We start from the raw sequence: 57,671 nt of genomic DNA, 5'->3' as shown, positions 1-57,671 counted from the left end.
ATCAGGTGATATTTTTCGACGTGAACACTTGCTGAACATGCAAAGCGAATGATGTTGTAATCGACCAAGACTTGCCAAACAGGTTCAATATCCTGCATCTGTTTAAGTTCAACTTGTGCTTTTTGGATGGCTTGGACGAGGGCTGCAAGCGTATTGGGATTGGAGATAGCCCATTCTTGAGTCACAGCCAGTACTTTGTCTGCGACGCGAGGAATAATGTTTGAGCCAGTCGCAATGATTTGGCTATAGCCTTGAATTTCCGCTTGTGTGTTCCAAGGTTCCCCAACACAAAAACCATCGATCAATTGATTTGAAATGGCTTCCACCATATAGGGCGGCGGTAAAGTACGGAGATGTACGCGTTTGGCAAATTCAGGATTGGCCAACGCCAACCACTCGCGTAAACAATAATGATGAATAGACTGCTTAAACACATGGGCAATCGGAAGATACTGTTCATGCTGCATGGCGCTAAAAAATTTCTGTGCAGTGGTGGTGGCATCGTCAGTTTTTTTGATATCGAGCGCATAGCATAGTTTTTGGCTTAAGCTGATAAAAGCACTGTTGTAGCTTAAGACGAGAGGGGTTTGTAGCGGAATACCGAGTTGATCTTGAGCGAGTGCAGCAGCAGGCAACATGGCAGATAAACAATGCGCGGCGTCTAGAAAACCAAAAGCCAAACGATCTCTTAAGCTTGCCCAAGACGCTTCTTTGGCTAAGCTTACGTCTAAGCCTACTTCCTCAAAAAAACCACGTTCTTTAGCCCAGAGTAAAGCAACACAGTCTAAAAGTGGAATATAGCCCAGATGAAGTTGTGACTTTTCGAGTTGAGCCATGACTTAGTCCTTGAGTTGAGATTGTAAAAGCTGTTGAGCATCCAACAGACGTCTTGCCATTTCGCCGATGGTCATACGGTGGCTCATGGCATTTTTACGCAGCAATTGAAAGGCATCGTCTTCAGATAGTCCATGTAATTGCATCAGTAAGACTTTCGCACGCTCTACATCTTTACGATCGGCGAGTTTATTTTTAGTGTCTTGTAAGTCTGTGAGCAACTTTTTGTGTTTACGAAACTGCTCGATCGAGATTTCTAAAATATTTTCTAACTTTGAAGGATCGATCCCATCCACAATATAAGCTGTTACCCCAGCATCTATGGCACTTTTAATGGTGTCTTTATGGCTATTTTTAGTAAATAAAACAGTGGGTAGATTAAATTGACTTACACAGCTTTCAATAATGTCACGTTGCGGATGGTCCATATCTAACAAAATGACATCCGCACTTAATTGTTCAAGACGACTAATATTGATGTGATCGATAATCAGGCAAGCAACCACATCGAAATCATGTTCGATGAGGGAATTTCGAATATATTGTGCGCGTTCTTGATTGTCATCAATCAATGCAATTTTCAGTTTAGGCATACTGTACAGTGCTCAGGAAAACCTGAAAATGAGATCTAAAAGTATACAAGCAATTTAAATGCCAAACTTAACAAATGCCAGCTTTATCTCGAATCAGGCAGTCAATCTTTATGGTCGCGATTACAGACAAAGTATGCATGTTGCATATGTTGTGATCGGAGTTTTCATGAAAGAGTTTACGGATATGGATTCAGTAAATTGAAGTGTTGATGTTCACAGTCGATTTGTACATCTAAGGGAGAATTTCTAGATGTCGTGCTTAGAACAAAGCAATGTCGTTTATTTGAGAAAGCAGATGCTCATCGATAATGCAAAATGCACCAAGAGGTAGCAGTGTTTTAAAAAGTCGGAAAAATTAGCTGTTGTGCTTTAAAAATAAAAAGAGCTGACTATATCGAATTATAAGATTATTTTTAAATAAATCTTTAAAAAACAATATTTTGCTATTTAATTATAAATATTGGCACACTCGTTGCATTATCCCTAATGAGTCAAAGACGACTCTAAATCAAATTTGTAAGACGGCCAACGACGTCCGTTCTGATCGCTTCTACATCGCAAGTATTTGTGCTGTAGAAAAACTATACGCTCAGTTCAGTCTGGAGAAGGTTATGTCTTCAAATTTACATGCTAAAAAAGCAACAAAAATAAGTCTTTTCAGTTTTAACGGCGCAGCAATGAGAGCCTTCCATATGAGTTGGCTCGCCTTTTTTGTCTGCTTCTTTGCTTGGTTCGCTTGTGCACCGTTGATGCCTGTGATTGCGGGTGAATTTCACTTAACCAAAGATCAAATTGCCAATATTAATATTGCTGCTGTAGCCATCACCATTTTAGTTCGTCTTATTGTGGGGCCGCTGTGTGATAAATACGGCCCGCGTAAAACCTATACCGCACTTCTTGTACTCGGCAGCATTCCAGTCTTTGGAGTCGCGTCTGCAAATAGCTATGAATCCTTCTTGTTCTTCCGTCTATTGATTGGTGCGATTGGGGCAAGTTTTGTCATCACTCAGTATCACACCAGCATTATGTTTGCGCCAAACGTAGTTGGGACCGCAAACGCAGCGACAGCTGGCTGGGGCAATGCAGGCGGTGGTGCAACACAAGTACTCATGCCATTGATGCTCGGTGCCTTGGTGATGTTTGGTGTAGAGCAAGCGATGGGCTGGAGAATTGCACTGATTGTTCCGGGTGTCCTGATGCTGATCGTGGGTATGATGTACTGGAAATTCACTCAAGATTGTCCACAAGGCAACTTCAAAGAACTTCGTGCAGAGGGTGTCAGTGTTGGTTCAGATAAAAAAGGTGGTGTGGCGATTCTGATGCATGCTGCGAAAAACTACCGTGTTTGGATTCTATTTGGTGCCTATGCCGCGTGTTTCGGGATTGAAATCTTTATTCATAACATTGTCGCGATGTACTACGTCGACCATTTTAGCTTTGGTTTAAAAGAAGCAGGAATGGCGGCAGGTATTTTCGGTCTACTGGCACTGTTTGCTCGTGCTCTGGGTGGCATTGTGTCAGACAAAGTTGCAACAAAAAAAGGGCTTGATGGTCGTACCAAAGTGTTGTTTGGCATGATTCTGCTGGAAGGTCTCTTCCTCGTCCTATTCTCTCAAATGAATACCCCTATCTTCGCGATTCTTGCAATGACAGTCTTTGCATTGTTCACGCACATGGCATGTGGTGCAACTTATGCCTTGGTGCCTTTCATTGACCGCGATGCCTTGGGCGGTGTGGCAGGCATCATTGGCGCAGGGGGTAACGTTGGTGCAGTGGCAGCAGGTTTCCTACTCAAAAGTATGTTGGATATTCAAACCACACTGATGATTTTAGGTGGCTTGGTGGTCATCGCAGCAAGTTTTGTCCTTATGATTCGCTTCTCTGTTGAGCATAAAGAAAAGGAACAGCGCTTATTCGAACAAGCAGTACATGATCGTAGCATTGCTGAAGCGCAAAACTAAATAAAGAGATTAAACCCAAGCCTCAAGGCTCAGGCAGAACAAATGAAATATTGCGGAGAAAGAATATGAAAATCATCATGATTGGTCATGGCATGGTTGGCCACAAATTTATCGAATCAGTACTCGAACATGTGGGTGATGATGTTGAAATTACCATCTTGGCCGAAGAACCGCGCTTGGCTTATGACCGTGTACATTTGACTGAATATTTCAGTGGTAAATCAGCAAAGGATTTAACCCTTTGTCGTGCAGATTTTGCTGATGCTTATGGCATAGATTTACGTTTGAATACCAAAGCGGTTGCAATTGATCAAAGCCATAAAACGGTGACGACGAATCATGGTGATGTTCTTAGTTTTGACAAATTAATCTTGGCAACAGGTTCATATGCTTTTGTTCCGCCTATTTCGGGTAATGACCGTGAAAACTGCTTTGTTTACCGAACCATTGAAGACTTAGATGCGATTCGTGCTGCAAGTCTTAATGCGAAATCAGGTGTGGTGATTGGTGGCGGTTTATTGGGTCTAGAAGCCGCTAAGGCGCTACGTGATTTGAACTTGGAAACCCATGTGGTTGAGTTTGCACCGCGTCTTATGGCGGTTCAAATTGATGACTTGGGCGGAAAGGTTCTACGTGCAAAAATTGAAAACTTAGGCGTAAAAGTTCATACCCAAAAAGCGACTTCATCAATTGAGGAAGGTACTGCAACTAAGCATGTGATGAAATTTGGAGATGGTTCTGAGCTTGAAACAGACATCATTTTGTTCTCAGCAGGTATTCGCCCACGTGATGAGTTGGCACGTCAAAGTGGTTTAGCCCTCGGGGAGCGTGGCGGGATCATGATTAATGATTATTGCCAAACGTCAAATCCAGATATTTATGCCATTGGTGAATGTGCGCTGTGGCAAAACAAAATTTATGGTCTGGTGGCACCGGGCTATGACATGGCACGTATTGCAGCAAAACATGTCACTGAACAAACTTGTGCTGAGTTTGCGGGTGCAGACATGAGCACCAAATTGAAACTGATGGGCGTTGATGTGGCTTCTGTCGGTGATGCACATGCGATGACACCGAATGCACTCAGTTATTTCTATGCCGATGAAGATACACAAGTTTATAAAAAAATCGTGGTGAACGGCGAAAAAACCAAGTTACTTGGCGCGGTTTTAGTGGGCTGTGCAAAAGAGTACAACGACTTACTACAAATGATGCTGAATGGTTTAGCTCTTCCAGAAAATCCTGAAAGCTTAATCATGCCGGGTTATGCACAATCTTCAAGTAAATCTGGCGGCAGTGGAGTTGATTTGCTGCCAGACAGTGCAACCATTTGCTCATGTAATAACGTCTCTAAAGCCGATATTTGTAGTGCAATTGCCGAGGGTTCAACGTCTTTAGGTGCACTAAAAAAATGTACCAAAGCAGCCACTGCCTGTGGGGGGTGTGCGCCACTAGTCACTCAAGTACTGAAGTCTGAATTACAACGCCAAGGCGTTACGGTCAATAACCATATTTGTGAGCACTTTGCCTACTCACGTCAAGAGCTGTATCACTTGGTACGGGTCAATGAAATCAAAACTTTTGATGACCTGATTCAACAACATGGTCATGGTTTGGGCTGCGATATTTGTAAGCCAACTGCAGCCAATATTTTAGCGTCGTGTTGGAATGACTTTGTTTTAAAACCAAGCCATGCAGGTCTACAAGACAGTAATGATTACTATCTAGGCAATATTCAAAAAGATGGTTCTTATTCTGTCGTCCCACGGATGGCAGGTGGTGAAGTGACGCCTGATGGATTAATTGCTGTGGGGCAAATTGCTAAAGAATATGGCCTATATACCAAACTCACAGGTGGACAACGTGTCGATATGTTTGGCGCGCAAATTCACCAACTTCCTGAAATTTGGGAGAAGCTCATCGCGGCGGGCTTTGAGTCAGGCCATGCTTATGGGAAATCGTTGCGTACAGTGAAGTCTTGCGTTGGCAGCACATGGTGTCGTTACGGTGTGGATGACTCGGTTGGTTTAGCTATTTTCCTAGAGAACCGCTACAAAGGACTGCGCTCACCGCACAAATTAAAAATGGCGGTTTCAGGCTGTACCCGTGAATGTGCCGAAGCACAAAGTAAAGATGTCGGTGTGATTGCCACTGAAAAAGGCTGGAACCTGTATGTCTGCGGTAATGGCGGGATGAAGCCTCGCCATGCCGAGTTATTGGCTTCAGACCTAGATACCCAAACTCTAATTAAATACATCGACCGATTCTTTATGTTCTATGTGCAAACCGCAGACCGTTTACAACGAACTTCGGTATGGCGCGACAACATGGAAGGTGGTTTAGATTATCTCAAAGATGTGGTTGTGCATGATTCTTTAGGTTTAGCTGCTGAACTCGAACGTCGTATGAGCCATGTGGTGGGGACTTATCAAGATGAATGGCGTACGGCTGTTGAAGACCCAGAAGTACGTAAACGCTTTGTGACTTTCATCAATGCCAAAGCTGAGCAACAACAAGATCCGCATATTCAGTTTGCAGAAGTTCGTGGCCAGATTCGTCCTAAAACTGCGGCTGAACGAGATCGTAGCCGTATTCCAGTGGTTGAAGCTTAAAAAATTAGGGTATTCAAACTTCTTTCTTCAGCACTCTCTCAAAAGCAAAAATAGAGGGACTAAATGAATGAATAAGTTTAAAAGGATCAAGATGATGACAATTTTAAAAGAAATGAATGAGTTAGATTGGGTTGATGTCTGTGCGCTAGATGATCTAACGCCAAATACAGGCGTAGGTGCACTTATTGAACATCAGCAAATTGCTATTTTTCGTGTCGGTGCTGAAAAGCGGGTATATGCCTTGAGCAATCAAGACCCATTTAGCCAAGCTTTTGTAATGTCGCGCGGCATTATTGGTGATTTACAAGGTGAGCGTGTGGTGGCATCGCCCATTTATAAACAGCATTTTAGCTTGGCGACAGGACGCTGTTTGGAAGATAAAGATCAAAAACTATTGGTTTTTCCAAGCAAAATTGAAAATGGTCGAGTGTGGATTAGTCCGACACCACAAAAAACCTATATCACCAACACAGGTGCATCTCAGGAAAAAATGAAGTTGGTGCTGGTTGGCAATGGCCTAGCGGGGATGCGTTGTTTGGAAGATTTACTCGACATGGCACCAGACCGTTATGAAGTGACGGTGATTGGTGAAGAGCCTTGGGGAAACTACAACCGTATTATGTTATCGCCAGTGTTGTCAGGAGATAAAACCATTGACGACATCATGTTGCATCCACATGCATGGTATAGCGACAAAGGCATTCGTTTTATTGCGGGTGATCCTGCGGTACGTATAGACCGTCCTCGTAAGCAGGTCTATACCGATAAAGGCGAAGTGGTCGATTATGATCGTTTAATTTTAGCGACAGGTTCGAAACCGTTTATTCCTCCAATTGCTGGAGCGGATTTGAAAGGTGTCATTAGTTTCCGAGATATCTATGACATCAACACCATGCTGGATTACTGCAAGACCAAGAAAAATGCCGTGGTAATCGGTGGTGGACTGTTGGGACTTGAAGCTGCATATGGTCTCAAACAACGTGGGATGAATGTCACGGTTTTACATCTGATGGATCGTATTATGGAGCGCCAATTAGACAGTAAAGCCAGCCAAATGCTACGCCATAGTATTGAACAAAAGGGTATCTCCATTATTACTGAGGCCAATACTGAAGCATTGGTGGGTGTAGATGGTCATGTCACTCAAATTCGCTTGAAAGACGGTACAGTCCTAGAGGCGGATCTTGTGGTATTTGCAGTTGGTATTCGTCCGAACATGGCACTTGCACAAAGTGCAGGACTACGCTGTAACCGTGGTGTGTTGGTGAATGACACCATGCAGACTTTTGACCCAAGTATTTACGCCGTGGGGGAGTGTATTGAACATCGTAGCCAGACTTTTGGCTTGGTTGAGCCACTTTGGGGGCAGGCATTCATTTGTGCCTCACATTTGGCGGAGCATGGCAGCTTAACGTTCAAAGCACCAACTGTTCCAACACAGTTAAAGGTAAGTGGCTGTGATGTGTTCTCAGCGGGTAATTTTGAACCGAAGGATGACTTTGAAGACATCATTTTAAATGATGAAAAACGTCAGATTTATAAACGTATTATTATTCAAAAGGATAAAGTCGTTGGTGCGGTGTTGTTTGGTGATACTGAAGATGGTGTCTGGTATGCAGAGCTTATTTCGGATCAAACCCCAATTTCATCAATTCGAAATAAATTGCTATTTGGTAAAGATTTTGCATTAAAAAAAGCAGGGTAAAACCTCCTCTTGAAAGGAGGGGATAGATTTTCTAATAGTTAATTTGATACGTGGAAACGTCATTCGCAACTTGTTTGAGGTAGGGTTACTTATGAAAATTAATGTTTCTGCGAATAAGTTGGGATGAAGCTGGTATGGGACGAGTTTTGTGAATGACAATGGTTTTGCCTACTTTTCCCAAAAGAAAAGTAGGCAAAACCGAAGGTTAATCCTAAATCTAAACACAAAAGAAAAGACGCCGTTGTGAGTGATTCAAAATAAATGAAAGGCAAATAGGAGCGAAGCAGAAATGAATAGTATCCCTGTAATGGAACTGCATAGCTCCACAGAAAAAATGATTACAACTACACAAACCACCTGCCCATATTGTGGGGTGGGGTGTGGGGTAACAGCAACTGTTGAAGAAACGGCTTTAGGGCAAAAAGTCTCTGTGGTGGGCGATGCTCAGCATCCATCTAATTTCGGAAAGTTGTGCATTAAAGGCAGTAATTTAGCCGACACGGTAGGTTTAGAAACGCGCGTCTTACATCCCATGTTGGGGCGTAAACCGCAACGTGAGGTAAGTTCATGGGACACCGCAACAGACTTAATCGCCAACAAATTTCAACATAATATCGATCAATATGGGCCTGAAAGTATAGCTTTTTATGTCTCAGGTCAACTGCTGACTGAAGACTATTATGTGGTCAATAAATTTGTTAAAGGCTACTTGGGTACAGCCAATATCGACACCAATTCACGGTTGTGTATGTCTTCAGCCGTTGCTGCGCATAAACGCGCTTTTGGGGAAGATTTAGTTCCAGCCAGTTATAGCGATTTTGAACATACCGATATGGTGGTTTTGGTCGGTTCAAATACAGCATGGTGTCATCCTGTGCTGTATCAACGCATCATGAAAGCCAAAGAGGAGCGAGATCTTTTTGTCGTCGTGATTGATCCACGTTTTACAGCCACCTGTGAGGCGGCTGACTTACACTTACCGATTTTACCGGGTCAAGATGTCGCGCTGTTCAATGGTCTATTACAGTATTTAGCAACCAATCATTATACCGATACCGATTTTATTGCAAAGCATACTCAAGGCTTAGAACAAGCTCTGGCAAGCAGTGCTTCTGAAGCATCCATAGCTAGTGTGAGCGAACGGACGGGGATTTCTGTTGAAAAATTAACACTCTTTTTTGAAAAATTTGCTCAAACAGAAAAAGTGATGAGCTTGTTTTCAATGGGGGTCAACCAATCCTCTCGCGGCGTAGACAAGGCCAATAGCATTACCAACTGTCATTTGCTGACTGGCAAAATTGGAAAATTGGGCGCAGCACCTTTTTCGATGACGGGCCAGCCAAATGCAATGGGCGGGCGTGAAGTGGGCGGCCTTGCCAATATGTTGGCTGCCCATATGGATTTGGATAATCCAAAGCATCAACAATTGGTACAGCAGTTTTGGCACAGTCCAACCATTGCAAAGCAAGTGGGTTTAAAAGCCGTCGACCTTTTTGAAGCGGTCGAAGCTGGAAAAATTAAAGCGATTTGGATTATGGCGACTAATCCTGTGGTGAGTTTACCCAATGCTGATCAGGTGAAACGTGCACTAGAGAAATGTGAGTTTGTGGTGGTGTCAGACATTTGTCTGGATACCGATACCACCCAATATGCCGATGTGTTACTGCCTGCATTGGGTTGGGGTGAAAAAGATGGCACAGTCACTAACTCGGAACGCCGTATTTCAAGACAGCGTGCTTTTTTAGACAGCCCTGAACAAGCCAAAGCAGATTGGTGGTCAGTGTCACAAGTGGCGAAAAAGTTAGGATTTCAGGGTTTTGACTTTGAAAGTAGCCATGACATTTTCAAAGAACATGCCCAGCTTTCAGCTTATCAAAATGCAGAAATCGATTTACGTTCATCGACTGAAACATTCCGCTATTTTAATTTGGCAGGCCTTACGGAACTTTCATTTGATGACTACCAAGAACTTGAACCGACGCAGTGGCCTGTACTTGTACCTTTGAAAAACGGCCAAACCAAGCCAAACATTTTTGCACAATTATTTAAAGATGGTCAGTTTAGTCATCCAGATGGTAAAGCCAAGTTTATTGCAACAACGGCAGTTGGTGCGGTGAATCCAATTAGCAGTGAGTATCCATTGGTGCTGAATACGGGGCGCATCCGTGATCAATGGCATACCATGACGCGTACAGGTTTATCAGCCAATTTAAGCACACATAAAGCAGAACCTTATTGTGAAATTCACCCAAATGATGCCCTGAAATATGGTCTGAAAGATGGGGAATTGGTGGAGATCACATCGGCTTGGGGAAATTGTGTGTTACGAGCCGCAGTCAGTGACAATATCCGTCGTGGACAGATTTTTGCACCGATTCACTGGAGTGATCAATTCGCATCAGATGCACGGATTGGCAAAGTGGTGAATCCTGTGGTGGATGCTATTTCGGGAGAACCTGAGTTCAAACATACCCCTGTGATGATTCATCCGTTTTATACGCAATGGCAGGGTGTGTTTTATGTCAGAACGGGCTTTGAACATTTGGTACAACAAAGTATTGAACAAAGCATTTGGTGGACCAAAATCAAAACGTCCAAAGCTATTCGTTATGAGCTGGCAGACCGTCGACGTTTTACGGAAACGACAGAACAACTCAAAGCTTTATTGCCTTTTGATGATGAAAGTTTTGAATGGCTCAATGTAGAAGATCAAACCGCTCATATCAGTCATAGTGTGGTGTTACAAGATGGACACCTCATTGCAAGTCTGTATATTGCGCCCAAAGCGTTATTGCCAGATCGAGACTGGGTGGCAAGTCTGTTTAAGCGCGAACGCTTAAGTGCTATGCATAGGAAAGCTTTATTGGCAGGGCAAGCGATGTCAATGACTAATAGCGATGGCCCACTGGTCTGTAGCTGTTTTAAAGTTGGGAAAAATCGTATTATCGATGTCATTAAAGAAAAAAATATCACCCATGAAAAACAAGTCACTGCATGCTTAAAGGCAGGAGGCAATTGCGGTTCTTGCTTACCTGAAATTCGAGGTCTGATCAAAGCGTGTCAAACGGAGGATGTAGAATGAAAAGAAAAATATTCAAACCCGTGAGTTACCCAGAAACTGAAGTTGTTATTTTGGCGGGTGGTCAGGCGCGCCGTATGAATGGTATCAATAAACTCTTGCAAAAATTTGATGATGAAATTCAACTTATCAAAATTCATCAGCAGTTAAAGTCACGTGCAACCAAGGTATGGGTCAACAGCCATCGTGATCATTCCATTTATGAGCGGTTGATTCCGTCGATTGGTTTTTTTGAAGATGAGGCAACAGGCTTTCAAGGGCCCTTGATGGGGATGAAAAGTGCATGGACACATGTGCAATCAGACTATGTGCTGTTCGTACCCTGTGATGTAACTTTTATTCCGAAAAAAGTGTTTTCACGGTTACATCAAGCGATGCAACAAGATCCGAACTGTGGTGTCGTTATTGTAGAAATTAATGACCGTGCACTGTATCCGTTTTGTTTGTTAAAACGGAGCAGTTTGCCGACATTGATTCAGCACCTTGAGCAAAATCAGCGCAGTTTAAGGCAGTGTTTTGCAGATTTGCACCCACAAGTGGCACGATTTAAAAATCATGCACTGTTTTTTCACAGCATTAACTCTTTGGATGAGTTACAGCAGCATCGGCAACTTAATTTTTTATAAATACCTTAGATATTGAAGAGAGGAGGTTTGTGTCGAGAGCAGAAGAAGTTGCCATAAACCGATTTGACTGTTAAATATAAATCTATAAAAGAACCAAATAAGTATTCATATTGATATTAAATTTATTATAAAAACAATCATTTGAAATAGATTTAGGGGAAGGCATTATCTTATTTAGATATTGAACGTATGTAGCAGTGATCACTCATTACGGCGGTGAACTGAAAATACTCAAAATTTAGAAAGTGCGCAAAGTTGGAACAGTTATTGCAAATTATACTTCAGAAAATAGGGCGCGAGATGTGAATTGCACCCGCATAGCACAAAGGATGCATAGGCAAGACAGATGAAAAGCATGACCCATGTATCCGTAGTTAAAGTATTCCAAGATCAGTTTGGACGTGAAAAGCGCAAACTACGAATCTCGGTGACGGATCGTTGTAATTTTAAATGCGTCTATTGCATGCCCGAACATCCCGAATGGATGAAAAAACACGACTTGCTCAGTTTTGAAGAACTTTATCATTTTTGCAAATTGATGGTGCAGCATGGCATTGAGCAAATTCGTATCACGGGGGGTGAACCGTTGATGCGCCAAGGTGTGGTGCATTTTATCGAACAACTACAAAGCCTAAAAAAGCAGGGGCTGAAGCGTATTTCCATGACCACCAATGGTCATTATTTAAAACAATATGCCGTTGCTTTAAAGCAAGTAGGGTTAGATGATTTAAATATTAGTCTAGACAGTCTAGATGCCGAGCAATTTCAACACCTCACAAAAAAACAACTACATACAGTGCTGGAAGGCATTCAGGCTGCACAACAGCTTGGTTTTAACATCAAAATCAATACCGTTCTGATGAAAGGTATCAATGACGATCAAATTGTTCCTTTGGTGCAGTGGGCAAAGCAGCAAAAGGTAGAACTGCGTTTTATTGAGTTTATGCCTTTGGATGGCGATCAAAATTGGTCGCAAGCCGATGTCGTCACTGAACAAGAGATTTTGTCCCAACTCAGCTCGCAATTTACGGTGCAAGTGCTTGAAGGACAAGGCGCCAATCCAGCACGTAGTTATCGGGTAGATGGTGAGAAGGTTGGGATTATCTCCACCATTAGCAACTCGTTTTGTGGGGAGTGTGATCGACTGCGGTTGAATGCACAGGGTGAGTTTTATAATTGTCTTTTTGCCAAGCAAGGTTTAAATTTAAAGTCAGACATTCAACAACTTGCCCAACTCAATCAGCACGAATCCTTTGTTTTAGAAAGTAAACTTTCAACTTATGTTTGGCATAAAGAGCAAGGTTTTCATGCCATTCAAAAACAGCAGTTGCATCAGCCTGTGCGAAAAATCAGTATGCATATGATTGGAGGTTAGGATGACTCAGGAGTTAAATAACTTGATTAGAGTGAAGATTGAAGCTTTTGGTGCGATTGAACGTCAGTTACCACCCAATTTAACGCTGCAATGTGAGCCTGATTCATCGGTTACGGTGGTTTTAAAGGATCTCGTTGCTCAATACCCAGCTGTCCACACGTTATTGGAGCGCTGTGCCTGTGCAATCGGTGAAGACATTATTCCAAGGCAGACCATTTTAAGTCGAGATTGTACTTTGGTGTTGTTGTCCCCTGTGGCAGGAGGTTGAGATGGAATTAAAACAATTTCCGCGGATTCAAACCGTGGTTTTTAGTCAAAATGACTTTGATGGCATCCAACATTTTCCTGAGTGCGGCGGCATAGGCATATTCATTGGTACGGTGCGGAATCACCATCAAGGTAAAGCTGTAAAAGCATTGAAATATACCGCTTATGCACCTGTCGCTGAAAAAATGATTCGTCAAATTGAACAAGAGATCCAATTAAAATATGGCGTGTCTTATGTTCGGGTGGTGCATCGCATTGGCGCTTTAGATATTGGTGATACTGCCATTATTGCGATGGCTTATGCCGCGCACCGCCGTGAAGCCTTCCAAGCCTGCGAGGAAGCGGTGGAACGGGTGAAACATGAAGTTCCTGTGTGGAAAGAGGAGTTTTATGTGGATGGTACCAGTCAGTATGTCGAGGGCTGTTGTATTCGAACAGATCATGAAGCGCCAAAACCTCATAGCCATGAGCATTGCGAGCATGTACATGTTCATCCCTAGTAAATGCATCATGCAATGCCAATATTTACCGGTAACCCGTTTAAGATTTGGATAATGGAAATTTGGAAATAGTTGCGTATAAATGAAAAGCGGCGAGATAATTGAAAGAAAAATCTTCTGAAAACTTTATGAAAAATAATGCTTAGGTTAAGATGATCCATTCTTATATTTGAAGTCTTTTGAATCGCTATGCAACCATTTGTTCTATATAACTCAGAGCAACGCAAAAAAGTAGAATTCGTACCTCGTGTTGAGGGGCATATTGATATGTATGTTTGCGGTATGACGGTATATGACTACTGTCATATTGGACATGCGCGCGTGATGGTTGCATTTGACTATATTATTCGCTTCCTGCGTAGCCAAGGTTGGAGCGTTAAATATGTACGTAACATTACCGACATTGACGACAAAATCATTAAACGTGCCAATGAAAATGGCGAGTCGATTACGCAGCTGACAGACCGCTTTATTCAAGCGATGAATGAAGATGCTGAAAATCTAGGTTGTTTACATCCAGATGAAGCACCGCGTGCGACGGATTATATTGATCAAATGCAAAGCATGATTGGTAATCTGGTTGAAAAGGGTACAGCTTATCCATCTGCCAATGGTGATGTGTATTTCCAAGTGGAAAAATTTGCTAAATATGGTCGTCTTTCAGGACGTAAACTGGAAGATATGCAAGCGGGTGCATCTGAACGTGTCGATGTTGAAGTTGAGAAAAAACATCCCTTTGACTTTGTACTTTGGAAACATGCCAAAGAAAATGAACCTGCATGGGCTTCGCCATGGGGCAAAGGTCGTCCGGGCTGGCATATTGAATGTTCTGCGATGTCGACTTGCTGCCTAGGGAACCATTTTGACATTCATGGTGGTGGTTCAGACCTCATGTTCCCGCACCATGAAAATGAAATTGCACAGTCTGAGGCTTCAACTGGCGAGCAGTATGTCAATTACTGGATGCATGTTGGTTTCATCAACGTTGATGGCGAGAAAATGTCGAAGTCATTGGGCAATTTCTTTACCATTCGTGATGTGATGGATAAGTTCCATCCTGAAGTGATTCGCTACTTCATTGTGTCATCACACTATCGTAGCCCTGTGAACTTCTCTGATGTTGCTTTAAAAGAAGCAAAAACAGCGCTGTCACGCTTCTATCATTCATTTAAAGCTTATCAACAAGCCTATGGTGATACACAAGTCGATACCTTAGACGAAACATTGCATGAGCGTTTCAATAGTGCCATGCGTGATGACTTCAATACCGCTGAAGCCATTGCGGTATTGTTTGAAGTCAACAAAGAATTGAACCGTGCCGTGAAAGAGCAACAAGCGGAACAAGCGGCGATTTACTATGCAACCTTACGTCATTTAACCAATATTCTAGGTTTGGTTCAGCACAATGTTGAAGAGTTCCTGAAGTCTGATATTGGGCAAGAGGCGTTGGCTTTGTCTGAAGAGCAAATTGAAGATTTGATTCAACAACGTCAAGATGCGAAAAAAGCCAAAGAATTTGCCGAAGCGGATGAAATTCGTCAGTCCTTGTTAGATCAGGGTGTAGTTTTGGAAGACACTCGTCAAGGGACAATCTGGCGCCGCGCTGATTAATTCAGCAATTGCATTATAGAGTGTTGACAGTTTGATGAAACTCTCTATAATGCACATCCATATTGCGGGAATAGCTCAGTTGGTAGAGCACAACCTTGCCAAGGTTGGGGTCGCGAGTTCGAGTCTCGTTTCCCGCTCCAAAATTTAAAAAGCCTCAAGTTTAACTTGGGGTTTTTTTATGCCTGTAATTTGAGTATGTTGAAAATAATTCATTTAAATGTGAAATTATCTCGGTGTGTCAGACCATAATTTTGACAAAAATATGCTTAAATCATTCATCTTCATTTGTGAATAAAATTTTGTTTCTTCAACCCAATAGCACTGTAGTACCGACCGAAGCTCGAGACTATCCTGAATGGCATTTGGGACGAGAACGCTATGCACTTTGGTATATTGAAGTGGATGATCCCGTTTTGATTGGCTATTTAACTCAGCTTCGTGAGCAGTTCCCAGATTTACTTTATCAACCGAACCAACGGCAGTTCCATATCACCTTATTTGTTGCGGGTTTTTGGGTTGAACAGGTGATACAGTCGGATGACTTTAGTCGAGCGCAACTGACTCAGCAGTTTGAACATCTGAAAAATTTAAAACTAGAATCTTTTCAGTTACAGGTGGGGGGATTAAATAGTTTTGAAAGTGCTTTATTTTTAAAAGTGGATGATGCCGCAGGCGTGTTGGATAAAATTAGAAAAACATTGCTGCATACATCGCAGGAAATCGCAGCATTAAGTTATTGTCCGCATATTACAGTAGGCCTGTACCGTGAAGCAGTGAGTAGTGATCATGTATTGGCACGTATGGCTGAAATAGAAGATATCCACTATAGCTTAAACGTCTCAAAGCTCAAGTTTGGCTTTTATCAGGCGCATGTTCTACAAGGGTCATTGTTTTCACATACGCAAATTGAATTGGGGAATGCGCAATGCAACTGATTTTAGGTGGTGCACGTTCGGGGAAAAGCCGTTTGGCGGAGCAGATTGCCCAACAGCTGGCGCAGCCTGTAGTTTATGTGGCAACTGCACAAGCCTTGGATGGGGAGATGCAAGCGCGTATTCAACACCATCAGCAACAACGACCCGAAGATTGGAGGCTGTGTGAGGAACCCACTTATCTTGCCGAGCAGTTGGTCAAATTAGACCGTCCAAACCAAACTATTTTGGTTGATTGCCTGACCTTATGGATGAGTAATTTACTGATGCATGCTGACCCAGATTTGCAAGTTCAAGAATGCCAGAAGTTGTTAGATCTTGTAGGAAATTTACAGTCTGAGCTGATTTTAGTGAGTAATGAAACAGGCCTAGGTGTGGTTCCAATGGGACAAATTAGCCGACGTTTTGTTGATGAAACAGGGCGATTGCATCAGCAGTTAGGTCAAATTGCTCAAAAAGTGGTGTTCTGCGTAGCAGGATTTCCAATGATTTTAAAAGGAGAACAAGTGTGAATTGGTGGTTAGAAGCATGTCAAAGTCCGAGTGAGTCTGTATTGGCTCAAGCCCTAGCACGCCAGTCACAGTTGACCAAGCCAACGGGATCATTGTCGGAGCTTGAATCGGTTGTAGTGACTTTAGCAAGTTTGCAAAATACTGTACAACCCAAGATTGACCGCCCATGGATTACGATTTTTGCAGGTGATCATGGGGTGATGGAGGAAAATATTTCTGCCTATCCACAAGCGGTGACACGTCAAATGTTGCAGAACTTCGCAACTGGCGGGGCGTGTATTAGTGTGATTGCCAAAGAGTATCAAGCCAAGTTACAAGTCATCGACTGTGGTTCAGTCGGTGAAGCTTATGAATATGTCGGGGTTGAACGCCACTGCATCCGCGCGGGGACGGCTAACTTTGCTCAAACCCAAGCCATGACTGAAGCTGAATGTGAAGCAGCTTTTGCTTTGGGGCAAAAAAGTGTGGAAGATGCCATCGCTTATGGGGCAGATATCTATGTCGCGGGGGAGATGGGCATTGGAAATACCTGTTCAGCCTCAGCTGTCGCTTGCTTTTTATTGGCTGAACCCGCTGAAAAGCTCACGGGTGTTGGAACGGGTATCCGTACTGAACAATTAATACATAAAAAACAGGTGATCGACCAAGCACTTGCATTGCATGCACAATATGTCGGGAACGATCCGTTTAAAGCCTTATGTGCCGTGGGTGGACTTGAAATTGCAGCCATGACAGCTGCGTATATTCGCTGTGCACAATTGGGTCTACCGATAGTGGTGGATGGGTTTATCAGTACTGTTTCGGCATTGCTCGCAGTACGCTTAAATCTACAGGTTCGTGCTTGGATGCTCTTTGGGCATCAGTCGGCTGAATATGGTCATGTACGTTTGTTAGAAGAACTTAAAGCGATGCCTTTATTGAAGCTGAATCTGCGTTTAGGTGAAGGCAGTGGAGCAGGGGCCGCACTGGGGTTGATCAAGCTAGCCTGTCGCTTACATAATGAAATGGCGACATTTGCTGAAGCAGCCGTGATTGGTGAGAAAGTTTAGAGATGTTGTATTTAGATTTTCTGCGCCACGGCGAAACCAGCTTAAGTCATACTCTACGGGGTAAAACGGACGATGCTTTGACGGCGAAAGGATGGATGCAAATGCAGTCTACTATTGCTCATGCTGAGCAGGTTAGTCAGGCGTGGGATGTCATTTATAGCTCACCATTACAGCGCTGTCGTCTGTTTGCAGAGGAGTGGGCGGAGCAAAAACAGCTCCCTTTGTATATAGAACCGAATTTGCAAGAAATGGATTTTGGAGAATGGGAAGCTCAGCCGACCGAGCGACTCTACCAACTCTTTCCAGATGAATTGGCTCAATTTTGGCAAACGCCGTTAAGTTTTACACCGCCTCAGGCAGAAAGCTTATTGGCATTTAAAAGCCGTGTTCTCGAGTCTGTAGAGACCTTGACCCAGCAAATGCATAAGCAGGGCTGGCAACGGGCGTTGATTATTTCTCATGGCGGCGTAATCAAATTATTAAAATGCCAAGCGCTGAAGCAAAATGATAACGATCTTTTAAAAATGTCAGCAGAGTTGGGACAATTGAACCGCTTTGTATTCGATCAAGGACAACTTCAGTTTATTCAAAGTGAGGATGTGTAATGACACCTTTTTGGATTGCACTGCAGTTTTTAACGACGTTTCCAGTTCGTTTAAGCACAATGCCAACGCCTCAGCAAAATGCGCAAGCACTGTTATTTTATCCTGTGGTGGGTTTGCTCATAGGAGCCATTCTGTATGGGATAACCCTGTTATTGTATGCTTTGCCACTTGTGCTGTTAAGCAGTGTGATTCTGGTGCTATGGATTTGGCTGACGGGTGGTTTGCATCTGGATGGTTTGGCCGATACCGCAGATGCTTGGGTCGGTGGTTTTGGCGATAAAGCACGCACACTTGAGATCATGAAAGATCCGAGTTGTGGGCCGATAGGTGTACTCAGCCTTGTCATTGTATGCATATTAAAGTGGTCTGCACTGTATGTGTTATTGCAGCAGCAGTGTTATAGCACACTCATTTTATTTCCTGTCTTAGGGCGTCTTGTGCCGCTATTTTTCTTTTTAAGCACAGACTATGTGCGTGCTAAAGGACTCGGCAGCCAGTTGGGCCAACATTTAGCACGACCAATTGCAATGGCACTTTTACTGCTGATACCTTTGGTGGCTTTGTATTGGGCATGGATTGGTGTTGTGGTGATTGCCACGTTTTATCTGGTACTGTGGTATTTACGATATAAATTTATACGGCGTATTGGTGGTGTGACGGGAGATACCATTGGTGCCAGTATTGAAATAATTGAATTAGCGACATTGTTTAGCTTTGTGGCGGCTACTTTTTATTTCACTTAAGTTAAGGAATTAATAAGAGCCTCTCAGCGTGAAAGATGTGCAGTCATACGTGGCCGAAAGAAAAAATAATAAAAAGATAGCGAGCTATATGCACTTGAAACAAAGGTCTTCCATCATCAGCAAAACACATTTGTAGATATGTTGTGAAAATCCAAAGATTTCCGCGCTAGTTGTCTACAGAGATATGATAAAATTGCGAAAATTATTTTTTATGTGCTGACGTTTCATTTCGTCACACGGTTCAGGTAAAACAACGTTGAATTCTGAAAATATGTCAAATCCCATTGATTTCCAAAAAGTTGCTTTAGAAACACTAGAGATAGAACGTCAGGCACTCTCGGTACTTGCTAAGCAAATCGATGATCGTTTTAGCCGTGCTTGTGAAATTATCTTAAAGTGCAAAGGTCGCTTAGTCATTACTGGCATGGGTAAATCAGGGCATATTGGCCGAAAAATGGCAGCCACATTTGCCTCTACAGGTACGCCATCATTCTTTATGCACCCAGGTGAAGCGGGGCATGGTGATTTAGGGATGTTGGTTGCAGGTGATGTGCTGATTGCGATTTCAAACTCGGGCAAGAGTGATGAAATCATGATGCTGATGCCTTTGATTAAGTATTTAGGTGTGCCTTTAATTACTATCAGTGGTGATGAGCGTGGGCCGATGCCACAGAATGCTGATGTGGCGCTGACATTGGGCAATATTCAAGAAGCTTGTCCATTAGGTCTAGCACCAACATCGAGTACAACGGCGACTTTAGCTTTGGGTGATGCATTGGCTGTTGCACTGTTAGATGCACGTGGATTTACTTCAGATGACTTTGCACGCTCGCATCCTGCGGGTGCTTTGGGTAAACGCTTGTTATTACATGTGAAGCATTTAATGCACACTGGAGACGAACTACCGAAAGTGTCTCCAGATACAGCAATGAACAAAGTTCTGTACGAAATCTCTAACAAACGCCTAGGTTTAACCACAATTGTGGATGACAATGATCATCTATTGGGGATTTTTACTGATGGTGATTTACGCCGTTTGATTGATAAACAGCAAGGTTTTGATGTGAACTTGGCGGTGTCTGATGTGATGATTAAGAGCCCGCTGACGATTTCACCGGAAGCACGTGCTGTTGAAGCATTAGAGCGAATGAATGAAAAGAAAATTAACCAATTTGTCGTTGTTGATGAGAGCAATAAAGTCATTGGTGTTTTGAGTATGCATGACCTGATTCAAGCTGGGGTAAATTAAAAAATGGCTTCTTATATTTTGTTAGAACAAGCGCGTTATGTAGAAGCTCTAGTTTTGGATGTTGATGGTATTTTAAGTGATGGTTTTGTGACTTTGACCAACTCGGGGGACGAAATCAAATCTTTCGATATCCGTGATGGTTTAGGCATGAAACTGGTTCAGCAAGCTGGTGTGAAAGTGATTATTATCACAGGACGTAAAAGTCAAATCGTAGAAAAACGGATGTCTGATTTGGGCGTAGACCTTGTTTATCAAGGCCGTGAAGACAAAGGTGTTGCACTGCGCGAGGCTTGTGCAAAATTTGGTATTTCACCCGAAGATTGTTTATACATGGGCGATGACTGGCCTGACCTATCTGCATTTGCTATTGCCGGCATGAAAGTGACCGTGCCAAATGGTCATTTAGAAGTACGTCGTCGTGCCGATTTGGTAACTCAAGCGATGGGTGGACGTGGCGCGGTACGTGAAATCTGCGATATGATTTTACAAGCCAAAGGTGTATACGAAACTTTACTTGAAAAGTACACCGCAGTCCCGCATTAATCTGTATGCATGCATGAGAGTTTAGTTAACATTTATGGATACTAAAGTTTTATATATCACTGCTGTAGCCATTGCGGCTATCAGTAGTGGTTATTACTATTACAGCGGAAAAGGGCAAAAGCTCGAGGTCGATGGTGCGCAAAGCATGACCTATTCTGCTGAGCAGATCCAACTGACTCAAACAGATGAGCAGGGTAATTTATACGTCCGCGCAAAAGTAGACCGTCTTGAGCAGGACATGCAAAAGAAGACCTCTAAGTTAGAGAACTTAAATGCTGAGATGTATAAAGATGGAAAAGTAGATGCGACTTTCTATGCCGAGCAAGCCAATGGTATCAACGACAACGAAAAAGTCGTTCTGACAAATCAAGTGGTTGCAAAGAAAATGTTGGATCAAGGTCAGATGCAGTTTGAGACTGCAGAACTGACCGCGTTTCCACAGACGCGTGAATTGGAATCTCAGCATCAAGTGGTTGTCACGACACCACAAGCAGAATTTGTCAGTCAGGGCTTAAAAGCGAATTTAAATACGGGTCAATATGACTTTTTCCATATTCGAGGGAAGTATGAACCATAATCCAAAATTTTCTATTTCGAAAACTTTCCTCAAGCAAACACTTGCACTGAGTTTAGGTGTGGCTGTTTCAACTTTTGCTTTGGCGCTGCCAAGTGACCGTAGTAAAGCGATTTCGCTGGTGGCAGATCGTGCAACTTTTAATGAAAAAACGGGTGTAACGACGTACACCGGCAATGTCATCATTGAACAAGGCACGATGAAACTACAAGCGGATTCGATTGTTGCCAATTTAAATCAAACTCGCCAAATTAGCACCATTACGGCCAATGGTAAGCCTGCACGTTTCCAGCAGCAGGTCAGTACCAATAAGGGTATTGCCAAAGGTCAGGCGCAAAAAATTATTTATAATGCAGAAACAGGCATTATTACCTTATCAGGCAGCGCACTTCTAGAACAAGATGGTGCCAGTATTCGTGGTAATACATTACGTTATAGTATGAACAAAGGTGATATCGAAGCGATTGGTACACCAAACAGCAGTGGTTCGTCGAGTGGTCGTGTTCAAATTGTGATCCCACCTTCAGGTTCTCAGTCCTTTCCGGGAGCGCGTGACTAATGGAGCAAACTCTCAATCAGCCACAAATCCTATGTATTAAGCATCTCGCGAAAAACTACAGTAAGCGTTGGGTAGTGAAAGATGTATCTTTTAGCATGCAAAGCGGACAAATCGTAGGTTTGCTCGGTCCTAATGGTGCTGGGAAAACCACCAGCTTCTACATGGTGGTTGGACTGGTGCGTATGGACAAAGGTGAAATTCATCTTGATGACCTAGACATGTCTGATTTGGCCATGCATGAACGTGCGCGTAAAGGCATTGGTTACTTACCTCAAGAAGCCTCAATTTTTAGAAAACTCACCATTTCTGAAAATATTATGTCGATTTTGGAAACGCGTAAAGACCTGAACAAAGAACAACGTAAACAGCGTTTGCATGAATTGCTGGCCGATTTTAAAATTAGCCATATTAAAGATTCATTGGGTATGAGTGTGTCTGGTGGTGAACGTCGTCGTGCTGAAATTGCACGTGCACTGGCAGCCGATCCAAAATTTATGTTACTCGATGAGCCTTTTGCTGGGGTTGACCCAATTTCAGTGGGTGACATTAAAGATATTATTCGTACTCTAAAAGACCGTGGTATTGGCGTTCTTATTACGGATCATAACGTTCGTGAGACTTTGGCGATTTGTGAACGTGCTTATATCGTGAGTGAGGGTGCGGTAATTGCTGAAGGTTCTCCAGATGAAATCTTAGCCAATGAAACCGTGCGTCAAGTTTACCTTGGTGATGACTTCACTGTATAAGCTTTTTCTGCGTCAATGAAAATAATTGGCGCAGATTTCCCTCTAATATTTTTAATCCATCGCTTTGTATTGAATTAAGAATAGGGCATCCCTTTATATTCAAACTGCGAGCTCTGCCATCCTTTTGAAATCGCTTTTTCAGCATGTTACACAGTATGCATATCTCTTTATTTCGTGTCGGCTTAAAGCGAAAAGCCATTTTCATACGATAGCTGATTGAAAATACGTTATAATTTTTTGTGAAATTTTTAAAAATTACGCTATGCCATTTACCATCTCTAGTTTAGTGAGCTATGAAGAAGACATTAAAAAAAGTCGTTTTCAAGCTTTTGCTGTGCCTGTAGAAAATGAACAAGCCATTAAAGATTTTCTAGAGCAATATAAAGATATCAGTACCACGCATCAGTGCTGGGCATGGAAAATTGGCCACAATGTTCGTTTTAATGATGACGGTGAACCCTCAGGTACTGCAGGTCGTCCTATTTTAGCGACCATTGAAGGCAATGAACTAACCAATATTTTGGTTTTAGTCAATCGTTGGTATGGTGGTGTCAAGTTAGGTACAGGCGGGCTGGTACGTGCTTATGGTGGAACAGCAGGACAGTGTTTACTGTTGGCTGAAAAAATAGAGCTTATTGAGAAGAAAAAAGTGTATTTTGCCTGCCAATTTAATGAATGGGCGATTTTCCAGTACGAGCTGAATAGCCAGCAGATTGAATTTAATGAGCAATATACTGCGGATGGCGTGCTTGTAGAGGCATTATTACAAGTGCATCAGATTGAAGCGCTCGCACTTAAAATACAAGATGTAACCCGTGGACGTGAAGCGTTAAAAATTGTGGATGACCATCATGACTGATCCCTTATTAAAATATCGTGAGCAGCATAAGCACCGCTTAAACTATATGCCCTGGTTGTATTGGTCGCTCAAGCCTAAAAACCGCGTGTGGGCGGAAGAGTGGCAGCAAGAATACCAAGCTTATCTAATGGAAATGGAAACCGTTGAAATTGGTCAAAACTGTTTTATTTCTCCATTGGCACACATATTTGCAGAGCCTGGTCGAAAAATTGTCATTGGGGACAACACGTTTATTGCTGCCGATTGTACTTTGCATGGGCCTTTAGATATTGGCAGCGAAGTCGCGATCAACCACCATTGTATTTTAGATGGTGGTCGTGTGGGGATTAAGTTACATGATCAAGTGCGTATTGCGGCTTATTGTCACTTATATGCCTTTGATCATGGCATGGCACTCAGTAATCCGATTTATCAACAACCTGTGCGTTCACAAGGGATAGAAATTGGACGGGATGTTTGGTTGGGTGCGCATGTGGGCGTGAAAGATGGAGTGAAAATTGGTGCACATGCAGTGGTGGGAATGAATAGTATGGTAACCAAAGATATCGCGGAGCAATCGATTGTTGCTGGCAATCCTGCTCAGTTTATTCGTTTACGTGATTAAGATATCAAAGAATATTGAACATTTATCAATACTTAATTACATAAAAACCTGCCATCAAAAAAAAAGATATGCTAAGTTTAGAACAACAATGAGACCTTATACCAAATGCGGTGTAATGAGAGGCGATAATGAAACGAGTCATTGCATGTATCGATTCTTCCCCTTGTATCAATGCCCTAGCAGAAGCTGCGGCGTGGATTGCAAAACAGACGGGGCGGGAATTGGTCCTTTTACAAGTTTTGGATTATTATCCTGCAAGTTATCACTTAGGTGAAATTAGCGGGGTAATTGGATTTGAAAGCAATGCAATGTTGCTCAAAGAGCTGGCTGAATTAGAGCAAAAACAAAGTGAACTTGCGCTCAGTTATAGCAATAATTTACTCGATCATATTTCTAAACTCATTCTCGAAACGCATGGCCTACATACAACGCATATTCAAGAAAAGGGTGACTTTCTAGAGCAAAGTTTTAACTTATTGCATGAAGATGACATTGTGGTGATTGGCCGTGTGGGTGAGAAATCGGCTGAACGCAATAAACCATTGGGCAGTAATGTTGAGAACTTTATCCGTGGCGCAAACTGTACCGTCATGACGGTAGGCGATAGCTTTAAGCCACCTACGCGCTTTATCTTTGCCTATGAGTATTCACCGACCTGTGTGAAGATGATGAAACGGATTGCGCAAAGTGATCTACTGCGTCTCTTACAATGCCATTTAGTCTATGTCGGTGACCACCCTGAAATTTTAAGAGAGCCTGAACAATATCTGAAAGATGCAAATTTAGATGTGATTACAGAATATCGTTATGGTGACGTGGCTGAGAATATTCTGGAATACCAAAATGAGCATGGCATACAATTGATTGTACTCGGTGCATTCAGCCACAGTAAAATTCATCAGTTCTTCTTGGGCAGCATTGCAACCACCATCTTTAGGAATGCCAAAGTTCCTTTACTGGTCGCCCGTTAATTTAGAGTGATTTATCTAAATTGAAACTGTTTTATCCATAGTTATCCGCATTAATTGTGGATAACTATATGGACAGTAAATGTAAGTTTATAATTTATATAAGCTTAAATTAATCGATTGTTTTTTAATCTAAGTTTTAGCTTATTTTACAATAGCTAAGGCAAATCCATCATGTCCTTTGCTACCGACCGTTTGAAGTGCGGTGCACGACAAAATTTTCGGATGGTTTTGCATCGCTTTGAACATATCTCGAATCCCTTCAATACTTGGTTTGTGATTTTCAGGATTGATAATATCGCCTGCACGAATCACGTTATCGAGGAAAATCAAAGTACCTGAATGCGATAGGTTCAGGCTTAATTCCAAATACTCTGGGTAGCTTTGTTTATCTGCATCAATAAAAATAAAGTCGAAAGGTTCAATGTCTGCCGGCAGTGATTTAAGGATATCTGCTGCACGTCCACATTTGAGTTCAACCGTTTGTTTGAGCTGAGCTTTGTCGATATTTTCTTGACCCATCGCGGCATGCGTATCCCTCCCTTCAATCGTTAAAATATAACCGTCTTCAGGTAAAGCGCGCGCTAACCACATGGTGCTATAGGCAGCAAAAGTGCCAAGCTCTAGCACGCGCTTACATTGATTCATTTGAATCAGCATTTGTAAAAGCATGCCTTGGTTCGGTGCAACAGCTAAGTGATCTGGAAAACCATGCTTCTCTGTATTTTCTAAAGTTTGCAGTAGAATGGGGTCTTCAGGAATTAAATGTGCATCGATATAGTTATCAATCTCTGTCCACATTTGTTGCATAGCATGTTCACCTTGGTTGCGATGTGGAGCATTTTAAACTTTTATTTTCAGAGTGCAATTTTTCCGACCATATTTGTTGAAATCAATGCTCAAAAAAAAAGAGGTCATATTGCCCCCTTTTAATTTTTAAAAACTAGTAACTACACATCGAAGAATTGCGACTGAGGTCTGGGCCCCATGTGCGATATCCTTGGGTATCAATGTGAATCTGACCAGAAGCATATAAACCTAAGCCCATGTTCAAGCTCTGTCCATGTTGGGTCCAAAATTGGCATAGACGATATTTTGTATTTTCAATATAAGCATAATCTTCAGGTTGCGGGTTTTCAGACCCAATTCGAAAATCGATGGCAGAATTGAATAAGTGGCGTGACGAGTTTGCACCGCCAGCACATTGGTTTAAAGGCAGATCACGATAAACCGAAGTGACTTCAAAATCGGTCAGTACTTTGGCTGCAACTAAATATTTAAATACTTTTAAGGTCGCAATTTGGTTTTTCCAAAGTTCACGGTTCGGAATCATGTATTGTGAACGACCACATTTTTGCCAGTCACGTGCTGTTCTGAGCAGTTCAAAGCTTGGGATGATATTTCCCACACCATTGCGTTCAAGAAAAACTTCATACTCACGTACGCGTGCTAGCGTGTCACCGACAGACATCCAAGCATTGTAGGTATAAGGAATAATTTTAGGTGGAGCAGGGCGGTCAAAACTAATTTTCTCTTGCGGGATAAAAATACGTTTTCCATCAGGAGTTGTGATGGTCTGGCCTTTGTGGGATGAAGTCGTACAGCCAATCATCACCAAGGGGATTATGCTAACCGCAAATAATCCCTTTAAAAATTTCTTCATTATAGAAATCAAATATTTAAAAAATACGGCTATTATTTTAATCCAAATTTGTGAGGAAAAATTGGAAATATTGCAATCAAATGTGTGTTTTAGGTATAAAAAAAGATCAGCTTATGCTGATCTTTTTCTGGCTTACTTTTCTAAGTATTGTAACTTATCTGCTTTACCGTTCCATTCTTCACGGTCAGCAGGTTGGTCGCCAATTTGGGTAATGTTTGGCCAAGTTTGTGATAATTCAGCATTTAGTTCAATAAATACTTCTTGACCTTCTGGCAGTTCATCTTCAGAGAAAATTGCATTTGCTGGACATTCAGGTTCACAAAGTGCGCAATCGATACATTCATCCGGATTGATCACTAGAAAGTTTGGACCTTCATAGAAACAGTCTACTGGACAAACTTCTACGCAGTCTTGATATTTACATTTAATACAATTTTCAGTGACAACAAAGGTCATGGCGAAGGCTACCTAAAAATATGGTTCTAATAACTAATGTGTATTTTAGGCAAAAACAGCACCAACTAACAATTGCTTTTATTGATATTTGTTATATGCACGGCTGTTAAATTTGATAAAAACTGAACATTCTGCTGAAAACTGCTTTTGACAATAAAAAAGACCGTCATTTTGACGGTCTAGATGGGTTACAAAAATAGAGAACCACTATGAATGTAACTGATCTTTTAATGCATAAAGCTGCTGTAAAGCTTCACGTGGGCTTAAGTTATCGACATCAATGCTCTTGAGTAGTTCAAGTGCGGCAGAAGGTTTCTCAATTTCGACCACACGTTCAATGATTTCAAGTTCAGGTGTTTCTATCGCGGCAAACAAATCATTTTGAATGACTTTAGGTTTTTGCAGTTGTTGCTTCTCTAAAATTTTCAGACGATTTTGTGCTTCTTTGATCACACTGGCAGGAATACCCGCCAATTTTGCTACCTGTAAGCCGTGACTTTGACTCGCTGGCCCATGTTGGACTTTATGTAACAAAATGAGGTTGCCATTGAGCTCTTTTGCAGTGACATGGTAGTTATCAATTGCAGTTTCTTTCGCCAGCTCGGTCAGTTCAAAGTAGTGTGTGGCAAATAAACATAAGCATTTAATGCGTTTGGTTAAGTCGAGTACGCAAGCCCATGCCAAAGATAAACCATCATAGGTACTGGTGCCACGACCAACTTCATCCATCAAAACCAGCGACTGATTGGTTGCATGATGTAGGATTTGCGAGGTCTCAGTCATTTCCACCATAAAGGTCGATTTGCCTGTAGATAGGTCATCTGCAGAACCAATACGGGTAAAGATTCGATCAATAGGACCTAAGACTGCTGATTGGGCTGGTACATATGAGCCACAATAGGCCAATAGGCTAATTAAAGCCGTTTGACGCATAAAGGTTGATTTACCGCCCATGTTAGGACCCGTAATAATGGCCATACGGTGGTTGAAATCAAGTGTCGTGTCATTCGGTGTAAATGTGGCTTTGTTCAACGCCTCAACCACTGGATGACGTCCTGCAATAATTTTAACCCCAATTTCAGGACTATACTCAGGACGTGACCAATTACGTAAGCGAGCCTGATGTGCAAAGTTGGCTAAGAGGTCGATCTGCGCAATAGCGCTACTCATCATTTGTAAATGACCAATGTCGGCGCGGAGTTCATCTAAAAGCATTTCGAACAGCATTTTTTCGCGAGCTAATGCACGGGATTCACTCGAAAGCACTTTGTCTTCAAAGGTTTTTAGCTCAGGGGTGATATAACGCTCAGCATTTTTCAAGGTTTGACGACGAATGTAGTGATCAGGTGCTTGCTCGGCTTGTGCACGGGTCAGTTCAATATAATACCCACTGACACGGTTATAACCAATTTTTAAGGTCGAAATTCCAGTATTTTGACGTTCTTGAATTTCAAGGTCGATCAAGTACTGTCCTGCATGATCACGGATTTTACGCAGTTCATCGAGTTCATGATCAAAACCTTCCGCTATCACATTTCCATCTCGTAAAAGCACAGGTGGATGTTCAACGATGGCAGACATTAAACGTTGATGTAAGCCATGGAAATCACCCAATTCCTCATTCAATTGGGTAATGAGTGCGGACTGTTTGCTTTGGATCACGGGCTGAATGGCATGACGTAAATAAGGGACTTGCGCACAGGCTTGACGCAGCTGCACTAAGTCGCGTGGACGGGCACTACCTAAAGCCACCCGACTGAGGACACGTTCGATGTCTCCAATCTCTTTTAATACTAAACGGACTGGCGATTCATGGTAGCCATCCACAAGACTCTTGGTGGCATCTAAACGTGCGTCTAAGAGCTTGGTATCACGTAACGGTTGCATCAGCGTACGACTAAGTAAACGTCCACCCATTGCAGTTTGACAGTCATTGATGAGTTGGAACAATGACGTGCCGTGTTCAAACAGAGGCTCAACCAACTCTAAGTTTTTCCGCGTCACAGGATCAAGCGCAATGAAATCACTGCTTTGTTCTAGTTGAATCGAACGAATATGCGGCAAGGCAGTCTTTTGCGTTTCTTTGGCATAATGAATCAGCGATGCTGCTGCTGCTTTGGCAAGCGGCAAATGGTCAATACCGAAACCAGCTAAAGTCGATACTGCAAACTGATCACATAAGGTTTTTTGTGCATTGTTTAAATTAAAGTCGACATTGGGACGGCGTGTTACAGGGCAGTCGAGCAGTTTTTTAATGTGTTCAATGATATTGGGGTCGACAATATTTTCATCGACCAAAATTTCACTTGGCATCAGACGAGACAGTTCAATACCGAGTTGCTCAAGCTGAAACTCTTGTTGCTGAACTTTGAATAAACCTGCACTTAAATCTAACAATGCAATACCAATTTCATTTTGTTGTATGCAAAGCGCCACAAGGTTTGAACTTTGATGTGCAGTCAGTAAGGCATCATCTGTCAGCGTACCTGGTGTAATAATCCGGACAACGCCACGTTCAACAGGGGCCTTACCTGTAACCTCACCAATTTGCTCGCAAATGACGACGGTTTCGCCTTTTTTCACCAAGCGAGCAAGGTAGCCTTCAGCTGCGTGGTAAGGAACGCCTGCCATAGGGATAGGTTCACCATTGGCTTTGCCACGATGGGTTAGGGTAATTCCGAGAAGTTTAGCGGCCTTGTGTGCATCTTCAAAGAATAGCTCATAGAAGTCTCCCATACGATAAAACATCAAAGAGTGCGGATGTTGCATTTTGACACCCATATATTGTTGCATCATAGGGGTGAGTGTGGACAAATCAGTTATGATTCCCGAATTGCTCATGTAGGTAAAATCCTTAAATCTTTGAAAATGCACAATATAAAAATAGACCGAGCGACACCGCTTACCGTGTGTATTTATGCGCTATGAACAGCTATTGTATGAATGGCAATATCTTAGCAAAATTGAAAACGACTAAACAATAAATCATCTATAAAGCGAACAGTTGTTAAACAGCCAAGTGATTATTGCTGTAGGCGTTAGGTGTAAAGCAAAAATAAAAAAGCCTAAACATCTGTTTAGGCTTTTTAAGTTTAAGGCTTATACAGACCGAGTTCAGTTAGGTGCAACCGCAGGATACGACGTAACTCAAGAACGGCTTCAGGCGTTTCTTGAATAGAATGTCCCCCTTTAATAATCTTCTCAGACAATGCACCATCTAGATGGGCACTCGTATAAGGCACAACATCGTCTGTAATGATATTGAGGTCATCACTTTTGGTCGCATTACCCATAATGCTGTGGAATTTCATGCCTTTGTATGGAACGACATTTTTAGTTAATCGAGTAAAGTTAGAGTTTTTGCTGAGATCACTTGGCCCATTTTGAATGAGTCCATTATCGACATCTTTAATGAAGGCTTGTAGGTCAGGGTCACTACTTTGTATAACATCGGTCAGTGCCCCCAAAAATGCACCTGGTAGACGAATGACTTTACGTGCCGCAAGGGTAAACCAGCGGTCAGCAAACTCTGTCCCACGATGTGGTGCTGCTAAGAAAATGGCCCGACTAAAGTTTGGAATGGGTTGGATGTCGAGGCGTGATTTAAACAGAGGGTCATTTTTAAATTGTTGCACACGTCGATTGGGTAGCAGTTTCATTGCAGCAGGGGTTAAGTCAGCATCGCTCACCAAAAGCCGCGCAATAATGCCGCCCATACTATGACCCACTAGCACGGCATCCTTTTTGGCAGGTGCTTTGCTGTCGACCAAATTAAAACTTTGTTGAATGATTGCATAGATTTGGAAACGACTTTCTAAAATTGGCATATTGGTCGAGTAGAACACTTGCCAGACTTGATAGTGCTCGCGTAGCACGGGGTCGCCCATGACATCATTCGTCAAACGAATCCATGCCTCTGGACTACTGGCTAGACCGTGAACGAGCACCACCACTTTTTTATTTGGGTTGTACGGCTCAAGCATGTATAGGTGCGGCATGGTGAGGCGTGCATCACGATCAATTAGTGATAAATACGCGGCTTTACCTAAATTGTTTTGTGCTAACCATAAGCCATAAGGCGCAGAAAAGTTTGCAGCAAGAGGGTAACTTTTGCCTGCAATTTTCGCAGATTCAAACTTGTAGGGATCATAAGCTGAGATTTCAAACTCAGGGTTGTTTAAGATTTCATCGATATTGGATGCAGAGCGTGGCTGTGCGGTAATAGTCGCTGCTAAATAACGGGCATTGTGAATGTTAGGATTACGACCATTGGTGTACTGATAATGCAGTGGATCGACAATATATTTGGCTTTTTCAGGTGAGGTGTCATTGTGCTCAGGTGGGAGGACAATCAGAAACTCTGAACCAAAACCATCGCGACGTGTGATAGAGCGCAGACCTGAAAAGTTCATATTGTAAGTTGACATTAGTTGTTCAACTTGACGGTTTTTTAGAAGTGGGTAGTTGTCATAATTAATACGGTAAATACTTTGCCCCACTTTGATTTGATTACCGACTTCAGATGGCCCATGGCGTAGGCCATAACTATTTACAAGTTTAGCGATAGCTTGGTTATAAAAGTCACGGAGTTGGACTTGTCGGTTATCAAAAATACGGTCTTGCGGGCCACGTTTGGTGTTAAACATGTAGGCGTAACTATAGCGAATGCTTTTATCAAGCATGCCAAGTTGTTGATCTAGGCAGTTTTGGTAGTTTTGTTTTTGTAGCGCCTGTTTTTCTTCAGACTGTGTCTTGGCTAAAATACTCACTTTACAGGCAGATGATTTTTCTAAGGAAAGTGCTTTAGCGAGATACAGTTCGCTGGCAGTAGAGAGGAGCTGTTCATCCTGAATTTGTGGAATCTGTTTGAGTTCGCTGACACATTCTTCAGGTTGCTCTGAACAGATTTTGGCTTCTCGGCCTGTCATAGACAGCACGTTTAGACTCGCTTCACTGAGCTTATCCCGCGTTAAAATACTCTCACGCTCATTGGTAATCGTGACGTTCAGTGATTGATTTTTCACACTGACCACTTGGCAACCACTCAAAAGCGAAACGAGAGTGGTCATCATCAAGGTGCTACGGATGTATTTAGGCATAAAAAGCGTCGACTACCGTTTATTCTTTTGAATTTTTTAAATCATACGATAATTCTCGGATTTATCAATTCGCCTAAAATAAAAATAGACCGAAAATTCGGTCTATTTTTAGGTGCATCATAGGTGATGGGATTATTTTGCAGTATTTAGAACTTGCCAAACATTCCAACGACCTTGTTTTTCAATTTCATTAATCAAGCGATCCGCAACTTCAGCTTCTTGTGGATATTTCAGCTTGTAGTTTTTCAAGGTTTGCACCGCATTTTTCTTTTGTTCCATCGCGATGTAGTTATTTGCGGTCGCTAAATAGGCTTCTTGAACACCAGCTTTCATTGCTTTATCGAGGTATGGCATCGCTTCGCGTTGACCACCACCTTCAGACAAAGCAAAACCGAACCAGAAGTTTGCTTCAGGGTCTTCTTGGTTAATTTTTAAAATACGCTGTGCATAAGCCAAAGACTTGGTGGTATAGACTGAACCGAGGTCTAAATTACGTGCCATAACGCTGGCTTTGAATGCACGAACCAGTACATCAAATGAAGCATTGTCTTTCGACGCTAACGTATCGAGCTGTTGTGTCACTTCTTTTAGTTTTAACTCAAAACCTTTACGTTCTTGGCGTTCTGTAAAGCGTGGTGGGTAGTGACGGGCTTTGCCTTCAACCAACTGTAAGAAGTCATCAATTTCAGTAATGTCGACTTCATTGTCGCCCGCCAGTACGGCAAACTTCAACTTACGGTCTTTGCTATTTACGGTCGGAATAATCAGCTTATTGGTGTCTAAAAGCAGTTTTTTAGATGGGTCGTCAGAGCGAGTCACTTCCATTTTGGTTACGGGTTGAGCCGCTGCTTTTTTTAAGTTAATTTCAAATGGAGGTGGCGCATCATAATTAAATGGATTGAGTGCATAAAATGGTGCAGTTAATTCAGGCTCTGTAAAAACGATGGTATCACTATTGTTCTTCGTTGGGTTTGAGCTACACGCTGTTAAAAACGAGACAGCAAGAACAGCAACCGCTAAGGGTTTAAGCATCATAAGGTTCTTCCATTCATTATTTTAAGAAGTGGTATAAAAGGCATGTTCGTCAGTCTAAAAAAACTCTGATGAACATGCAAGGTTTGCTATAGGCAGGTTTTCAAAAACTAACACTTTTCATGTTTAGTCGTTGGATGGCAGGCTTTGAGCTTCACATTCGCGGCGTACATCTTCCAAAATTTTCAATTCTTCAGCACTAAAGGGTTGTTCATTTTGTTGTTGCTTTTTAAAAGTTGGATCAAGCAAAGACAAACGTTGGCAAAGGGTATTCATCCGTTTCTCATTCAGCTGAATGCGGTCAAGTAGAACACGCATACCTTCAAGAATTGGATCAGACTGGTCTTGCGTTGCAGCATAAGGTTGGAAACCAATACTTTCTGCATAATCGCGACGACGTGTTTCTGCTTCATCTTTCGGTTTATCTTTAGAAATAAAGCGTGCAGGGTTGCCAACTGCGGTCGTGTCGGATGGAACAGCTTTGGTGACGACTGCATTTGAGCCGACTTTCGCATTTTTACCGACAGTAAAAGGGCCTAAAATTTTAGCACCAGCACCAACCACCACGCCGTCTTCTAAGGTCGGGTGACGTTTGCCTTTATTCCATGTGGTTCCACCTAAAGTGACACCATGATATAAGGTCACATCGTCGCCAATTTCAGCGGTTTCACCAATCACGACGCCCATGCCATGGTCAATAAAAAAACGACGACCAATTTTAGCACCTGGGTGAATTTCAATACCTGTTGCAAAACGGCTAAAAGAAGACAATAAACGTGCTGAGCCTTTACATTCTTTTTTCCATAACTCATGCGCCATACGGTGCATGATCAAGGCATGAATGCCTGGATATGTGGTTAGAACTTCTAAAGTGTTTCGTGCCGCAGGATCGCGCGCGAATACAGCTTGTATATCTTCTTTGAGCTGTTTAAGCATTAGATTGATCCTCTGTTTGATCCGTATTTGACTTTTTCCATGTGCCATTATTTAAGGCTTGTACACGACTAAAAATACCACGAAGTAAATGATATTCCATACGATCTAATTGTATACGTCCAAAAAGACGACGCAAGCGTAAAGGCAGTAATCGTGGATTTTTGGGGTCTAAAAATTCAATCTCGGCCAACATTTTTTCAATGTGCGGGTAGAACTGTTCCATTTGCTCATGGGTGACCAAAGGCTCATCCCATTGCATAGACTCAGTATCTGTGACAGGCATGGTTGCAGCTTGATCTTCAGCGCTTTCTACAGCAGCAAGAGTTGCCATACGCATTTCATAACAAATCACTTGAATGGCTTGAGCCACATTTAGTACACCATAGTCTGTATTTACAGGAATGGTGACATGATAGTTAGCCATGGCCAGTTCTTCGTTGGTCAGTCCGCGGTCTTCACGGCCAAAGACAACAGCAACATCTTGCTGATCATTTACCACTGCTGAAATTGATTTTTCAGCCGCGGGACGTGCGTCTAGCAAAGGCCAAGGAATGGTACGACTACGCGCACTCGTGCCAAACACTAAATGGCAGTCTTTGATGGCATCGGCAAGGGTTTCAACGATTTCAATCTGCTTGATTAAATCAGTTGCACCCGCAGCCAAAGCATCGATATCGGGATGTGGATAGGTTTTTGGCGCAACCAAAACCAATTTTGAGAGTCCCATTGTTTTCATGGCGCGCAGTGCGCTACCAATGTTCGCAGGGAGTGTGGTATTGACCATGACAATACGCACATGGGAGAGATGCGCTGAAACAGCGGCATTGTCAAATTGGCTCATGATTTTTCCAATGAATCTTTAAAATTTAAATAATTAAGAGAACTGACCGACTTCAGCTTGATATAAGTCCATGGCATCATCCATGCTCATATCCGCAGGGGGCGGTGGTACATCTACAGGTTTGGCTTCTTCATAGCTCACCGCTTTGGCTGCTTTGGATTTGACTTGATATTCCACATGAAGATTTTCTTTACCAAAATAGTCGCGGAGTTTGGAAAGTAGTTCATCCAATGGCGCCACTTTCCAATTAATCCCTAAGTGCAATTCAGCCGTGGCATACGGGTAGTCCAACAGCAATTGCAGTGGGATGTGATTACACATATCGACATTACAAAAGGGTGCAAGAATATTTTTTAAATCTTGGCTCAGTGTTTTTGTACTATGTGTTGGGTCTAGACGAATTTGAATACAGTTGGCGCGTTTTTGACGAATTTCATTCAGCGTAAATGCTTTGGTTAAGCGTCCCATCGGTCGGTCAAAACCTTCACGCTCGTAAATTTCGCCTTCAATTACCACGACTTTTTCATTTTGAATGATGTCTTTAAAACGCATAAAGCGTTCATGATTCGCAGAGACTTCAATTCGTGAGGTACCATCATCCAACGTCACCATCATTCGGTTCGGGAAGTTGGCTACATCGACCACGAGACCTGCAAAAACTGTAGTTACCCCACGACGGGTTGGGGTAAGTTCATTAATTTTATTCGGAATAAACGCTTTCAACTCAGTGCGATAGACATCAATTGGGTGGCCGGTTAAATACAACCCTAGAGTGTCTTTTTCACCTTTGAGACGGACTTCATCTGACCAAGGTTTAACAGGTTTGGCGGGTTTACGTTGTACTTCTTCAACCTCACCAAACAAGTCCATGATGCCTGTTTCACGGTTTGAGCGAGCTTGATCTGCCGCTTGTACCGCTTCAGGTAGCTGCGCCATTAGACTTGAGCGCTCAATGCCGAGGCAGTCTAAAGCACCTGAGCGAATCAATGCTTCTAAAGTCCGTTTATTGATTTTTTTCAGATCAATACGATGGCAGAAATCAAACAAGTCACGATAAGGCCCATCTTGAATACGCGAGTCAATGACCGACTGCATCGCCGCTTCACCGACACCTTTAATTGCGCCGAGTCCATAAACGATCGTTTTGTCGTCCGAAGCATGGAATTGATAGATAGACATATTGACCGAAGGCGGCAATACCTCTATATCATTGTGTCGACAGTCGTCAATCAAGAACACCACGTTATCGGTGTTTTGCATTTCCGAAGACATCACCGCTGCTAAGAATTCAGCTGGATAATGCGCTTTGAGCCATGCCGTTTGATAGGCCACTAAGGCATAAGCTGCGGCATGCGATTTGTTAAAGCCATAACCTGCGAACTTTTCCATATAGTCAAAGATATGGTTGGCAGTGGCTTCATCAATATCTTTTTTGGCTGCACCTTCCGTGAAAATTTGGCGCTGTTTGACCATTTCTTCGGGCTTTTTCTTACCCATCGCACGACGTAGTAAGTCCGCACCACCCAAGCTATAGCCCGCACAATATTGTGCTGCCTGCATTACCTGTTCTTGGTAAACCATAATGCCGTAAGTCGGCTCAAGTACACCTTCAAGTAGGGGATGGAGGTACTCAAACTCGCCACCATGCATACGGTGGATAAAGTCAGGAATCAGGTCCATCGGACCCGGACGGTAAAGGGATACGAAGGCGATAATTTCTTCAAATTTACTTGGACGTGCTTCCTTGAGCATTTTTTTCATGCCCACGGATTCAAACTGGAAGACCGCTGTGGTGTTGGCATTGGCAAAGATGAGGTATGCATCTTTGTCATCAAGCGGAATGAAAGCAATGTCTAAAGGCACATCTAACTGAATGCGTTTATTGATATTCTTCACGGCATCTTCAATGACCGTTAAGTTACGTAGACCCAAGAAGTCGAACTTCACCAGACCTGCAGATTCAACGTCGTCTTTATCGTACTGCGCAACACGGCCTGTACCATCTGCATCACACAGCACGGCAGAAAAGTCGGTAATTTTAGTCGGGGAAATGACCACGCCACCTGCGTGTTTACCTGTGTTACGGGTAATGCCTTCGAGTTTTAATGCCATTTCCCAAATTTCAGCCGCATCGTCATTGTCTGGGTTTGATGGGTTAGTGACAATGTCTTTAAGCTGTGGCTCTGCTTCAATCGACTCTTCGAGGCTTAGACCTAAAGGCTTGGTTGGAATCATTTTTGAGATTCGGTCTGCCAAACCATAGGATTTACCCAAGACACGTGCCACATCACGAATGGCACCTTTGGCTGCCATAGTACCGAAAGTGGCAATTTGTGATACTGCATCGCGTCCGTATGTACGCGCCACATAGTCAATCACACGATCACGACCAGCAATACAGAAATCGACGTCGAAATCGGGCATTGAAACACGTTCTGGGTTTAAGAAGCGTTCGAACAGTAGTCCGTATGGGAGAGGATCTAGGTCCGTAATTTTTAAGCTGTAGGCAACAAGCGAACCTGCACCTGAACCACGGCCTGGACCAACGGGAACGCCATTACCTTTGGACCATTGGATGAAGTCCATGACAATCAAGAAGTAGCCCGGGAAACCCATTTTAAGAATGGTCCCGATTTCATACTCTAAACGATCATCATATTCTTTACGTTTTTCAGGCCAGTATTCATCACGCGTTTCAGGTGGGTACAAAAAGTCTAAACGTTCTTCTAAACCTTCTTTAGATAAATGTGCAAAGTAGGTGTCGATGGTATGGCCTTCAGGAATAGGGTAGTCAGGCAGGAAGTATTTACCTAATTGCAGCGTGACGTTACAACGTTTGGCAATTTGATAAGTATTTTCAATTGCAGAGGGAATGTCTGCAAATAATTCCGCCATTTGTTGGCCAGATTTAAAATATTGCTCTGGAGAGTAATTTTTTAGTCGGCGGTTATCCCCTAATACATAGCCATCGGCAATACAGACACGGGCTTCATGTGCTTCAAAGTCTATTTCTTTCATGAAGTGCACATCGTTGTGCGCAACTACACCAATATTGTATTTTTTAGCCAGTTTTAAGGCTTCATAGTTGAAGTCATCTTCACCTGAGCGTTCTGTTCGACATAGAGCCAAATAAACCCGATTGCCAAATTTTGCAATCCATTCTTCGAGTAAAGGTTCGGCTTTTTGCGGATTCGATGTACAGAGCATTTTGCCGACATCAGATCGCATGCCAAGTAGCGCAATCAGGTCATGGTTTTGTTCTAAAATCCAGTCTTTTGCAACGCAAGGAATATCAAGCTGTTGACCTCGGATAAAACCTTCTGAAACCAGTTCGGTTAGATTACGCCAGCCAACATTGCTCATCGCCAATAATGTCACGCGATGTTCAGCATCGTTCAAGCGAACTTCTGAACCCATAATCGGTTTGATGCCATTATCTAAGCATTTACCATAAAATTTTACAGCAGCGTGTAAGTTAGATAAGTCAGTAATGGCAAGGGCTGGCATACCTTCTGCCTTAGCAGCTTTGACTAAATCAGGTATACGTACAATTGATTCTGTGATTGAAAATTCTGTATGAATACCAAGATGTACAAAGTGCATAAGTGAGTCCCTGCAAAAACCGCTGAATAGTTTAACATGGGAATTTAGATTTCAGTTTGAAAAAGCAGGGAAATGCTTAAGTTTTGATGACTCATCTCATAAATATGCTTTGAGATGAGTTGTGCATATAGCTAGACGACATGCTAAAGCGATTATTGATATCGCCATCATTATAGCGTTGATAAGTTTGGATCTAAGATGCCTTTATTTTATCGAGTTTATTGTTCATCAGTTGAACGAGATATACTGATTCTTCAGCACGAATGAAATTGCCAAGGTCAATCACCTTTGTTCCACGATGAAGTAGAATTTTACCCGGTTGTTGTTTGTTTGGATTGCTATTGACACTCACTTGTGTGATTTCTGAGATAGGGATGATTTTAGATATGCTGATCCCTAGAATAGAGTTTTTCATTTTTAAATGTTGATTTGTGATCTCAATAATTTCTTTTCCAAAGAGCAACCAAAGCCATATTCTGATGAAATTGACAATGATAAATACAAGACCGAGAGCAATGATGATTTGGAAATAGTCACTATAATCTATGGTTGAAAAGTAGTTTTTTGCATCCTCATATAAGCCAATATAGAGTATGAACGAGAGTATTAGGGTGCTAAGGATTAAAACCAGCTTAGGTATAGAAGTTGGAATTGTGATAGACAGACCATTGAAGTCTTGAATTACTGTTGTCTTGCTATTGTTATGATTCATATTATTTTGATTTAAATGGAAATTTAATTAAATTATAAAAGTTTTTGGTAAAAAAAACACCCTGAATTCAAAGTGTTTTTTTATACGATGAGATTAACGAATTCTCGATAACCAATCCCCAACGGATTGTACAATTTGCACCATGATCAACAGCACAATTACTGTGAGTATTACGACACTGGTGTCAAAACGTTGATAACCATAAGAAATAGCAAGATCACCAATACCACCTGCACCCACTGCACCAGCCATCGCGGTTGCACCAATTAAGCTAATCGTGGCTGTGGTTAAGTTTAAAATCAGTGAACTGCGTGCTTCAGGTAAAATAAATTTAAAGATGATTTGTAGCGGAGTTGCACCCATGGCTTGTGCAGATTCGATAATGCCTTCATTCACTTCAAGTAATGAAGTTTCCACCAAACGACCAATGTATGGTCCAACATAAATGGTGAGAGGAACAATCGCAGCCCACGTGCCAATAGATGTACCGACGATGAGTTTGGTTAAAGGTAAAACCGCAATCAGCAAAATAATAAAGGGCAGAGAGCGCAGAGCATTCACAATCGGGTTGAGGCTATGATAAATTGCTTTGTTGGGCAAAATACCATCAGGACGTGTGACCAATAAAATAATGGCCTGAATAAAGCCCCAAATACAGCCAAACAGCATTGCAAAAAACACCATATGAAATGTTTCTTGTAAAGCCGTAATAAACTGATCAATCGATAAAGAGCTTTTCCAAAAAGGTGCTGTGATTTGAGTTAACCACTGGACAATTAAATCTCTCATGCCAGCTCTCCTGATTGTTCAACAGCCACACCATGTTGTTTTAAAAACTCAACTGCTTCAGCGATCAGGCTTTCATCGCCCAAGAGCTGAACAAACATTTGTCCAATCACATTGCCATCAATTTCAATCATGTTGGCAAACAGGATATTGAGACTAATATCAAACTGCTTAATTAAGTTTTGAATTACGGTTTCGTGGGCAGAGTTACCCAGAAATTGTAAGCGGTAAATACTATGATGATGCTTATGTTCGAGGTTATTCAGAAGTTTAATCGGTAGTTGTTGATGCAAAATCGTTTGAATAAAATTCTGTGTCGTTGCATGTTGCGGACGACTAAACAGATCCACTGTTTTTCCAGTTTCAACTACTTTACCAAGTTCCATTACGGCTACATGTGAGCAGATGCTTTGGATCACATCCATTTCATGCGTCACCATGACGATGGTAATGCCTTGCTCTTGATTGATTTTTTTGAGCAAGTCCAAGACCGATTTGGTGGTTTGTGGGTCTAGTGCAGAAGTCGCCTCGTCACAAAGTAATATTTTAGGATGGTTGGCAAGCGCACGTGCAATACCGACACGTTGTTTTTGACCACCCGAGAGCTCGTCTGGATAAGCTTCTTTTTTGTCTTTGAGATCAATAAACTCAAGTAGCTCATTCAAACGTTTTTCACGTTCAGCTTTGCTATAACCTAAAAGTTTCATGGGCATTTCAATATTGGCTGCAACGGTTTTGGTTTGCAGTAAATTAAAATGCTGGAAAATCATGCCAATATTTGCACGTTCTTGACGTAATGCTTTTGCATCTAATGCAGTAAAGTCTTTCTGATTGATAATTACTTGTCCTTCGGTTGGACGTTCAAGTAAATTGATCAAACGAATGAGGGTACTTTTACCTGCACCACTATAGCCAATAACGCCAAAAATACTGCCTTCTGGAATGTCCAAATTGATTTGGTCCAGTGCAGGAATGATTTGGCCTTTCAGCTGATAGTGCTTTGAAATGTTTTTAAATTGAATCATATCGTCAAAAACTACACAAAAATGAAAAAACAGGCAAAGAGACTTTGCCTGTTTCGTTGATTTGATTATATTACTATTTAGCTTGAGTAAGGTAGCTTACTGGCTTGTTCACATCAATTTTTGTGCCGCCAAAATGTTCTTGAACATATTTGCCTACTGCAGCGACATGGTAAAGCTCACCGACTTTTTTCAGTACAGGGTCATTTTGACGCGCTTCAGCCACCGCAAGTACGTTCACATTCATTTTTGTGGTTTGATCGATTGGCTCATAGTAAATCGCATCTTTCAATACGTTTAGACCACCTTCCATTGCAAGGGTATTACCCAAAACAATTGCATCAACTTCGTCTTTCACACGTACAGCTGTTGCCATTTGAATAGGCTTGATGACGAGAGCTTTGTTGTTTTCAACGATGTCTTTCGAAGTGCCTTTCACGAAGTCAAAGTCATTTTTTAACTTCACTAGACCCGCAGATTGTAATAATAACAATGCACGTGATTCGTTCGCACCATCATTTGGAATCGCAATCGTTGCACCATTTTTAAATTCAGCCAGTGTTTTTACTTTGCTTGAATAGATGCCCATTGGCTCTAGGTAGGTCGTTGAAAGAGGGGCAATCTTCGCTGTGTTCGCTTCATTATATGCTACAAGGTAAGCATAAGATTGGAATGCGTTGACATCGACTTCATTGTTTGCAACAGCAGTGTTCATTGCAACATAGTCAGTGAAGTTTTTAATGTCTAACTTTAAGCCCGCTGCTTTAGTCTCTGGCAAAGTTGCAATGTGGCGCCAAATATCAGCATCAGAGCCAGTCGATGCGATGGTTACTGTTTGCTCAGCTGCTGCTGTATCTGTTTTAGCCGCATCTGTCGCAGGTGCTTCGGGTTTGCTACAACCCGTTAAAACAACAGATAAACCCAGCGCAATTCCTAGAATTTTTTTCATTTTTTCTTCCCAATTAAGCATCTAAACGAGGCTTAACTTAGCTGAACAATAGAGAGATCAATTGATTTTAAATCAGGCATACCTGATTTGATGCATATGACTGTAATGTGAGTTTTGCAAGTGTGCAATTCGATATCAGTCGAATATGTGCTTTCACTTTGGAAAAGATTAACTTTTTCAACTCACTAGAAACATCTCTGCTCAATCGTTAAATTTTGCACATCATATCAACAAAGTAATATTCGATATAGAGCATAAAAGTTCAATACTTATCTTATTTAAAGATTAGTGATTTGCATTTTGTTTGTAATTTTATAATGAAAACAATATATTATTTTTAATTAATCTATTTAAAAATAAGAATTTGCATAAATTTTGTGCTTTATAAGATTTTATCTAAACTAAATACAAAAAATAGATATAACTAATTTATCTAGCGAAATAGTCTATGGAAGAGAAGTAATCCTAAACAGTCAAAGACGCTTAGCTGCTCATTGAGCACAGCTAAAAGGAATGCCACAAGGTAAGCATAAGGGCTTTTATCGTAGATTGTGAAAACCGATGATCTATCTGTAATTTCTAAGTGTTATGGAATAATTAAAGCGATATAAAAATAATACCGCTTTAATTTGAGCTATGTACTGAAACATCAACGCTTGAGTTCACATTTCAAGATGCTATTACTTTAAAAAGTTAGCCGTTTCGTATGCAGGATTTGGGTAATTATAAAAACCTTTACCTGAAAACATACCTAAATAACCCGGTCGAATAAATTCTGCATCTAGCTTTTCTAAAAGTGGTGCCATATTTGGGTTGGTGTCGACATTTAATTTTGCAACATTGTAAACAGTGTTAATCCCAATAATATCTAAGATTGCAAATGGGCCTAGTGGTGAACCAAAAGATTTCATCCATGCTTTATCAATCATCTCAGGATCAGAAACTTCTTTCACCCAAAGCTCTGTTGCAGAAATTAAAAATGGAACTAGCATTGAGTTGAGAAGGTGACCAGGTTGTTCTTTATAAATTGGTAAAGCCAACATACCAATGGCTTTGGCAAACTCAACCAAATTATCGAACACTTTTTTATCCGTTTCAGCATGTCCCATAATTTCTGCCATGTTATTGACCCAGATTTTATTGGCAAAGTGTAGAGCCACAAATTTTTCTGGTCGGCCAGTTAGGTCTTTGAACTGACTCGGGAGCATAGTCGATGTATTTGTTGCAAATATGGTTTTTTCAGGTGCAACTTGGCTGAGTTGCTTGTAAAACTCTGTTTTAATACCTACATCTTCAGGTACGGCTTCAATCACCAAATCAGCATCTTTTACAGCCTCTGCCAAATTTGAACAATAGCTGAGGTTATTAAATGTGTTGTCCAATTGCTCTTGAGTAGCATTCAAATCATGCTTATAACATTCGCTTAATTCAAAAAACTTAGCTTTTACTTTAGCTAGTACATCATCATTGATGTCATAAACCGAAACTTTAAAGCCATGAAATGCTGTTTGAAACGCGATTTGATAACCGAGTACACCACTGCCAGCGACAGTCACATTTTTAAAATTCATTCTATTTTCCTTGTTTTATCCTTGACTAAAAATGTAGCATTCATATCCATGTACTACATTTCTTTGCAGCATCTGCTAGGCAGCATGATGTGCGGTATTAATGAACAGTAAAAATATTCATTTGAACTATTCTGCCTTGGCATTTTTGTGCTAACTTGACAGAATGAGTCTATTTTTTGACAGATCGAGACAAGGATTACTGGAATGAATCAGGATGATTCAAGAGTCATTTCCTACCCTAAAAATGGCCATGAAGTCATGGTGCATAGTTCGGGGCTACGTGGCTATCTAGAGGTAATGCAACAATTGGGCATTGACCCAATATCGTTGTTGGCCAAGCATGGAATTCAACTTGCACAATTACAAGATGACAATGCATGGATTTCGCATACAGCACTAATCCAACTTTTAGAAGAAAGCGCGCAACAGGCCAACTGTGCAGATTTAGGTTTGCGGATCTCACAGTATCAAGATATTGGCATTTTGGGTGTACTTGGGCTGATCTTACAAAGTGCATCGACACTGCGTGAAGTGATTAAATACAGTTCAGATTTACTGTTTTTACATGGTTCTGCTTTACGTTTATATATCAATGACCGAATGAGTTCTGAGCTGTTTGGACCGCATGCAGATATTGTAGAGCTTATTTTTGATATTCAATTGAACGATGCTACAGATATTGTGAGTAAACGACAGGCCATGGATTTGGGGCTCGCTGTTTGTCATCGGGTGCTTCGTTATTTAAGTGGTGAGCAATATCAGCCGCTTAAGGTTGCATTACCCCATAGTCCCATAGCATCTTTAAATGTATATAAACGGTTTTTCCATACAGAAGTCGTGGCAGACCAACAACATGCGGGATTGTTTATACATAAAGATATGTTGAATATTACTATAGATAGTATCGACCATGGCTTACGTGAAATTGTAGACAGCTATTTGGAGCAGAGTTTGCGCAGTCACCGAGGCTCGTTTAGCGATCGTGTGCGACATGCGATACGCATTCATTTATCAGGTCCAAAAGCCAATAAAACAGATATTGCAAATATGCTTGCGATGCATCCTCGAAGCTTACAACGAAAATTAGATGAAGAGGGTACTAGCTTTGAGCAGATTCGAGATAAGCTCAGACAACAACTGTTGTTACAATATTTAGCAGACTCAAAAGCATCGATGAGTCAGATCGCTTCTGTACTGGGTTTTTCCGAGCAGTCCGCATTAAGCCGTGCCTGTAAGAATTGGTTTGGTGTAACACCGAGACAACTAAAAAAGCTTCGCAGCGGTTTGCAATAAAAAAACCCGCATTTAGCGGGTTTTTAAAGTATGAATGTTTTTAAGCATTTTCACGCGCAATAGCACGATAACCAATATCTGTACGGTATTGCATACCCGTAAATGTGACTTGACCACAAACCTCTAAAGCATTGACTTGCGCTTCAAGTACGGTATCACCAAGAGCTGTGACACATAAAACACGACCACCTGCAGTCAAGATGTGACCGTCGGCACTCATTGTTGTGCCCGCATGGAAGATTTTTGTGTTTTCAGGAGATTGGCCAAGACCAGAGATGACGTCACCTTGACGAACGGTTTCTGGGTAGCCTTCAGCTGCAAGAACAATACCAATTGATTTGCGTTCATCCCATTCAGCTTCTGCTGGAAGATTACCTGCAATACCAGCTTCAACCAGATCGACCAATGATGATTTTAAACGCATCATAATCGGCTGAGTTTCAGGGTCACCAAAACGACAGTTGAACTCGATCACTTTTGGTTGACCTTTGTCATCAATCATCAAGCCTGCGTATAAGAAACCTGTATAAATGTGACCGTCTTTTTTCATACCTTCAACGGTAGGACGCATCACTTCATTCATGGTTTTTTCAAATACATCTGCAGTCACCACAGGAGCAGGAGAGTAAGCACCCATACCACCCGTGTTTGGACCTTGGTCGCCTTCAAAAATACGCTTATGGTCTTGAGATGTTGCCATTGGTAAGATGTTGTCGCCATCAATCATACAAATGAAAGACGCTTCTTCACCAGCAAGGAATTCTTCGATCACAACACGAGAACCAGCATCACCAAACTTGTTGCCCGCCAACATGTCATCAATCGCATCAAAAGCTTCTTGATTAGTCATGGCTACAATTACGCCTTTACCCGCAGCAAGACCATCGGCCTTGATCACGATTGGCGCGCCATTTTTTTCAACAAATGCTTTCGCTGCATCGACTTCAGTAAATACATCGTAGAACGCAGTAGGAATGTTGTGGCGTTTTAAGAAGTGCTTAGCAAAAGCTTTTGAGCCTTCTAGCTGGGCAGCAAATTGAGTTGGGCCCCAAATTTGAAGCTCAGCCGCGCGACAAGCATCAACTACACCATTTACAAGCGGTGCTTCTGGACCCACAATAATCAAATCTACTGCATTATTTTTTGCAAAGTCGATAATTGCAGCATTGTCTAAAATGTTGAGAGCAACATTTTCACATTTGTCTTCTGTTGCAGTTCCTGCATTACCTGGTGCAACAAAAACTTTTGCAACTTTTTCATCTTGCGCGATTTTCCATGCCAACGCATGTTCACGACCGCCATTACCCAAAACTAAAATGTTCATCTAAAAATCCCTCAAAGAAAAGAATCCCTCCCGACCTCCCTTTAAAAAAGGGAGGGGATCACGCATGAAAACCAAGGTTTCTTACGTGAAAAGTCCCCCTTTTTACAAAGGGGGATTTAGGGGGATTAATAAATATGACTTCTAATCAATTAATGACGGAAGTGACGCATGCCAGTGAAGACCATTGCAATACCTGCTTCATCTGCAGCAGCAATGGTTTCTTCGTCACGCATAGAACCGCCCGGTTGGATAATACATTTAATACCTGCTTTTGCTGCATTATCAATACCATCGCGGAATGGGAAGAATGCATCAGATGCCATTACAGCACCTTCAACCACTAAGCCTGCGTGCTCCGCTTTAATGGCAGCAATACGCGCTGAGTTAACACGGCTCATTTGACCTGCGCCTACACCAATGGTTTGACGACCTTTAGCATAAACAATGGCATTTGATTTTACGTATTTCGCAACTTTCCATGCAAAGATCAAATCATCAATCTCAGCATCCGTTGGTGCGCGTTTCGTCACGACTTTTAGATCATCTTTGGTGATCATGCCTAAGTCTTGGTCTTGAACCAATAAACCGCCATTTACGCGTTTATAGTCAAGTTGTGGCGCACGCTCATCAAGTGCAGGTAATTCACCACAAATGAGAACACGAACATTTTTCTTCGCGCCAGTGACTTCAAGCACACCTTCAGCAATACTTGGTGCAATGATCACTTCAACGAATTGACGGTCAACAATTGCTTGTGCAGTTGCAACATCTAATTCACGGTTAAATGCGATGATGCCACCAAAAGCTGATTCAGGATCTGTCGCATAAGCCAAGTCATATGCCGCTTGAATGCCATCCAAAGACACCGCAACGCCACATGGGTTGGCATGTTTAACGATGACACAAGCAGGTTTTGCAAATGATTTCACACATTCAAGTGCGGCATCTGTATCTGCAATGTTGTTATAAGAAAGTTCTTTACCTTGAAGTTGTTTCGCTGTTGAAACAGAGGCTTCAGTTGCTGTGCTTTCTACATAGAATGCTGCTGACTGATGCGGGTTTTCACCATAACGCAAGTCTTGAGCTTTATTTAATTGTGTATTGAAGGTACGTGCAAACTTGTCTGCTTGACCTTCTTCCTTGCCTACGCGAGCGCCTAGGTAAGAAGCAATCATGCCGTCATATTGTGCTGTATGTTCAAATGCTTTAACGGCTAAGTCAAAACGAGTTTCGTAAGACAAAGCACCATTTGTTTTTAGTTCAGCAACAACAGTGTCATAGTCTGTAGCATTGACCACAATACCGACAGATGCATGGTTTTTCGCAGCAGCACGCACCATAGTTGGGCCGCCGATGTCGATATTTTCAATCGCATCAGCAAGTGAGCAGTTTGGTTTAGCTACAGTTGCAGCAAATGGATAAAGGTTTACAACGACAAGATCAATCACATCGATATTGTGTTCAGCCATCACAGCTTCGTCTAGACCGCGACGAGCTAAGATACCACCATGAATTTTCGGGTGTAGCGTTTTTACACGACCATCCATCATTTCTGGGAAACCAGTATGCTCTGAAACTTCGACTACAGCGATATTGTTGTCTTTTAACAACTTATATGTACCGCCAGTAGATAAAATTTCTACCCCTAGAGCAACAAGGTTTTGAGCGAACTCAACAATGCCAGTTTTATCGGAAACAGAGATTAAAGCGCGTTTAATGGTCATGATCTTCGTCACAGTTATCAAGAATTAAAACAAAAAGCCAAAAATAGCAGGTAAAAAAAATGCCCGCGGAAGCCGCAAGCATTTTATCATTTATTCACTCATTAAACCGTGAGCTTTTAACTTTTTACGTAAAGTTCCACGGTTAAGTCCTAGAATCTCCGCAGCACGTGTTTGGTTACCGCGGGTATATTCTAAAACTACAGATAGAAGAGGTTTCTCCATTTCTGCCAGCACCATGTCGTAGACCTGAGATGGTTGCTCGCCTTGCAGTTGTGCAAAATAGTGGCGAACTGCGCGATCTACGTGAATACGAAGAGCGACATCAGACTGTGCAGTAAAAATAGGAGATTTGCTATTCATGCGAAGTAATCCGAAAAATCTAAATATCACTTGGGTAAAGTGACATATATAAAGTGGTCTAAAATTAAAATGAACTTCGTTTTAGATCCTAAAACGACTAGTTCTAAAACTGTACATTTAGCATGCCACAATATCGCTAAGTTGGTCGAAATATAAGCGTAACAATAGTTAAATATTTGTTACCGACCTTTTTTAAACAAAAAAATCTGCTCAATACGCGATATTTCGATAACGCGCATTTTTGCTGATGTTCTATTTGTATTAAAAGACTGAGGAGATTGCAGCACTAAGCTTTTGTGGCGCGTATCATACCATTGTCTAAGAAAAAGTGAGCAAGAAAACTGCATTTTTTTTCACTTTTTTTACATTTTTTTTAAATTTTAGGGCTGGACTATTTCTAAACTGTAATGATTGAAGCTTTTACGGCTGACTGGCAGGCTAAATTTGAATTTGAACGGACTATTTTTAGGAATTCGTTTGATTCCAACCAGACTATCAATCAAATATTCATTTGCATGTAGTTGATAGGTTGAATCGACTTCACCATCCACTTTTAAAATGACCTTAAGATCTGGTAGCGGAAGACTGGTGTCATGATAATTGATCAGTTCACCTGAAAATTGAGTTTTCTGTGCGTCTACACGTTTTACTTTTAATTTATTAATGCTGATCAGACTATAACGTTCTTGTAGGCTGCTACAGTTCAGTACGAAACAAATTTTATTATAGGTTGCACCTAATGCGGGGCTGTTATTGAGGATATGTGGGTTAAACCATAAGTATTGGAAACACAATAAAGCCAATAAGCTGAAGTTAATCATACCCCAAAGCATATAGTACATCGGGCTTTTTTGCGGTTTCGCTGGATTGTTGTCTGCCAAATTCATGGCAGGATAGTTACCAATCGGGTCGGTACTAAAATAGTTTAAATTGTTTAAATAGGTTTTGAGGTCAATGTTGGAGTGCTCAACTTTCAGGTTGAAAATATCAAGCAAATTTGATGTCGACATTGAAAGCGCAGCAGATTGTGATAAATCAAAATGAATGCTGTCTACACGAGGAGAGGAAAATGCTGAATTTGAAGACAGGCTCTTATCATTCTGATTCGACGATCTTTCCTCACCTGTGTCAAAAGTATGACCCGTGGTTAAATGCGAGAGCGCATTAAAGGTCATCGAACACTTTGGGCAACAAACCATACCTTGCGCAACAGTGAGTTGTGCAACACTTACTTTGTAGATGGTTAGGCATTTAGGGCAAGAGGTTTGTTTGTCGCTCATAGTGTATTAAGAGTTCATTTAAAGGGTGTGGCGTTTACCCGAGATTCGGCACCAGTTTTCATCACGTTTCTCGACCTCTAATATATCAAAAAACTCAGAATAAACACTAGAAACATCAGAAACTTGCTCTTCAATTACACCTGCAAGTGCGAACTCTCCCTCAGATTTGACTAAAGTTGCGAATTCCGGCGCTAACATCATAAGCGGGCCTGCCAAAATATTTGCAACAAAGACATCTGCTTTTTGGTCAGCCAGCTCTAAATTAAACTCATCTGGTAAGCCGACATAAAGGTTCTCAGCCACGCCATTGAGCGCCGCATTTTGTTCAGTGGCTAAAATTGCTTGAGGGTCAATGTCTGTGGCATAGACTTTTTTTGCACCTAGAAGTAGAGCAGCAACACCTAAAATACCTGAACCACAACCATAGTCGATCACGATTTTATCTTTAACATCAGTTTTACCTAACCACTGCAGGCAAAGAAAAGTAGATGCATGGTTCCCCGTACCAAACGCTAAGCCTGGATCAAGTTTAATGTTCACTGCATCTGGTTCTGGTGCTTCCATCCATTCAGGCACAATCCAGTATTTGTCAGCAATTTGAATTGGTTCGTAGGCATCCATCCAGGTGCGTTCCCATTCTTGGTCTTCAAGAAATTCGCTACGCATCGGTGCATCAGGCATTTGAGTGCGAATAAACGTTTCTAATGCATTGACATCAATTTCTTCATCGTCTTCTTGCGCATAAATACCTGTCACAATGACTTTATTCCAAAGTGGCGTTTCACCTGGAAGTGGTTCAAGTAAGTCTTGGTTTTCTGCATCATCTAATGTGACACTGACTGCACCCAAAGATTCTAAAAGGGTTTCAGTAAAATCGACTTGCGCTTGATCAACCGTAATATGAATTTGTAGCCACTTCACAGGAATAACCTAATATTTATGTATAAATAAATATTGTAGCGGAACGGGGGACAGTTCGACAGCATTCCTCAAAATAAAAAAGGATGCCGAAGCATCCTTAGACCTATATCAGTTCTAGGCTTGTTCTGTGCTGGTTTGAACCGATGGGGCATAACGGTTGAGTAATGTCCCAAAGATGGCAGCAAAGATATACATAAAAATAGAATAGACAGCTGCGGGCATGGCAATGGTGGTACTGGCCATCACGGTGAGTGCAATGGTCATGGCAAGGGTACTGTTATGAATGCCAATTTCAAAGGCACAGGCCCGAGCTTGAGCACTGTTGATCCCCAGTAGTCTCGGTACAAAATAACCAATCATTAAACTACAAATACAGAAAATGACTGTGGCTAAACCGACCTGAGTCAGATACTCCAGAATATGTGCGCGTTCTTTGGCTATTGCTCCAACAATGATTAAGACCAAAAATACAACAGAAAAAATACGTAATGGCTTATTCAGCTTCTTGGTAAAAGAGGGTGCATAGTGGCGAATCAACATACCAATACAGACAGGGATAAGAATAATTGAGAAAACTTGTAAGATTTTACTAAACTGCATACTGACGTGTTGTCCATCCTGCATAAAGTATTGAATGGCAAAGTTGACAATTAGCGGCAAGGTAAACGCTGCAATAACGGAGTTAATTGCGGTTAAGGTAATATTGAGCGCAATATCACCTTTGAACAAATAGCTAAATAAGTTTGCAGTACTGCCACCAGGAGAAGCGGCTAAGAGCATCAAGCCGACGGCAAGCAGTGGCGGTAAGTTGAGTACTATGCAAATTACAAAGGCAATCCCAACAAGAAGTACCAACTGACAAAATAAAGCAACCAATACTGCTTTGGGATGCTTGCTGACGCGTGCAAAATCCTTCGGGGTTAACTCTAAGCCCAAGCCAATCATGATGATGGCAAGAGCTAGGGGTAACATAATAGTTATAATTCCTGAATCCATAGGTGCATATTCTCCTTAAAATTATATAAATCATGACCGTGAACTTATTCAGCTACGGTCTCTTTCTTCAAAAATAAACTGTCATTTCTTCGCGAGATTAATAGGCCTAATAACGCAGCAAATACAAACATGAAAATAGAATAAATACCGGCAGGAATGGCCATGGCAGTGTTGCCTAAGACTGACAGGGCAACCGTAATGGCAAGTGCGGTGTTATGAATGGTGATCTCAAAGGAGCAAGTTAAGGCTTGCTTTTCTGGAATATTGGCAAGATGTGGCACAAAAAAACCAATAAACATGCTACAGAAGCAGAATAAGGCTACGGCAGGCCCAATCTCAAACACATATTCGACAAAATTATGTCGCTCTAAGTACAGTGCGAGAAAAAAGATAAAAAGAAGACAGCTTGCAGACAAAATACGCATTGGGCGGTTTAATCTGTCGGCAAGTTTTGGAAAGTAATAACGTAAAAACATGCCCATACTGACTGGAAGTAGAGTGATGAAAAATACCTTCATCATTTTCATGGCGGGCATGTCAACAGGTTGTGATGTTTGCAGAAAGTACATCAGTGAAAAATTAATAATAAAAGGCAGGGTTAGTGTTGAAATGATGGAGTTCGTGGCTGTAAGAGTAATGTTGAGCGCAACATCACCTTTAAATAAATAGGTCAATAGGTTTGACGTTGGCCCACCTGGTGAAGCTGCAACGAGCATCAAACCAATCGCGAAAATAGGCGCTAAATTTAAAAACTGGCAAATGAGGAACGCAATGCCCACCAGCAGTACCAACTGTGAAAATAACGCGATGAAAATGACTTTAGGGTGCAGGGTGAGGCGATAAAAATCGGCTGGGCGTAGGTGTAAACCAAGACCCATCATCATCAATGCCAAAGTCAAAGGCAAAAAAACTGTAAACAATTCCGAATCCATGGAATACCTTTTTTTATTCGTTTTTATCTTTTGTGTTTTTTGAGTGTATACAGAATTTAATAATTTACAAGGTAGAAAAAAGGGTAAAAAATGGACTATTTTTTACCCTCAATACAGCATGAACTTTAAATTGTTTAGCTTACATTCTTGGTTTAGGTGCTACAAAACCAAGGGCACATTTGCCTTTAATTTCTTTACCTTCGATATTGATTGATGTCGCTTTCGAGTCGCCTTGGCAAATGCTGGCTAACTCAGCTTCATCACCATGAATATTGGCATTTTTTGAGCTTGGGAAAAATTGAGGTTCACAGGTACCATTCCAAATAATGCCTCGATAGGCAAAACTAACCGCTGTTCCTTGTGACTTGCCTTTACAGACTTGTTGATAACGTTGACTATCATAGACCTTTTCAACTTTGTCGTTGGCTGATACAAAAGGCGAAAAAAATAAACCGCAGAGAATGGATGAAAAAAGAATCTTCTTATTCATAATGCTTACCTTTGGTTGTTGTATGATCAACTTATAGGATAAAAAATGATCAAATTAATACAAGGCTTTTCAGGTAACAAAACGCATCCTTTGTTAAGTTTTTGCTACTGCTCTGCAAGTAAAATTACATAAACCTAGCGCTGGCGCAGTAAGCACAGCACCGCATATACAATAAATTCCACGGAATCTGTCAACTTACAATCGAAAATTTGCTATAATCTTTCGTTATCATTTTTTAATCTCCTTTACCACTATGCATTATCCTAAAGTTTACGATGTCATTGTTATCGGCGGCGGTCACGCAGGTACAGAAGCAGCATTGGCTGCGGCACGTATGGGGCGACAGACTTTACTCTTAACTCATAATATTGAGACTTTAGGGCAGATGAGCTGTAATCCAGCAATTGGTGGTATTGGTAAATCGCATTTGGTGCGTGAAATTGATGCCTTAGGCGGTGCAATGGCATTGGCTGCCGATAAAGGTGGTATTCAGTTCCGTATCCTAAACTCGCGTAAAGGTGCGGCCGTTCGTGCAACACGTGCACAGGCAGACCGTATTCGCTATAAAGCCGCGATTCGTGACACTTTAGAAAACCAAGCAAATCTCGATATTTTCCAACAAGCCGCAGACGACCTGATTGTTGAGGGTGATACTGTCAAGGGCGTTGTAACTCAAACGGGTATTCGCTTTGATGCGAAAACAGTTGTACTCACCGCAGGGACGTTCTTGGGTGGTGTAATCCACGTTGGTCTTGAAAAATCAAGTGGCGGCCGTGCAGGTGATCCACCTTCAATTTCACTGGCACACCGTTTACGTGAATTGAATTTGCCAGTGGGTCGTTTAAAGACAGGTACGCCACCACGTATTGATGCGCGTTCGGTTGATTTTTCTGTGATGATTCCACAGCCGGGTGACTTCCCATCACCGACGATGTCATTCATGGGTGATGCGTCTATGCACCCTGAACAAGTGAATTGTTATATTACCCATACCAATGAAAAAACCCATGACATCATCCGCGGCGGTTTAGACCGTTCACCGATGTACACTGGTGTTATTGAAGGTGTAGGGCCACGTTACTGCCCATCCATTGAAGACAAAATTCACCGTTTTGCCGATAAAGACTCACATCAAGTATTCTTAGAGCCTGAAGGTCTAGATACACATGAGCTTTATCCAAATGGTATTTCAACGTCACTTCCGTTTGATGTGCAGTTTGAGTTGGTTCGTTCAATTCGCGGGATGGAAAATGCGCACATTTTACGTCCGGGCTATGCCATCGAATACGATTATTTCAACCCGCAAGCATTGAAATTTACTTTAGAAACCAAAGCCATCAATAACTTGTACTTTGCCGGTCAAATCAATGGTACGACAGGTTATGAAGAGGCGGGTGCACAAGGCTTGCTTGCAGGCTTAAACGCTGCGCGTCGTGCGTGGGATCAAGAGCAATGGACACCAAAACGTGATGAAGCCTATATGGGCGTATTGGTGGATGACTTGATCACGCTAGGCACGAAAGAACCGTACCGTATGTTTACTTCACGTGCCGAATATCGTTTGATGTTGCGTGAAGACAATGCGGATCAACGTTTAACGCCAGTGGGTCGTGAAATGGGCTTGGTGGATGATGAGCGTTGGGCAACTTACTGTGAAAAAATGGAAGCGGTTGAACTGGAAACAGGTCGCTTACAACACCTTTGGGCTGCACCAAACAACCCGATGGGTAAAAAGTTTGTCGAAATGACAGGTGCGGATTTATCGAAAGAGTGTTCTGCGATTGATTTGTTAAAACGTCCGAATATTTCATTTGCTCAAATTGCGGAGCTCACAGGTTCTGAAGTCTCTACACAAGTGGGCGATCAAATTGAAATTGCGGTGAAATATGCAGGTTATATTAACCGTCAGCATGAAGATGTCGCGCAAATGAAGCGTTTGGAAGAAACCAAAATTCCAGCCGATTTTAATTATGATGTCGTTTCAGGGTTATCTCGTGAGATTACTTTAAAATTGAAAGATGTACGTCCTGAGACATTGGCTCAAGCAAATCGTATTCCGGGGGTAACACCTGCAGCAGTGCAATTGATCATGATTACGATCCGTAAAAATGCACAAGCGAAAAAATCTGCTTAATATTTGAAAGTTATTGAAAAAGTCCGCTTTATGCGGGCTTTTTTTTGGGTAAAATCTGCGCAGGGGTAATATACAATAAAAAATAAGGTGAATTATGTCATTACATTATAAAAGTGGAGAAGAGATTTGCGCGGGTGATGTGGTTATCTGGCTCAATCAAAGTGGTGAGTTTTATCAATTTGATCAAGCCATTATGAAAGTTTGGGAGGTTGCTAAAACCAATGATGGAGAACTGGTTGGGGTAAATTTAATGCCACCAGAAGCAGAATCTCCTATGCAGATGCTGAGAGCTTTGGTTCGACCCGAAGATCATGAGCTATCTTCTGACATTGTGAAAATGAAAGATGTTCCGGGACTCTATACCATTACACGATGGTTTCTACCCATTGAGCAAGTGTCTAAAAGTTTGGGATTGATTGAACGTATTGAGTATTTTTCTGAGCATGAAACAGGTCATGGAGCATTAATCCTTCAATTAATTAGAGGTAAAGCCGAGCAACATCGCGGTATTTATCAATATTATTTGGCAGATCAAGCCTACCAAGAGCGTGAGTTTCAGCTCTATATTGATTTACTACGTCAATCTGCTCAGTCGGGTTATACCCCTGCGATGTGTCAGTTAGCACAGCAATTATTCATTGGTGGAATTTTACAAAAAAGTCTGGAAGGAAGTTTTAACTGGTATCGAGAAGCTGCATCCAAAATGGATAGCATAGCGCTATATCAGTTGGCGGGATGCTATGCACGAGGTCATGGCACCGAACAAGATTTACAAAAAAGTTTGCAGCTCTTGGAGCAGTCCTCTGAACAAGGTTGTTGGGCAGCCACATTGGGGTTGGCGGCTTATTATCGTTTTGGTTGGTTAACCTGTTTCTTGGTCAATTCAGTTTATCGAAATTATGGCGTGGTGAGCGAACATGTGATTCACTCGGCACGAGCATTCTATCTGTATCATCGAATTTCGTCACAAGCGCTTGAAACTGAAAAAGATATTTTGGCAAATGCTTATTATCATTTGGGCTGGATGTATCAAGATGGTATCGGGACAAAACGAGACTACGAGCAATGTGTCTATTGGTATCAAAAGTCTGCTGATCTGGGTAATCCCGTTGCGATTAATAACTTAGCGGATAAGTATGAGCATGGTTTAGGTGTACCGCTGGAGCTAGATATGGCAATTGGACTGTATCAACAAGTAGCAGGTCAGGTCATAGCGGCAGATTTAAGTTTGGGCCGTATGTATTTAGAGGGGCGAGGGGTTGAGCAAGACTTCGAATTGGCTCGAAAACATTTAAATGTAGTACTGGATGCGCGTATCAGTGGGATAGATGAGATGCAGGCAGAAGCAATGCAATTAATAGCATCCTTTACCGAAGAAAGTCCGCTGCAACAGGCTCAACATGTTCTCAAAAATGCACGGGACTACTCAATTGATCAGATTAATGAACAGATCCGAAAGGTTGATTCATTTCTGCATATGGATGAAGCCAAACAACTATTCTTCAAACTATTTTTACTGAATGCCCAAAAAGGAGAAGCTTCCTCACAGTATCAAGTGGGTTATTGGTATTTAAATGGCTTGTACACTGAGAAAAATTTGGAAGAAGCCGTATATTGGATTCAAAAAGCGGCTGATCAAAAAGACCAATATGCGGAATGTAAAATTGGCTATTTGTATGAAAAAGGACTCTATTTTAATGCCGATTTAGATGTCGCACAAAAATGGTATGAGCGCTCATTACGAAAACCCTGTACATCGTATACGCCTGAATATATCGGAGAGCAGTTGAATCCTGAGTATTTAAAAATGTATAACAGAATCAATGATGAAGCCCTCAAGGGATTAGTGCGTATTGAAGAAAAGCGGCCTAAACGTGGCAAGTGGCAATTTTGGAAGAAATAAAAGCGGATGATTTGTAACGATTACTGTCGAAAGGTTCTTGCAATCCACATTAGAAATGCAAGGGTCTAATCATAAGACTGCTGACCATAAGGCTGGCTTTTTGTTTTGGCAGATAAACAAAGCAAAAGAGTTGTTTAAGATAAAAACAGATAAAAATAGCCAATCATGTTATTTCACAAAAGTATCGCCATATTATAAATTGATTTTACGTTCTTAACATGAGGTCAACACCATGACGATGAAATCGATCCGTTTTAACAGTGGAGAGCTTGCATGCCAATGCTAGTTTGTATCAATCACCAAAAACAGCGCACTTATCTTGGTTTAGGGGAGGCATTAAACCAAGATGAGCAATGAAAACGACAAACCCAAGCAATTCAAATATCTAATACCAAAAAGATTGTAAAGCCCCTAATACTTGGGGCTTTTTTTATTTTAGTCGGTGATGGTCTGATTAACTGCATCACGAACTTCTTTGGGTTCAATGTGACTAATTTTATGCCCAAAACTACGTAACCACCACACCAGTTGATTGGTA

At 41.8% G+C, this 57,671-nt stretch carries 50 protein-coding genes and 1 tRNA gene (2 of these 51 only partly in view); 26 read left to right on the top strand and 25 right to left on the bottom strand.

The features are described from left to right. Both F946_RS10800 and F946_RS10795 read right to left on the bottom strand, forming a co-directional pair. Positions 1–836, bottom strand: partial view of an ABC transporter substrate-binding protein gene (locus tag F946_RS10800; protein WP_004982172.1) — the 5' portion only. It extends 160 nt beyond the left edge of the window; 836 of the gene's 996 nt are visible here — the first part of the coding sequence; its start codon is at positions 834–836; its stop codon lies off the left edge, out of view. 3 nt (positions 837–839) lie between these two features. Then, on the bottom strand, positions 840–1,427 hold the full coding sequence (locus F946_RS10795) for an ANTAR domain-containing response regulator (RefSeq protein ID WP_004982170.1): 588 nt from the start codon (positions 1,425–1,427) through the stop codon (positions 840–842). 611 nt (positions 1,428–2,038) lie between these two features. Here F946_RS10795 and F946_RS10790 point away from each other — a divergent pair. From F946_RS10790 to F946_RS10675, 23 genes are all read left to right on the top strand, one after another. Further along, positions 2,039–3,388, top strand: a complete 1,350-nt coding sequence (locus F946_RS10790) for an MFS transporter (protein ID WP_004982168.1) — start codon at positions 2,039–2,041, stop codon at positions 3,386–3,388. A 65-nt stretch (positions 3,389–3,453) separates the two neighbouring features. Further along, a complete protein-coding gene (nirB, locus tag F946_RS10785) occupies positions 3,454–6,000 on the top strand; it encodes a nitrite reductase large subunit NirB (protein WP_004982165.1) in 2,547 nt (848 codons plus the stop codon). Positions 6,001–6,094: 94 nt separating this feature from the next. After that, positions 6,095–7,705: a nitrite reductase small subunit NirD gene (nirD, locus tag F946_RS10780; RefSeq protein ID WP_035326733.1), complete on the top strand. Its 1,611-nt coding sequence runs from the start codon at positions 6,095–6,097 to the stop codon at positions 7,703–7,705. Between the two features lie 289 nt (positions 7,706–7,994). Then, on the top strand, positions 7,995–10,787 hold the full coding sequence (locus F946_RS10775) for a nitrate reductase (RefSeq protein ID WP_004982163.1): 2,793 nt from the start codon (positions 7,995–7,997) through the stop codon (positions 10,785–10,787). Further along, on the top strand, positions 10,784–11,410 hold the full coding sequence (gene mobA / locus F946_RS10770) for a molybdenum cofactor guanylyltransferase (RefSeq protein WP_004982162.1): 627 nt from the start codon (positions 10,784–10,786) through the stop codon (positions 11,408–11,410). The genes F946_RS10775 and mobA overlap by 4 nt, the downstream gene beginning before the upstream one ends. Before the next feature lie 346 nt (positions 11,411–11,756). Continuing rightward, positions 11,757–12,785, top strand: coding sequence for a GTP 3',8-cyclase MoaA (gene moaA, locus F946_RS10765; RefSeq protein WP_004982161.1), 1,029 nt, complete (start codon positions 11,757–11,759; stop codon positions 12,783–12,785). A gap of 1 nt (position 12,786) precedes the next feature. After that, complete coding sequence (locus tag F946_RS10760; protein WP_004982159.1) at positions 12,787–13,053, top strand: MoaD/ThiS family protein; 267 nt, start codon at positions 12,787–12,789, stop codon at positions 13,051–13,053. Position 13,054: 1 nt separating this feature from the next. Next, positions 13,055–13,552, top strand: coding sequence for a molybdenum cofactor biosynthesis protein MoaE (locus F946_RS10755; RefSeq protein WP_004982157.1), 498 nt, complete (start codon positions 13,055–13,057; stop codon positions 13,550–13,552). Positions 13,553–13,741: 189 nt separating this feature from the next. After that, complete coding sequence (gene cysS / locus F946_RS10750) at positions 13,742–15,163, top strand: cysteine--tRNA ligase (protein ID WP_004982156.1); 1,422 nt, start codon at positions 13,742–13,744, stop codon at positions 15,161–15,163. Between the two features lie 64 nt (positions 15,164–15,227). Further along, positions 15,228–15,303 (top strand) — tRNA-Gly (locus tag F946_RS10745). A gap of 147 nt (positions 15,304–15,450) precedes the next feature. Then, positions 15,451–16,098, top strand: coding sequence for a 2'-5' RNA ligase family protein (locus F946_RS10740; protein ID WP_004982154.1), 648 nt, complete (start codon positions 15,451–15,453; stop codon positions 16,096–16,098). Continuing rightward, positions 16,089–16,607, top strand: a complete 519-nt coding sequence (gene cobU, locus F946_RS10735; RefSeq protein WP_004982152.1) for a bifunctional adenosylcobinamide kinase/adenosylcobinamide-phosphate guanylyltransferase — start codon at positions 16,089–16,091, stop codon at positions 16,605–16,607. The genes F946_RS10740 and cobU overlap by 10 nt, the downstream gene beginning before the upstream one ends. Beyond that, a complete protein-coding gene (gene cobT, locus F946_RS10730; protein WP_004982132.1) occupies positions 16,604–17,656 on the top strand; it encodes a nicotinate-nucleotide--dimethylbenzimidazole phosphoribosyltransferase in 1,053 nt (350 codons plus the stop codon). Before cobU ends, cobT begins: the two co-directional genes overlap by 4 nt. 2 nt (positions 17,657–17,658) lie before the next feature. After that, positions 17,659–18,261 carry a histidine phosphatase family protein gene (locus tag F946_RS10725; protein WP_004982129.1) on the top strand — a complete coding sequence of 201 codons (603 nt, stop codon included), beginning with the start codon at positions 17,659–17,661 and terminating at the stop codon, positions 18,259–18,261. Then, complete coding sequence (locus tag F946_RS10720; RefSeq protein WP_004982127.1) at positions 18,261–19,004, top strand: adenosylcobinamide-GDP ribazoletransferase; 744 nt, start codon at positions 18,261–18,263, stop codon at positions 19,002–19,004. The genes F946_RS10725 and F946_RS10720 overlap by 1 nt, the downstream gene beginning before the upstream one ends. A gap of 271 nt (positions 19,005–19,275) precedes the next feature. After that, positions 19,276–20,253: a KpsF/GutQ family sugar-phosphate isomerase gene (locus F946_RS10715; protein WP_004982125.1), complete on the top strand. Its 978-nt coding sequence runs from the start codon at positions 19,276–19,278 to the stop codon at positions 20,251–20,253. 3 nt (positions 20,254–20,256) lie between these two features. Then, positions 20,257–20,796 carry a KdsC family phosphatase gene (locus F946_RS10710; protein ID WP_004982122.1) on the top strand — a complete coding sequence of 180 codons (540 nt, stop codon included), beginning with the start codon at positions 20,257–20,259 and terminating at the stop codon, positions 20,794–20,796. A 34-nt stretch (positions 20,797–20,830) separates the two neighbouring features. Next, positions 20,831–21,373 (top strand): LPS export ABC transporter periplasmic protein LptC, encoded by a 543-nt coding sequence (gene lptC, locus F946_RS10705; RefSeq protein WP_004982120.1) that lies wholly within the window; start codon positions 20,831–20,833, stop codon positions 21,371–21,373. Beyond that, positions 21,363–21,929 (top strand): lipopolysaccharide transport periplasmic protein LptA, encoded by a 567-nt coding sequence (gene lptA, locus F946_RS10700; RefSeq protein ID WP_004982118.1) that lies wholly within the window; start codon positions 21,363–21,365, stop codon positions 21,927–21,929. Before lptC ends, lptA begins: the two co-directional genes overlap by 11 nt. After that, positions 21,929–22,675: an LPS export ABC transporter ATP-binding protein gene (gene lptB, locus F946_RS10695; RefSeq protein ID WP_004982115.1), complete on the top strand. Its 747-nt coding sequence runs from the start codon at positions 21,929–21,931 to the stop codon at positions 22,673–22,675. Before lptA ends, lptB begins: the two co-directional genes overlap by 1 nt. 262 nt (positions 22,676–22,937) lie before the next feature. Further along, entirely contained in the window at positions 22,938–23,534 is a 597-nt protein-coding gene (locus F946_RS10685) for an IMPACT family protein (protein ID WP_004982113.1), read from the top strand. Continuing rightward, a complete protein-coding gene (locus tag F946_RS10680; RefSeq protein ID WP_004982112.1) occupies positions 23,527–24,138 on the top strand; it encodes an acyltransferase in 612 nt (203 codons plus the stop codon). Before F946_RS10685 ends, F946_RS10680 begins: the two co-directional genes overlap by 8 nt. 128 nt (positions 24,139–24,266) lie before the next feature. Then, positions 24,267–25,109: a universal stress protein gene (locus tag F946_RS10675; RefSeq protein WP_004696353.1), complete on the top strand. Its 843-nt coding sequence runs from the start codon at positions 24,267–24,269 to the stop codon at positions 25,107–25,109. Positions 25,110–25,250: 141 nt separating this feature from the next. On the opposite strand, the gene F946_RS10670 is transcribed toward F946_RS10675, so the two are convergent. From F946_RS10670 to F946_RS10605, 14 genes are all read right to left on the bottom strand, one after another. Next, positions 25,251–25,916: an O-methyltransferase gene (locus F946_RS10670; protein WP_004982107.1), complete on the bottom strand. Its 666-nt coding sequence runs from the start codon at positions 25,914–25,916 to the stop codon at positions 25,251–25,253. A gap of 133 nt (positions 25,917–26,049) precedes the next feature. Further along, the gene (locus F946_RS10665) at positions 26,050–26,769 is read right to left on the bottom strand and encodes a D-Ala-D-Ala carboxypeptidase family metallohydrolase (RefSeq protein ID WP_004982106.1); all 720 of its coding nucleotides are present in this window, start codon (positions 26,767–26,769) and stop codon (positions 26,050–26,052) included. A 132-nt stretch (positions 26,770–26,901) separates the two neighbouring features. Then, positions 26,902–27,225, bottom strand: a complete 324-nt coding sequence (fdxA, locus tag F946_RS10660) for a ferredoxin FdxA (RefSeq protein ID WP_004696359.1) — start codon at positions 27,223–27,225, stop codon at positions 26,902–26,904. 207 nt (positions 27,226–27,432) lie between these two features. Beyond that, the gene (gene mutS, locus F946_RS10655; protein WP_004982104.1) at positions 27,433–30,066 is read right to left on the bottom strand and encodes a DNA mismatch repair protein MutS; all 2,634 of its coding nucleotides are present in this window, start codon (positions 30,064–30,066) and stop codon (positions 27,433–27,435) included. Positions 30,067–30,317: 251 nt separating this feature from the next. Beyond that, positions 30,318–32,324, bottom strand: a complete 2,007-nt coding sequence (locus F946_RS10650) for an esterase/lipase family protein (protein ID WP_004982102.1) — start codon at positions 32,322–32,324, stop codon at positions 30,318–30,320. A 132-nt stretch (positions 32,325–32,456) separates the two neighbouring features. Next, positions 32,457–33,359: an ABUW_2363 family tetratricopeptide repeat lipoprotein gene (locus tag F946_RS10645; RefSeq protein WP_004982101.1), complete on the bottom strand. Its 903-nt coding sequence runs from the start codon at positions 33,357–33,359 to the stop codon at positions 32,457–32,459. Between the two features lie 123 nt (positions 33,360–33,482). Beyond that, positions 33,483–34,292, bottom strand: coding sequence for a serine O-acetyltransferase (gene cysE, locus F946_RS10640; protein ID WP_004982100.1), 810 nt, complete (start codon positions 34,290–34,292; stop codon positions 33,483–33,485). Then, entirely contained in the window at positions 34,285–35,133 is an 849-nt protein-coding gene (locus tag F946_RS10635) for an RNA methyltransferase (RefSeq protein ID WP_004982098.1), read from the bottom strand. The genes cysE and F946_RS10635 overlap by 8 nt, the downstream gene beginning before the upstream one ends. 33 nt (positions 35,134–35,166) lie before the next feature. Further along, entirely contained in the window at positions 35,167–38,736 is a 3,570-nt protein-coding gene (gene dnaE / locus F946_RS10630) for a DNA polymerase III subunit alpha (protein ID WP_004982097.1), read from the bottom strand. Between the two features lie 193 nt (positions 38,737–38,929). Next, entirely contained in the window at positions 38,930–39,448 is a 519-nt protein-coding gene (locus F946_RS10625; protein ID WP_004982095.1) for a hypothetical protein, read from the bottom strand. Between the two features lie 93 nt (positions 39,449–39,541). Continuing rightward, on the bottom strand, positions 39,542–40,237 hold the full coding sequence (locus tag F946_RS10620; protein WP_004982094.1) for a methionine ABC transporter permease: 696 nt from the start codon (positions 40,235–40,237) through the stop codon (positions 39,542–39,544). Continuing rightward, positions 40,234–41,259 (bottom strand): methionine ABC transporter ATP-binding protein, encoded by a 1,026-nt coding sequence (locus tag F946_RS10615; RefSeq protein WP_004982093.1) that lies wholly within the window; start codon positions 41,257–41,259, stop codon positions 40,234–40,236. Before F946_RS10615 ends, F946_RS10620 begins: the two co-directional genes overlap by 4 nt. Positions 41,260–41,332: 73 nt before the next feature. Then, positions 41,333–42,205, bottom strand: coding sequence for a MetQ/NlpA family ABC transporter substrate-binding protein (locus tag F946_RS10610; RefSeq protein WP_004982088.1), 873 nt, complete (start codon positions 42,203–42,205; stop codon positions 41,333–41,335). Between the two features lie 680 nt (positions 42,206–42,885). Next, complete coding sequence (locus F946_RS10605; RefSeq protein ID WP_004982085.1) at positions 42,886–43,776, bottom strand: 3-hydroxyacyl-CoA dehydrogenase; 891 nt, start codon at positions 43,774–43,776, stop codon at positions 42,886–42,888. A gap of 204 nt (positions 43,777–43,980) precedes the next feature. On the opposite strand from F946_RS10605, the gene F946_RS10600 reads away from it, so the two are divergent. Beyond that, positions 43,981–45,069, top strand: coding sequence for an AraC family transcriptional regulator (locus F946_RS10600; RefSeq protein WP_004982083.1), 1,089 nt, complete (start codon positions 43,981–43,983; stop codon positions 45,067–45,069). A 40-nt stretch (positions 45,070–45,109) separates the two neighbouring features. On the opposite strand, the gene purD is transcribed toward F946_RS10600, so the two are convergent. The 8 genes from purD to F946_RS10560 form a co-directional block, all read right to left on the bottom strand. Beyond that, entirely contained in the window at positions 45,110–46,393 is a 1,284-nt protein-coding gene (gene purD, locus F946_RS10595; protein ID WP_004982082.1) for a phosphoribosylamine--glycine ligase, read from the bottom strand. A gap of 149 nt (positions 46,394–46,542) precedes the next feature. After that, positions 46,543–48,117, bottom strand: coding sequence for a bifunctional phosphoribosylaminoimidazolecarboxamide formyltransferase/IMP cyclohydrolase (purH, locus tag F946_RS10590; RefSeq protein ID WP_004982079.1), 1,575 nt, complete (start codon positions 48,115–48,117; stop codon positions 46,543–46,545). Positions 48,118–48,207: 90 nt separating this feature from the next. Further along, a complete protein-coding gene (fis, locus tag F946_RS10585; RefSeq protein WP_001086304.1) occupies positions 48,208–48,477 on the bottom strand; it encodes a DNA-binding transcriptional regulator Fis in 270 nt (89 codons plus the stop codon). Positions 48,478–48,857: 380 nt separating this feature from the next. Next, positions 48,858–49,757 (bottom strand): DUF3426 domain-containing protein, encoded by a 900-nt coding sequence (locus tag F946_RS10580; RefSeq protein ID WP_004982077.1) that lies wholly within the window; start codon positions 49,755–49,757, stop codon positions 48,858–48,860. An 18-nt stretch (positions 49,758–49,775) separates the two neighbouring features. Beyond that, entirely contained in the window at positions 49,776–50,678 is a 903-nt protein-coding gene (gene prmA / locus F946_RS10575) for a 50S ribosomal protein L11 methyltransferase (RefSeq protein WP_004696394.1), read from the bottom strand. A 114-nt stretch (positions 50,679–50,792) separates the two neighbouring features. After that, positions 50,793–51,674: a bile acid:sodium symporter family protein gene (locus F946_RS10570; protein WP_004982075.1), complete on the bottom strand. Its 882-nt coding sequence runs from the start codon at positions 51,672–51,674 to the stop codon at positions 50,793–50,795. Between the two features lie 44 nt (positions 51,675–51,718). Then, a complete protein-coding gene (locus tag F946_RS10565; protein ID WP_004982071.1) occupies positions 51,719–52,606 on the bottom strand; it encodes a bile acid:sodium symporter family protein in 888 nt (295 codons plus the stop codon). 139 nt (positions 52,607–52,745) lie between these two features. Next, a complete protein-coding gene (locus F946_RS10560; protein WP_004696401.1) occupies positions 52,746–53,096 on the bottom strand; it encodes a hypothetical protein in 351 nt (116 codons plus the stop codon). Between the two features lie 253 nt (positions 53,097–53,349). Between F946_RS10560 and mnmG the strand changes: the two genes are divergently transcribed. Together mnmG and F946_RS10550 are read left to right on the top strand one after the other, a co-directional pair. Continuing rightward, the gene (gene mnmG / locus F946_RS10555) at positions 53,350–55,230 is read left to right on the top strand and encodes a tRNA uridine-5-carboxymethylaminomethyl(34) synthesis enzyme MnmG (RefSeq protein WP_004982068.1); all 1,881 of its coding nucleotides are present in this window, start codon (positions 53,350–53,352) and stop codon (positions 55,228–55,230) included. A 94-nt stretch (positions 55,231–55,324) separates the two neighbouring features. Then, positions 55,325–57,133: a tetratricopeptide repeat protein gene (locus F946_RS10550; protein ID WP_004982067.1), complete on the top strand. Its 1,809-nt coding sequence runs from the start codon at positions 55,325–55,327 to the stop codon at positions 57,131–57,133. Between the two features lie 435 nt (positions 57,134–57,568). Here the strand turns inward: F946_RS10550 and F946_RS10545 are convergent, their stop codons facing one another. Then, positions 57,569–57,671: the end of a helix-turn-helix transcriptional regulator gene (locus F946_RS10545; RefSeq protein WP_004982057.1), read on the bottom strand. The gene runs 899 nt beyond the window's last position; the window shows 103 of its 1,002 coding nt (coding positions 900–1,002); its start codon lies off the right edge, out of view; it ends in the stop codon at positions 57,569–57,571.

Source organism: Acinetobacter johnsonii ANC 3681, from assembly GCF_000368805.1.
GTDB classification, from domain to species: Bacteria; Pseudomonadota; Gammaproteobacteria; order Pseudomonadales; family Moraxellaceae; genus Acinetobacter; species Acinetobacter johnsonii.
The sequence above is the reverse complement of the archived record's forward strand: the minus strand, read 5'-3'. Positions and strand labels throughout refer to the sequence as shown.

Bases quoted from the DNA above. Each gene is read 5' to 3' on its own strand.
- F946_RS10665 (WP_004982106.1), bottom strand. From the start codon at position 26,769: ATGAAGAAATTTTTAAAGGGATTATTTGCGGTTAGCATAATCCCCTTG.
- F946_RS10675 (WP_004696353.1), top strand. From the start codon at position 24,267: ATGAAACGAGTCATTGCATGTATCGATTCTTCCCCTTGTATCAATGCC.
- purD (WP_004982082.1), bottom strand. From the start codon at position 46,393: ATGAACATTTTAGTTTTGGGTAATGGCGGTCGTGAACATGCGTTGGCA.
- fdxA (WP_004696359.1), bottom strand. From the start codon at position 27,225: ATGACCTTTGTTGTCACTGAAAATTGTATTAAATGTAAATATCAAGAC.
- F946_RS10580 (WP_004982077.1), bottom strand. From the start codon at position 49,757: ATGAGCGACAAACAAACCTCTTGCCCTAAATGCCTAACCATCTACAAA.
- fis (WP_001086304.1), bottom strand. From the start codon at position 48,477: ATGAATAGCAAATCTCCTATTTTTACTGCACAGTCTGATGTCGCTCTT.
- F946_RS10685 (WP_004982113.1), top strand. From the start codon at position 22,938: ATGCCATTTACCATCTCTAGTTTAGTGAGCTATGAAGAAGACATTAAA.
- F946_RS10715 (WP_004982125.1), top strand. From the start codon at position 19,276: ATGTCAAATCCCATTGATTTCCAAAAAGTTGCTTTAGAAACACTAGAG.
- F946_RS10790 (WP_004982168.1), top strand. From the start codon at position 2,039: ATGTCTTCAAATTTACATGCTAAAAAAGCAACAAAAATAAGTCTTTTC.
- F946_RS10600 (WP_004982083.1), top strand. From the start codon at position 43,981: ATGAATCAGGATGATTCAAGAGTCATTTCCTACCCTAAAAATGGCCAT.
- F946_RS10605 (WP_004982085.1), bottom strand. From the start codon at position 43,776: ATGAATTTTAAAAATGTGACTGTCGCTGGCAGTGGTGTACTCGGTTAT.
- nirB (WP_004982165.1), top strand. From the start codon at position 3,454: ATGAAAATCATCATGATTGGTCATGGCATGGTTGGCCACAAATTTATC.
- dnaE (WP_004982097.1), bottom strand. From the start codon at position 38,736: ATGCACTTTGTACATCTTGGTATTCATACAGAATTTTCAATCACAGAA.
- F946_RS10650 (WP_004982102.1), bottom strand. From the start codon at position 32,324: ATGCCTAAATACATCCGTAGCACCTTGATGATGACCACTCTCGTTTCG.
- F946_RS10755 (WP_004982157.1), top strand. From the start codon at position 13,055: ATGGAATTAAAACAATTTCCGCGGATTCAAACCGTGGTTTTTAGTCAA.
- mobA (WP_004982162.1), top strand. From the start codon at position 10,784: ATGAAAAGAAAAATATTCAAACCCGTGAGTTACCCAGAAACTGAAGTT.
- F946_RS10710 (WP_004982122.1), top strand. From the start codon at position 20,257: ATGGCTTCTTATATTTTGTTAGAACAAGCGCGTTATGTAGAAGCTCTA.
- cysE (WP_004982100.1), bottom strand. From the start codon at position 34,292: ATGCTTAAACAGCTCAAAGAAGATATACAAGCTGTATTCGCGCGCGAT.
- mnmG (WP_004982068.1), top strand. From the start codon at position 53,350: ATGCATTATCCTAAAGTTTACGATGTCATTGTTATCGGCGGCGGTCAC.
- moaA (WP_004982161.1), top strand. From the start codon at position 11,757: ATGAAAAGCATGACCCATGTATCCGTAGTTAAAGTATTCCAAGATCAG.
- F946_RS10615 (WP_004982093.1), bottom strand. From the start codon at position 41,259: ATGATTCAATTTAAAAACATTTCAAAGCACTATCAGCTGAAAGGCCAA.
- mutS (WP_004982104.1), bottom strand. From the start codon at position 30,066: ATGAGCAATTCGGGAATCATAACTGATTTGTCCACACTCACCCCTATG.
- purH (WP_004982079.1), bottom strand. From the start codon at position 48,117: ATGACCATTAAACGCGCTTTAATCTCTGTTTCCGATAAAACTGGCATT.
- F946_RS10760 (WP_004982159.1), top strand. From the start codon at position 12,787: ATGACTCAGGAGTTAAATAACTTGATTAGAGTGAAGATTGAAGCTTTT.
- F946_RS10625 (WP_004982095.1), bottom strand. From the start codon at position 39,448: ATGAATCATAACAATAGCAAGACAACAGTAATTCAAGACTTCAATGGT.
- nirD (WP_035326733.1), top strand. From the start codon at position 6,095: ATGACAATTTTAAAAGAAATGAATGAGTTAGATTGGGTTGATGTCTGT.
- F946_RS10720 (WP_004982127.1), top strand. From the start codon at position 18,261: ATGACACCTTTTTGGATTGCACTGCAGTTTTTAACGACGTTTCCAGTT.
- F946_RS10610 (WP_004982088.1), bottom strand. From the start codon at position 42,205: ATGAAAAAAATTCTAGGAATTGCGCTGGGTTTATCTGTTGTTTTAACG.
- F946_RS10795 (WP_004982170.1), bottom strand. From the start codon at position 1,427: ATGCCTAAACTGAAAATTGCATTGATTGATGACAATCAAGAACGCGCA.
- F946_RS10560 (WP_004696401.1), bottom strand. From the start codon at position 53,096: ATGAATAAGAAGATTCTTTTTTCATCCATTCTCTGCGGTTTATTTTTT.
- F946_RS10680 (WP_004982112.1), top strand. From the start codon at position 23,527: ATGACTGATCCCTTATTAAAATATCGTGAGCAGCATAAGCACCGCTTA.
- cobU (WP_004982152.1), top strand. From the start codon at position 16,089: ATGCAACTGATTTTAGGTGGTGCACGTTCGGGGAAAAGCCGTTTGGCG.
- F946_RS10670 (WP_004982107.1), bottom strand. From the start codon at position 25,916: ATGCAACAAATGTGGACAGAGATTGATAACTATATCGATGCACATTTA.
- F946_RS10550 (WP_004982067.1), top strand. From the start codon at position 55,325: ATGTCATTACATTATAAAAGTGGAGAAGAGATTTGCGCGGGTGATGTG.
- cysS (WP_004982156.1), top strand. From the start codon at position 13,742: ATGCAACCATTTGTTCTATATAACTCAGAGCAACGCAAAAAAGTAGAA.
- F946_RS10565 (WP_004982071.1), bottom strand. From the start codon at position 52,606: ATGGATTCGGAATTGTTTACAGTTTTTTTGCCTTTGACTTTGGCATTG.
- lptA (WP_004982118.1), top strand. From the start codon at position 21,363: ATGAACCATAATCCAAAATTTTCTATTTCGAAAACTTTCCTCAAGCAA.
- F946_RS10775 (WP_004982163.1), top strand. From the start codon at position 7,995: ATGAATAGTATCCCTGTAATGGAACTGCATAGCTCCACAGAAAAAATG.
- F946_RS10620 (WP_004982094.1), bottom strand. From the start codon at position 40,237: ATGAGAGATTTAATTGTCCAGTGGTTAACTCAAATCACAGCACCTTTT.
- F946_RS10635 (WP_004982098.1), bottom strand. From the start codon at position 35,133: ATGAGCCAATTTGACAATGCCGCTGTTTCAGCGCATCTCTCCCATGTG.
- lptB (WP_004982115.1), top strand. From the start codon at position 21,929: ATGGAGCAAACTCTCAATCAGCCACAAATCCTATGTATTAAGCATCTC.
- lptC (WP_004982120.1), top strand. From the start codon at position 20,831: ATGGATACTAAAGTTTTATATATCACTGCTGTAGCCATTGCGGCTATC.
- F946_RS10725 (WP_004982129.1), top strand. From the start codon at position 17,659: ATGTTGTATTTAGATTTTCTGCGCCACGGCGAAACCAGCTTAAGTCAT.
- F946_RS10645 (WP_004982101.1), bottom strand. From the start codon at position 33,359: ATGATGCTTAAACCCTTAGCGGTTGCTGTTCTTGCTGTCTCGTTTTTA.
- F946_RS10570 (WP_004982075.1), bottom strand. From the start codon at position 51,674: ATGGATTCAGGAATTATAACTATTATGTTACCCCTAGCTCTTGCCATC.